The sequence below is a fragment of the Bacillus daqingensis genome (assembly GCF_042654445.1).
In the GTDB taxonomy this organism is placed as follows: Bacteria; Bacillota; Bacilli; order Bacillales; family Salisediminibacteriaceae; genus Alkalicoccus; species Alkalicoccus luteus.
The window spans coordinates 57,672-115,342 of the sequence record NZ_JBHSGK010000001.1 but is presented as its reverse complement, the minus strand read 5'-3'; the positions used below and the strand labels follow the sequence as shown (position 1 = coordinate 115,342).

The window sequence follows — 57,671 nt, the reverse complement described above, 5'->3', positions numbered from 1 at the left end:
GCTGATGATCAGTGCGACCCCGTAAGGATCTTTATAGACATAGCTTTTGCTGCCAACATGGGAAATGGGTGCTTTCTGCTTTTGAGGAGAAGCCCAGTAATCCATGTTTTTGTACATATCCTTAAGTTCACTGTAAAAGAATCCGATCTCTGTTAAATATGCTTCGAATTCTCCTTTATTCAAATCCTTTTTCAGCGCCTCCACGATTTGGGATTCCCGCTTTTGAACAGCCTCCTTCAGAAGCTGGAGCTGCCGTTTACGAAACGCTATCCCCCGCGTATGCCCGCCGTAAAAGTACTCTTTTTGTTTACTGACAAGTGCCTGCATCATTTCCTGCATTCTATATCACGTCCTCATTCAGCATTCCTGCCTGATTAGTCGTCGTTCGCTCCGATAGCGTCACACTCCAGGTTCTCTATGGACCTGTTCCACGTTCAATTGCTCTGCAAACGTGCCTGTCGAAAACGCTGCCTGACGATCTTAAGGCGGTAAGCCAGCATCGCCGCACAGACAGTCAGTCCGATAATTAAGCCGATCCAATACCCAAACGGACCGAGCGGCGTCCATACTGCTGCCGCATGTCCTGACGGCAGGCCGATAAGCCAAAATGCTGCCAGCGCCATAAGAAACGGGATATTAACGTCTTTATAGCCTCGGAGCACTCCTTGGATTGGTGTATTTACCGCATCCGACATTTGAAAGAACACGGCGTACAGCAAAAAGAGGGTGATCAGCTCTGCCAGCTCCGGATCCTGCGTATATATAAATGCTGCCGGCTCCCTTAGCAGATAAATAATCACCGACGCAGCCGCTCCCATAACAGCTGCTCCTATAATACCGATTTTCGTATATGAATCCGCATCGTGAAGGCGTTCTGCCCCGGCTTCATAACCTACGGCTATCGTCAGGGCAAAAGCAAAGCTCAGCGGAATCATGTACAGCAGACTGGCAAAGTTCACTGCTGCCTGATGAGCAGCGATTACCTCTGTCGAATATTGGCTCATAAGGAGGGTTACTGCTGAAAAAATGCTTGTCTCAAAAAAAATCGTTAACCCGATTGGCATTCCAAGCAGCAGGAGCTCCTTCCATGCTTTTGTGGATATACCGCTCCATCCCCTGTAAATGCCAAATCCGGAAAACGGGCGCACGCGGGCTGTCGTATAGAAAGTAACCGAAAAAATAAACCAATACGTAATCGCCGACGCATAACCGGCTCCAATCCCGCCAAGTTCCGGAAAGCCGAATGCCCCAAAAATAAGTACATAGTTGAAGAATGTATTCACCGGCAGAGCCAGCAGCGTGATAACCATTGTTGTGCGGGTCTGTCCAAGTGAATCAATAAAACCTCTCAGCGCATTGTACAAAAACAGCGGCAGCATACCTGCGGCCAGTCCGATTAAATAGTGCTTTGCTATGTAGGCTGCTTCCGGCTCCAAATCCATAAGTGCAAGCACCGGGTCGAGCAAAAAGAAGCCCAGTACGGCAACTGCTGCCGTTAATCCAGCCGCAAGCCACATGCCCTGCTGCACATAAAATGCAGTCTTTTCACTCTTTCCCGCCCCTGCATTCTGAGCGAGAATAGGCGTCAGCGCCATTAATATTCCCGATACTCCCGTCAAGATCGGGATCCACAACGAGCTCCCCACCGCTACGCCAGCAAGATCCACGGCTCCGGCATGTCCGGACATGGCGGTATCGATAAAATTCATCATGTACAACCCGACCTGTGTGACTAGGATCGGCCACATGACAGCAGCCAGCAGGGCCAGCTTTTCTTTTCCTGAATAAGTCTCACGCATTCATGACATGTCCTCTCCTGCTCAATAACGGATTAATCATATCATAATTCCGAATGAGGCTGGGAAAGTCTGCTCCTTTATGACGAAGGTAAAAGCCTGTTTCCAGCTTTTGTCCGCCAGTAAAGTCCGCCCTTCACATCCTGCTTGGACAACGCGTGTTCAGCCAGCCAATTATAAAAGTACCGACAGTGCCTCCACTGTACGCGCGTTTCAAAGTAAGGCAGGATCTGCAGCACGATCTCTTTCGTCTCGTCTATGCTTTGGCTGCAGCAGCTGGAGAGAAATGTAAACAGATGCTTCCAGCCTGTATCGCGGGAGGAAAGCGGATGGTTGGATTCGAATTCCGCGATGGTTGTCTGTGCATGCGCTGTCCAGGTTCGTGCATCCTCGTACATACCCATCTCCATAAAGACGTGGACGAGTTCATAAATGACTTCCAGCCGGTCCATCCCATCACGGGAGCGATAGCTTTTCTGCAGCATCGAAGCCGCCTCGGCAGACTGCCCACGCTGTCTGTAATACTTCCCCCGCATCAGCGAGGTCCGCTCGCCGCTCTCACCGGTGATATTTTGCTGAAGGAGCAGTAGATCGCGCTCCGCTTCCTCTTTCAACCCTGCATATAAAAGTGCCTCCGCTCCTGCCTCCATCGCTTTCGTACAGCTTTTCACATCGCCTGTCTCAGCAGCGAGCCTTACACATGCAGCAGCATGAAAATAAGCACTCTCTTCATTCTCAGACTCCAGCATCGTCAGCGCTGCATACAGGTGCAGATCGATCATTTCGTCGACGGCCGGCTGCGTTTCTGCTGCTGCACAATACGCTTGGAGCAGACTGCGGGAGGCATGCTCAGGCCATCCTTCAGCATAATATAAAACGCCTCTTGCTTTATGAAGCAGAAATCGGACCCTGCTGTCTGAGGGATGTTCACACTCTGCCTGGTTGTACAGCTTCCAGGCCGCGTCAGCTGCATAAGGCTTTTTCAAAAGCTCACGCAGTTTCAACACGAAAAGTAGTGCTGTTTCCTCTCTCCCATCGGCCTGACTGGCAGAGGGGGTAGTAGACGGCTCCTCTTCAGATAAAAGCGTGGTGTGGAGCAAAAGCCATTCAGCTAAATTGCTGTTCGAATACTTGGTGCTTGTTCCTTCGGTTAGCTGAAGCCGTTCCCCAAGGGCAGCTGCCAGATTTTCTTCAGGAATGACTCTGCCATTCTCGATTTTACTGTAGTACGAAACGGAGCATAGGCCGTGACAGACATCCGCCTGTTTCATCTGAAGCTTCTTTCGCTGTGATTTCAGTTGTCTCCACACGGTCATCAGTCCTTAACAAAACCTTTTAATGGTAATTATTTAATTTCATTATACCCCACCCCATCTATCTTTTGCACGAATTTCTCGCATGATACAATCTTCAAGGATGCGGACTGACCGGCAGCTTCACAGTTCCAGGAGCATCTGCCGCTCTTCATTCAAGTCGCTTCCCTCGTTACTGGTTTCCTCTGCTCCAGAAGCTCTCAGGGAGACCGCTGTAAATGCTTCACGTGTTACTCAGACGCAGCACAAACTTTCCATCAGCTCGTATGTAATCACCTGGCAGGCAGCCTGGGAGACGTAGTTTTTTCAATCGCGTTCGCAGGTGAAGCAAAAGGCTGAGACATTTAGTCTTACAGCTGCAAAACAGCTGCTTCATTTTCCGGGACGTCTGATGTGTTTGATGATTTTATAGAATTTTTGATACGGAAAACGGTACAAAACATTGTATGGTCGTAGAATGTAGTTTAGTAGGAAAGCAAATAAGTGAACGGAGGAAGATAGTTATGTTTTCAGCTCTGCAAATCGGAATTGACTTAGGAACGGCAAACCTGCTCGTATATACAAAAGAGAAAGGAATGATTTTAAACGAACCCTCTGTGGTTGCGCTCGACACCGGTACCGGTGAGGTGCTGGCTGTTGGAGAGGAAGCAAAGCAGATGGTCGGGAAAACGCCGGGCAATATCGTGGCGATACGTCCAATGAAAGACGGCGTTATTGCAGATTATGATGTAACGACAGACTTGATCAAGCATTTAATGCGAAAAGCATCTAAAAAACTTGGTACAGCGATCCGCAAGCCAAATGTTGTCGTATGCACACCATCCGGGGCAACATCTGTTGAAAAGCGCGCCATCCAAGACGCGGTTCGTCAGAGTGGTGCGAAAGATGTACAGCTCATCGAAGAACCGGTTGCAGCTGCGATCGGGGCAGATCTTCCAGTGGAAGAGCCTGTGGCAAACGTTATCGTCGATATCGGCGGTGGCACGACAGAAGTGGCGATCATTTCCTTTGGCGGTATCGTCTCAAGCCATTCTCTTCGAGTAGGCGGCGATCGGCTGGACGAGGATATCGTTCAATACATTCGGAAAAAGTATCATCTGATGATCGGCACACGTACAGCAGAGGAAATTAAAATGGAAATCGGCCATGCACTCGTGCAGCATGACGAGCAAAAAATGGAAATCCGGGGACGTGACTTGGTCAGCGGCCTTCCGCATACGATCGAAATAACGTCTACGGAAATTCAGGAAGCTATCAATGAAGCAATGCAGCAAATTTTGGAGACGATTAAAGCAACACTGGAAGACTGTCCTCCTGAATTGAGCGGGGACATCGTTGACCGTGGCGTTATGCTTACTGGCGGCGGCTCGCTCCTGCAAGGAATGGAACAATGGCTGTCTGATGAAATTGTAGTTCCTGTACACCAGGCACCAAATCCTCTGGAATCCGTTGCGATCGGCACTGGAAAATCATTAAAGATGCTCAAGAGCCTTCGAAAAGCCAACTAACGAAAAGAGCGTTTGAAAAAAGAGCTGTGCTGCCGAATGTCCGGTGTGCACAGCTCTTTTTCATCACTTATTCAACTATATCTTCTTCCGGTTTCACAACCCATTCAAGCTCGCCGTTTTCGATGTGAAACAACGCTCCAAAGACCGGTACTTGACGCTCTGCCTGCTTATACACGTCCAGCTGCTGCACGTTGTGCACCTGCTGCTGCACATTATAACGCTCCAGCGTTTCCCCGTCTTCCGGAATCTCTCCTTCAAAACCACTGACAGAAGTTCGCACATGCTGAATCCAGTTTTCGAGCACTTCTGGATGAGGCTCCGCTTTTGTTGCCTGCACGCCGCCGCAGTGCGTATGCCCTAAAATAAGAATATAATGGACCTTCAATACATTGATTGCATAGTACAGGCTTGATTCAACGCTCGCATCTCCTTCAACTATCTGATTTGCGATGTTGCGGTGGATGAAAAGGCGTCCGAGCGGCTGGCCCGTAACGGTTGTAGGTGATGTACGTGAATCACAGCATGCCAGCACATAAAATGTTGGAGACTGGCCTTTGGAAAGTTCTTCAAAGTATGCTTTGTTTTTTTGTAACTGCTGGCCTTTAAATTCCTGCTGTGCTTTTTCCATATCATTTACTCTCATAACCTGCAAATCCCTCCAGTTCGACCGGCTGAGCGGCGGTTTTAAATAGTATCGCAAAAAGAGCCTCCTAGCGCAAGCGCCTTTTCACTAGCTTGCAAGCCGCATAAGTGCATGTACGAAAAGAACGGCATGCCCATTTGATAGATGGCCATGCCGCTCATTCAGCGTCCCCGGATCATTCGAATAATGAAGACGACAAGTACAACAATTAATACTAAATGTATAAAGCCCCCTGCTACATCAATGATCAGACCAACGAGCCAGATCAGAAGCAGAATCGAAATTATAGTCCAAAGCATGTCCTCTCCTCCTTTCTATCATCTAATGCCCTATTTCCTTTTTACTTTCGAGTGAAACCTCGTTTAGCTCCAGCCGGTAATAAACGGAATTCTCTGTTTTAAAACCGTGATTTCCACTTCGCCCGCTTTACGCAATTCGCCGTCCAGATCGAGTTTTTTTGGCGGATCCGTTTTCAGCATGATCTCGCTTCCCTGAAGCCAGGAAACGTTCTCCGCATCTTCAATCGAAGAAGAGGTGAGCTTCTGCTGCAGCCATTCCCCGAAAACCGATCTTCCTCCAACTTTAATGATAAACAAATCCAGTTTCCCATCCGTCATGCTGATCGTTTCTGATGGAAGTTCAGATGTTCCTAAAAATCCACCGTTAGCAGCAAGAATCATCACTGCCTCGCCGCGGTAGTGTTCGCCGTCCACTTCCATCGAGTAGGTAAATGGCTCCGCTTCCCTCATCGTCTGCCAGGCACTGATAAAATAGCTGACTCTTCCCGTTTTTTCCTTTAAGTCCGGATCAATATTTTCCGACGTATCTGCAATAAGGCCGAGCCCAGCAAAGTTAATAAATGCCTCATCCCCGCAGAGACCGGCATCGAGCAGGATTGGTTCTTTTCGTAAAGAAGCTTTACATGCTTCAAGCGGCTTGAGTGGAAGCTGCAGTGAACGGGCTGTATCGTTGCAAGTTCCGGCTGGCAGAATCGCAACTTCCGGTATATGCTGCCGAGACCGAATCCCTTCAACTGCCAAATGAACGGTGCCGTCTCCTCCAAGAATCCACAGCTTGTCCATTTCATTTTGATCATTGCGCAGAAACGTCAACGTTTCTTCGGCTGTCTCACCGCTGTAAACCTGCAGGATTTCTACCTCTTCTTCGATCACTTCCCGCAGATCATTCACCAGGCTGTCCTCACCGGCATTTCCGGCATGGCGGTTATGAAGAAGTACACCTTTTCTTACCATCCTGCTACACCTTCTCCCGATTCGTAATCTGTGAATACTATCCCCTTTTCCCTTTTTCAGGAACGAGCAATCATTTCAATAGTTGTTCAAAGCAAGTAAATAGGTAATGCAGACTGATCATGATAAACTAACTGGCAAGAGGTGATGTACTCGTGATGTGGGCGGCGCTTGCAACACTAATTATTGTTCTGTTTATCGCTATTCAATGGTTTGTCGGACTGCAGAAAATCCCTCTCCTCGTAAAAGAGACGGTCCCTGACAGTAAAGAATCCGTAAGCATTGTTGTTGCTGCGCGAAATGAAGAGAAACGAATTTTTTCTGCTGTAAAAACGATGCTCGATCTGCACGCTGAACAGCTGGAAGTCATCGTGGTGAATGATCGATCCACCGATCGCACGGCAGATGAACTGCGCCGGCTCCAGGAATACGATGACAAGGCCCGCCTTCGCGTCATTCACATTGAATCACTGCCAGACGGATGGCTCGGTAAAAATCATGCTCTCTACCGCGGGGCTGCTGCCGCATCTAACAAATGGCTGTTATTTACCGATGCCGACATTTACTTTCAGCCCTCCACGCTTCAGAAAGCGGTCGGATGGTGCTTGGAGCATCAGCTGGATCATCTGGCTCTCATTCCTGAAAACAGAGGAGGCACCAGCATGTATCGAGCTTTTCACAGCTATTGGAGCATCATCGGCATATGGAACTTCATCCAGTTGAAGCACGCAGGCATCGGCGCGTTCAATATGATGAAAAAGTCTGTTTATGAAGCCTGCGGGACGCATCGATCGCTCCGCACCGCTCCGGACGATGATCTGAAGCTCGGGAAGCGGCTTGTCAGGTTAGGCTTCCGTCAGCAGCTTGGACTTGGCTCCGGCCTTGTGAGTGTTCAATGGTATGAATCGATTCCTGAGACCGTCCAAGGATTGGAAAAAAACTTATTTGCCTTTATGCGCTATTATTTCAGCGCAGTCTTTTTCTTTACCGTTTTACTGGCGTTTCTTCATATCGTGCCGTTTATCGGGGTGTTCACGCTCCCTTCTGCTGCTGGGTACATATGGGGCTCTGTGCTTGCCGTATACGTCTTCATGTATGCCTGGAACAGCAGACTGACCGGAGAACCAGCGCTTCACGTACTCGCTATGCCGGCTGCAGCTGCGGTGTTTCTTTACAGCCTGAACCGCTCCGCCTACAAAACTTGGCGCCGGGGAGGAGTAGAGTGGCGCGGCACTGTCTATCCCCTCAGCGAGTTAAAGCGGAAATCATAATACGACCAAAAAAGAGACAATCGCTTATCCATTATTTTCTGTTATGATAGGATCATAGACTGGCATCTATGCCGGTCTATGGATCATGCACTTATACCTATTTAGGAGTCTGGAGGGATGACAGTGACGAAAAACCACGCATGGATTATGCTGCGATTGTTATTTGTGCTCCTCTTTACCGGACTTCTTTTCTATTTATTCATCGTTCTTTTTAAAGCTACTTATCCCTTCTGGATTGCCGCCATCCTCGTATGGATGTTTTACCCGCTGATTCGATTGTTCCGGAAGCGATTGAGACTTCCAAATACACTCGCAGTAATTGTTACGCTGCTATTAAGCATTTCTGCTTTGATCGGTGCGTTAACCGGCATCGTTTTTTTAATTGTGATCGGCGTTCGCCATCTTTCACAATTTATCCCTCAGTGGATCGAATCCACCTCCCGTGAAGTGCAGACGTTTTTTAATGAAACCATTTTCCCCTTTTGGCAAGGGCTCACAGGAGCATTCGACACGCTTTCACCTGAACAGCAGGATGCTGTCGGAACTGGAATTACAACCCTCGGCACGCGGCTTGCCGAATCCTTTACAGAAGGCGGACAAGGCTTTACCGAAGCACTCCGCTCTATCGTTATCTTTATTCCGACCTCCATCGTTGTCATCGTGTTTGTATTTATTGCGTTCTATTTTATCGGCAAGGACTGGGAACGTATTTTCAATTATATGTACCGAAAGACACCGGCAGTGTTCATGCGTAAATCAAAAGCATTCAAAACCATGTTTCAATACCGTGTGTTCGGCTTCCTGCGCGCTCAAGTTGTTTTAATGCTGATTGCCTCGCTGATCGTTCTGATCGGCCTCGCCATCCTGCAGGTGGAAAATGCGGTTACCATTGCACTTATCGTAGGAATTGCAGAGATTCTGCCTTATTTGGGCTCAGGCACGATTCTGATCCCCTGGATGATCTACATGTTCTTAACGGGCAGCATTGGAATGGGGATCGGTCTGGCTGTCGTATATGCTGTTACGGTTCTGGTCCGGCAGTCGATTGAACCGAAAGTACTGTCCTCCAGTATGAACCTGAATGCTCTGGCTGTTCTGATTTCCCTATTTGCCGGCTTTCAGCTTTTCGGAGTCATCGGAGTATTTCTCGGGCCTTTCCTTCTTGTTATTATCGTCATTTTAAAAGATATTGGTGTGATGGGGGACCTGATTCGATTTATCCGCTATGGATTTGCTGAGGAAAAAGAAGAAAAAGAAATTGTAATCCGTCCAAAATAACCGTTCATTCTGGGTGAATAACGTTGCATCTGCTTGTATCTGCGGACCCTCGCTTTCCGGAGGGAACGGGCTCGGCTTTCCCTTCTTCCGTCCGCCGGATCTTCGCCTCGTTCTGATCCGAGATCCTTCGATGTCGGCAGATGGCAGTGCGTTTCACGTGCCTGGTTATGCACGCACAATCGGCTTCCATACAGATAGAACCTTCCCGATGAGACGTTTCGATGTCGAATAGCGATAGCCAGTCATTCTTAGAATTTATGGTAAACCTAATTCTGCTTGTCGTGAAACGTTATTCTCCAATAAGCAGAGCCGTTTTCCCGTTGTGTCCGGTGTGCCCATGGAAGCCGCACAGTCTGAAGATGCCGTGCCGTTCAGTTCTGCGAACGGCATCAACGCACGAGCGGAGCCTGACTGGCTTTTGAAAGCTTCTCGTGAGAAGCCTGTGTCCTAGTGAAGCCGCTAATCCTATATACATGCTTCTTTAAAAAGAGCCGCAGATCATTAAATGATCTGCGGCCTTCAGAGTGTTGATAAAGTCATTTCAGGTGAATGACTTTGCATCTGCCTGCATCTGCGGACCCTCGCTTTCCGGAGGGAACGGTCTCAGCTAACCGCTTCTTCCTTTCGTCCGCCGGATCTTCGCCTCGTTCTGATCCTCCCGGAGTCGAGTTTCCTCCGATTTAGCAGCTGGCTGTCGGTTGAAACCCTGGTGATGATTCACACGAGCTTGTTCCATCTAGAGGGAACCTTTCGTTAGGCAGCGCTTCGATGTCGAATCGGGATGAACGTCAACGTATCCACCCAAAAAAGCCGCAGCGTCCAGCGATTGGAACGTTTTTCTCCAGCAAACAAATCCATTTTCCCTTTGTGTCCGGCGGGGACGCCTGTGGAATTAGCGCAGCCTGAAGATCCTTTCTCAGAGGTTTATCCTGAGAAATAGCTGAAGGCAAGCCCACGGCAAGCTTCCGCCGGTAAACAGAGGGGAAAGCCAATCAATCGAATAAACATGTAAACAAATTGACTTTATCAACAGCCTGGAGCCGCAGATCATTAAATGATCTGCGGCCTTGTTTGTTTTAATGATGAGAGACGTTGTCAGCTGGTCTGTGTTTGTATGGTTAAAAGAAGAAAACGCCGGCCGTATGCTGCGCGGTCAGCGTGAAAAATCTTCCATATAAGCTTCCATCAGATTCATTAAAGGAGATGATAATTGTACGCAGCTTTAAAGTGGATGTGACTCCCTTTTCGTTGAATAACGTTGAGCTCTCTGCTGCATTTCCGCGATTTGATACTCTTCAATAAACGTATAAATGATTCGCATATCATCTTCTGATAAACCGTCCAGCAACCGAAGGATATCCTGCTTGTCTACATTCATGGAAGCTCCCTCCTTCTGTCATCCCCTATTTTCTTAGTACCCTGAGATGCAAAGAATTAACCATGCAATTCGAGAATTCTGCGTTTTTTCGCCAGAAATATGCCAATAGCTGCGGTAATAAAGAGAGCTCCGGTCAATGCCGTATATGCAATCGCGGGATACGCATCTGCTCGTTCTACAAAAATACCGAGATAGGCCCAGACAAAGACTGCGGGATACACAGCATCACGTAAAAGCTGCATCACGCCAGCCGCTATCAGCGCTCCTGCTGCTACGATTACAACTGTCCATGCCGTATTAGAAAGCAGCAGCCCCTCTTCGAGCCCGATGCTGTTGAAAAGAATGCCGATATTGACGATGAATGCGACCGAAATCCATCCCATGTAAATAGAAAATGGAAGCTTAGTCCAGACGGATACATTTCCAGATCGTCTTATCGCTGCATAAATCATAATCAACGTGATGAATAAGGCAGCCATAGGAATCATCGATACGGCAAACCATTCATAATGAAACGTGAAAAGCCATAAGACATTCCACACGCTGCTTATAATAAATAAGGATCCGATTTGCCGGACAGCTTCCCGGTCACCGCGATGCTTTGTAAAAACTGCTCTGACAGCCCATATTGCAAGCAGCGAGTAAATAAGGCTCCAGATACTGAAAACATAGCCGGCGGGAGTGAACAACACGTTTACCTGATCAGACAATTCGCCGGTTGTATTGTTATTTAAAGGCAGCGTATTTGCAAGTGCGTTCATTCCGATCACAGCCAAAAGCGTGATCACGTTTATAACAGCAAGTTTCTTCATGTCAGCCTCCTTTTTTATGACATTAGTGTCTTTTATTCGTTACCCGAATCCCCCCGCTTCTAATCAGACGAAACAGCATGCTACACTCTAAAAAGAGATGCGAACATTCTCAAGATAGAGGAGGATTATCATGCTTGAGTCCCTGTATACAACTGCGAAACGGCTGGATGCTCAGCATTGGCCGTTTCAGGAGGAATTTTACTTACCTGAACATGGACAGGTATATCTAGATGGCAATTCGCTCGGGCTTTTATCAAAACGTGCAGAGGAAGCTGTCTATCATGTTATGAACGATTGGAAAACGTATGCGATTGACGGCTGGACGGAAGGAAGCGAACCATGGTTTTACTTGGCTTCACGTCTCGCTGGTCACGCAGCGCCCTTAATTGGTGCCCAGCAAAAAGAGACCGTCATCACAGGCTCTATTACGGCCAACCTGCATCAGCTGCTTGCCACGTTTTATCAGCCGGAAGGAAAACGAAAAAAAATTGTCATGGAGGCTGGCGCCTTTCCGACGGACAGCTATGTAACGGACAGCTGGCTAAAAAGCGCTGCAGATAAAGTGGAAGTTGCTCCCCGGGAAGACCGTCTGTTGCATGAAGAAGATATCGAAGCCCGCCTTTCCGATCAAACAGCCCTTGTGCTTTTACCTTCCGTGCTATACAGAACGGGACAGCGACTTGATATGAAACGTCTTACCGAGGCAGCTCATGCAGCCGGCGCCGTCATCGGATGGGATCTGGCTCACTCTTTCGGGGTTATGCCGCACGACCTCCATGATGAAGGTGCAGATTTTGCGGTCTGGTGTACGTACAAATATGCAAATGGAGGACCTGGAGCAACTGGCGGATTGTTTGTTCATGAGAGGCATCATCAGCGTCATCCAGCTCTCGCAGGCTGGTTTGGTTCTGAACAAACGAAACAGTTTGATATGAACACTTCCTTTGAACCAGCCGCCGATGCTTCTGCCTTTCAAATGGGGACGCCCAACATATTAAGTATGGCTCCACTTCTCGGATCACTGCAGATGCTTGAGGAAGCAGGTATAGACGTGATTCGCAGCCGCTCTCTTGAGCTTACTGCTATGCTTCGTGAGGGCATTTCATTTTTACAGGAAACAGACAGGCGTCTTCAGCTCCTTACACCTGCCGCGTGCGGGGGACACCTTGCCTGCTCGCATCCGGACGCTGCCAGAATCGTGAAAGCGTTAAAAGCGGAAGGTGTCGTGCCTGATTTTCGTGCGCCTGATATTATCCGCCTCGCCCCATCCCCTCTTTATACGAGAGCTGCGGATGTTACAAAAGCATTGGAAACACTTGAACGTATTTTGACTAATCGGTCGTATGAGCAATACGAGAATAAACGGGGGGTTATTGCCTGACCGCTGCACAATTTTGCAGCGACTCGTCAGCTGTATGCCTGGAAGATCGAAGCGTTCGTGCTTAAAAAGTCTGCAGGCTTGTTGATAAATTGCTCCAAGCTGAAAAAGACGTGCCGAAGATTGCAAACCAGCTCTTCAGCACGTCTCGTTATGTCAGGACGAAGTGTCCAACTTTGTATCAAACTTGGTACTGCCTTACTTATGCTGAAGCTCTCCGGCGGTTTGATCCGTCACTTGATCCAGCGCTTGTTTCAAATCGTCCCAAATGTCTTCCGGATTTTCAAGCCCTGCTGACAGGCGCAGCATTGACTCGGTTATTCCCATTTCAAGTCTCTTTTCCGGCGGCACAACGCTGTGCGTCATCGACGCCGGATGTTGAATCAACGACTCAGCATCTCCCAAACTGACTGCTGTCTGCACCACGTTCAGTTGATCCATAAAAGCTTGTGCTGCGGCTTTACCCCCTTTGATTTCAAAGCTGATCAAGCCACCAGGCTGGGCCATCTGTCTCTGAGCCAGCTCGTATTGTGGAAAATCAGGATCTCCCGGATATACAATCCGTTCAATGCCATCCTCGCGCGACAATCTTTCGAAAATGTATGCAGCATTGCTGCAGTGCCTATCCATTCGAAGCGGGAGCGTCTTCAAACCTCTCAGCAGCAGCCATGCATCCATCGGACCAAGCACTGCCCCTATATCTTTTTGCGTCGTCATACGAATCACCTGCATTTCTTCAGCAGGACCGCAAGCCGCCCCAGCAATAACATCCCCGTGACCACTTATATATTTCGTCGCGCTGTGAACGACGAAATCTGCTCCCATTTCGATTGGACGCTGCAAATAAGGCGAACAGAACGTATTATCTACAACGGTCCAGAGACCGGCATCCTGAGCCGTATCGATCACCATTTCCAAGTCAACGAGCTTCATCGTCGGATTGATCGGCGTTTCAACATACACGGCCTTTGTATTCGGTTTGACAGCCCGGCTCAGCTCTTCCACATGATTCATTTGAATTAAGTCATATTCAATCCCGTATTTCGCTTCCATCATTTCCAGAAAACCGTACGTGCAGCCGTAAATCCCTTCCGATACAATGACATGATCACCGCTGTTCAGCAGGTGCATCAGAACCGCTGAGACAGCCCCCATGCCGGAAGCAAATGCCACTGCTTCTTCGGCCCCTTCGGCATCAGCCAGCTTTGCTTCCAGTTCTGTGACAGTAGGGTTTCCTAATCGTGAATAAATGTATCCTCCCTCTTCACCGGCAAATCTTGCTTCCCCTTGTGCCGCATTATCAAATACATAAGTCGATGTCTGATAAATTGGATGTGACAGACTGCCGTGCTGGCTTTTTCTGTCAAACGCACCATGAATCAGCCTTGTGTGAAGTCCTTTTTGCTTCATTGCAGCTACCCCCTTAACGTGTTAATAACACATAACGTAAGCGCTTTCATAACTAGTATACCTAATTTCCTTCCAGAAAAAAATGGAACTAACCGTACACGTCTAGTCGGTTTAGAGCAAACCAGCATCCAAGCAGAGACTTGTAATAGATGTCAAAAGAAAAAGCCGGTCGCCTGACCGACCGGCTTCTCAAAGTTTCGATAACGCTTCGTGGGGAACAACCATGCATCTTCCTGTACCGCCGGGAATGGTTTCAGCGAATCGATTCTGCAGGATCTTTGTCATACGGCTGCGGGGCTTTGCAGCCTTCTCCAAAGATGAGCAGCGCAGCCCGAAGCCTCACAGCCGGACGGTTTTGAACGGCAGGAGCCCAGCTGCTGTTAATGATTGATTTCTTCAACCTGTTCCGACAGTTCCTCCCAGCGAAGCATCTTAGCCTCCAGCTCCCGTTCGGTCTTCTCTTTTTCCTCATATTTCTCCCTGACCTTGTCAAAATCAGCCCCTGCTTCTTCAATTTGTGCGTCAAGCTGTTCCAGCTTTTCTTCCAGGCTGCTGATCTCATCCTCAATCGTATTCCATTCCTGCTGATCTTTATAGGACAGCTTCTTTTTCTTCTTTGGGGCGGGCGCTGGTTTGGTTTCCATTTTCACAGGCTTTTCGTTGGTCTTTCTTGCTTCCAGCCATTCAGAATAGCTTCCGTAAAACGTATCGGGAGTTTCTCCGCGCTTGACGATAAGCAGCTGACTGATCGCTCTGTCTAAAAAATAGCGGTCGTGGGAGACCGTAATCACTACTCCAGGAAACTGATCCAAGTAATCTTCCAGAACCGACAGCGTTTCTGTATCCAGATCGTTCGTGGGCTCATCTAAAATGAGTACATTCGGTTCACTCATCAGCACCCGAAGCAGATACAGCCGCTTTTTCTCTCCTCCTGAGAGCCTGCTGATATAAGTCCATTGCTGAGCACGGGAAAACAGAAACCGCTCCAGCATCTGCTCTGCCGTAATGAGCGTTCCGTCGACGGTTCGGACAGCCTCTGCTGTTTCTTTAATGTAATCAATCATCCGCAGATTTGGGTTCATATCTTCCTGCTCCTGCGTATAATATCCGATCTTAACGGTTTCGCCGTGGGAAACGGTCCCTTTGTCAGGCGATCTTTTACCGGCGATTGTATCAAGCAGAGTCGTTTTCCCGGTTCCATTCGGTCCAATGATGCCAAGCCGCATTCCTCTTGTAATAAGAAAGGAAAAATCTTTCGTCAGCACGTTCCCGCCTCGCTCAGTCGTGCAGTCCTCCAGCTCAATCACGGATTTGCCGAGTCTCGTTGAACCAATCGCAAAATCAAGCTCCTGCTCAGCGGCCGGCCCTTCCTGTTCCTGCAGATCCTCCGCCCGTTGAATACGCGCTTTTTGTTTCGTCGTGCGTGCTTTTGCTCCTCTGCGGAGCCAGGCGAGCTCCCGGCGAAGAATGTTCTGGCGCTTGGATTCCTGGTCGGCTTCAACGCGCTGGCGCTCTGCCCGCAACTCCAAAAAGCGCTCATAGTTACCGATATATTCATACAAATTGCCGCCAGAAAGCTCAAACATTCTGCTAGTGACACGATTTAAAAAATAGCGGTCGTGCGTGATCAGCATGAGTGCCCCGCTGTACTGCTTTAAAAACTCTTCAAGCCATTCAACCGCATCATTATCCAGATGGTTCGTCGGCTCATCCAACAGCAGCAGGTCCGCGGGCTGGATCAGTGCACGGGCAAGCGAAACACGGCGTTTTTGACCGCCTGACAGCTTCGAAACGGGTGTTTCAAATTCGTAAATGCCGAGCTTTGTCAAAATTGTCTTTGCCTGTGCGCTTGCTTCCCATGCTCCTTGTTTATCCATTGCAGCCTGAGCAGATTCAAACGCTTTTCCGGCCGCTTCATCGTTATGCTGCTCCATGCGCAGCAAAGCTTTTTCATATTTCCGCATCGCTTCCATGATTGGAGCTGTCCCGTCAAAAACGGTTTCCAGCACAGATTTCTCTGTATCAAGCTCCGGATCTTGCGGGACATATTCTACACGGAATTCCTTCGCATGGATCAGATCACCTTTTTCTGCAGCGTCTCTGCCCGCAATTGCTTTCAAAAGCGACGATTTGCCAGTTCCATTAACACCAACCACGCCAATTCGTTCTTTTTTCTCTACCGTAAATGATATACGATTAAAGAGTATTTTATCTCCATAGGTTTTCACCAGATTTTCGACTCGCAGCAAGCTCATGATCTATCATCCTCACTCTTCATTCATTCCGCTTCCTATTGTACCAGACTAAGCAGTGGATGACAGATGCATGAAGCTTGTCCATTCAAGAAGGGGGACATTCTTTTGCTTCAAATGATACTTATAACCGCTGCAGCGGCTTTAACGTTTTTACCGCTGCAGCGTACGTGGTGGCAGCGGACTGATTTCCGCCGCCTCCTGGCACCTCGCTACATACTCGGGCTTTTTTATGGTGCTTTTCTATTTTACGCTGGTCTTGCCGATCAAAGTGTAACACTTTTGATTGCAGCATACGTTCCGGTCGTAGCCGTCTGGCTGATTATCGATAACGTCGTTGTCTATATGACGGTCCGCACGTTCCGTAAAAAAGAAGCATCTGCGGGGGCTGGAATTGGCATTCTGCTCCTAGTTGCAAGTATGGCATTTTTTATTTTCCAACCGCTGTTTCTTGCCGATGCGAAATACGATATAGCCGGCGGCGAAGAAGTAACAAGTGACGACCTGCCGCCTGTAAATGAAGAAAGTATTCCAGTTGTTCCGAGAAGCTACGCGGAGTACCGGGCTGACATTATGATGGGTCAGCTTGAAAATCCTGCCTTCTTCACGCTCGGTTCTACTCGCATTCAGCGAGTGGACGATGCACTGTACTGGATTACGCCGATTGAATATGATGATTTCTTCCGCTGGGTTCGTGCGGACAACGTTCCGGGGTTCATTATGGTGAGTGCAGAAAATCCGCGGGAAGACCCGCAGCTGATCGAAACAGATATGCAGTATGTGCCATCAGCATTCTTTCATGAGAATCTGGAACGCCACGTAAGAATGGCCTATCCAGATGTCGTCATGCTTGATACAACATTTGAAGTCGACACTGATGGAAACCCTTATTATATTGTCAGCTATGGCCACTACACACAGTTTCGAAGGGTCGCTGACGTAGATGGGATTATCACCGTTGACCCCGCAGATGGATCGATGGAGAACTATGAAGCCGAAGACGCACCGGAGTGGGTAAACCGCGTTTATCCTCCGCATATAGCAGAAGAACGCAATGAGTGGTTTGGTATGTACAGCCGCGGCCTGATCAACCGCTATTTTGGCCGGGAAGGACTGACGCAGCCAACTACCTGGTCCGCTGATGATACCGTAACGGGAATCGTGGATGATGACCTGCAGCTCAACTGGTTTACGGACCACATGCGGCTGACAGACGAAGGCGAGGAAGGCTCGAGGTCCATGGTAGGCTTCACCATGTTCGACGCACGAACCGGTGACCTCCGCTACTTCCGTGATGCAAGCGGCATGCTGAACGGACGTACGGCTATGGACCTCGCCGAGCGGACGTTCCGTCGCGATGATTACGTAGCCGGGACTCCTTCGCTATATCCAATCTATGGTCAGTACACGTGGGTTGTGCCGCTCATGGATCGGAACGCCGTGCTTCGTGAAGTAATGCTCGTGCACGCAGGAGATGAAAATGTGTATGGCTACGGCAGCACGAAACGTGAAGCCTTCAATGCTTATCAACTGGAGCTGTCGACTACTGTGGATGACGATGTTGTCCCTGGTGAATTGACCGATATGGTGGAAGAAGAAAAAACAATAGGCAGAGTCTATCACTGGGACCGAGAAGAAAATGTGACTGTGCGTATATGGTTTGAAGGGGAAGATCGGATCTTTACATTAAACGCCTCTTCGCATCCGACTGCCGTTTTCCTTGAACCAGGCGATGACATTACCATTCGGTACATGGACAGCGGAGAAGCAGTACAACCAATTGAAGAGATGGACTTTGATCTGATCCCTGTTGAAGATGAAGAAGCAGATTTTCTCGAGGATATTGAATTAGATGAAGAAGATCCGGATAACGATCAGTAATCTGGGTGGAGCATATCGAATTCACTGACGCTCTGTCGCTGAGCGGTGGCGGACTGCAAGCGGGCAAATACGCATTCTACCCCCTTTATCTAATCAGCAAGCTGAAGCCGGCGGCCCATCAGGACCGTCGGCTTCCAGAGTGTCGATAACGTATTTTTAAGTGAATAACCTTACACCTGCCTGTATCTGCGGACCCTCGCTTTCTGGAGGGAACGGCTCGGCTTTCCCTCCTGCTGTCGAAAGCGCTGGATCTTCGCCTCGTTCTGATCCTCCAGGAGTGGAGGCCCTTCAATGTCGGCAGCTGGCAATGCGTTTCACGTGCCTGAGACTGCACGATCGGCTTCTGTACAGATAGAACCTTCCCGATTTGACGTTTCGATGTTGAATCAGGGTGCCCTTACTTCCTGCAATTCAGTATAATAAGTAAGCAGAGGGGAAAGACAACAAAACGAATAAACATGTAAGTTGAAAGACTTCTTCAAAAGCTTGGAAGCCGGCGGCCCATCAGGACCCTCGGCTTCTTCTGTCTGATTCAACCGACCTTCTGTAACGAATCAGCTGTCCAGCTCGAGCAGCTCTTCTATTTCTTCTCGGCCGAGCGTTTTCAGCATGGTCTCACCCGGTTGGACGACACGGTCCAGCAAGTCTCTCTTCCGTGCCTGCATTTCGTGAATTTTTTCTTCGATCGTGCCTGCAGCGATCATCTTCGTTACTTGCACGACCTTTTTTTGGCCAAATCGGTACACGCGGTCTGCTGCCTGGTCTTCTACAGCCGGATTCCACCACGAGTCAAATAGAATAACCGTGTCGCCGCCAGTGAGATTCAAGCCGGTTCCACCTGCTTTTAACGAGACGAGAAACAGGTCATGTTCTCCGCTGTTAAACCGCTCTGCCATCTGAACGCGCTCTTCGCCAGGCGTCTTTCCGTCCAAATAAAAATAATCGGCACCTCTTTTGTCAAAGCGCTCCTTCATCAAAGCGAGCATCGTCGTAAACTGACTGAAAATCACGATCCTTCTGCCGTTTACAAGTGCCTCCTCCGTATATTCCATCAGACGCTCCAGCTTCTCCGAGCCTCCTTCGTAATCCTCCATAAACATACCCGGATGCGAACAGATCTGTCTTAATCTTGTCAGGCCGGCAAGGATTTGCATGCTTTTTTCCTTCCAGCTGTCCGTCAGTCTCGCTTCAGAAGCTTCTTTTCTTAAAAGCTGCAGCTGCGTCGAGTACAATGTTCGCTGCGCCTGTGTGAGTTCTGTATATTCCACACTTTCCAGCTTTTCAGGCAGCTCCCGCAGCACATCTCTTTTTCTCCTTCTTAAAATAAACGGACGGATTCTTGCGGCAACCGCTGACTCTTCCAGTGATTGAAACGCCTCTTTTCCAGGAAACAAGCCCGGGAGCACAATTTGGAAAATGGAGTATAGCTCTTCCAATGCGTTTTCGATCGGTGTCCCGCTCAGCGCAAAGGCCGTCTTGCAGTGCAGATCGCGCACTGCTTTTGCAGTTTTTGTGCCCGCATTTTTGACGTTTTGAGCCTCATCTAAAATCAAGACATCAAAATGACGTTCGCAAAACATCGAATGGTCGCGCCGAATCACTGGATACGAACTGATCAGCACATCCCGATCAGCATATTGTGTGAACTGCGCTTCACGCTCGGATTTTGCACCGCCTATAATACCTGCCGTCAAATGCGGTGCAAAGCGTTCAAGCTCTTTCTTCCAATTATACGTGACACTCGACGGGCAAAGAATCAACGCTTGCTTCAACGGTCCCCGTTCTTTTCTTCCAGCTAAAAAGGCGATCGTCTGCAGTGTTTTTCCGAGCCCCATATCATCGGCGAGAACGCCTCCAAACCCGTAGTAATCCAGCGATGTCATCCACTGATAACCAGTTTTTTGATAGTCCCGCATATCCGCCAGAAGCTGCTCCGGCTCCTCAAAATCGATATCCGACGGATCCAGCAGCCGCTGGATCAGCTTTTGAAACGAGTCTGTACGGGCAGACAGAATACGCGCTTCCTCTAAATGAAAGGCCTCTTTAAGCGGCATTGTCATTGACGCAGAGGGCTTTCCTCCGACCGCCGTCCGATAGCGCTCCATCAGCTCGCGCACCGCATCAAAGCTGACGTCATGCAGCGGGATATACGTGCCGTCCTGGCGTTCATAATAGCGGCGCCCTTCCATCACTGCTTCGACAATGGCATCAAGCTCATCCTGCGGTACAGCTTCAGTGGAGATATGCACACTGAGCTCGCCGGTCCCCTCATCGACTTCAGCAGTTACTTCCGGCGCTTCTTCCGGCAAATAAATTAGATCACGGAGCGATGCAGGGAGATACACTTCAAATTCCTCGGAGAGAACGGGAAGCCAGCTGCTTAAAAAATACAGCAGATCAGGAAAATGGTCGATAAACAGCTCGGTCCCGTTATACTTCAGCGGCGCTTCCTCAATGAGAGCCATAAGCTGGTATTCCTTTTTCATGTCTCTGACGATAATACGCTCTCCGCGGCTTTCGTTCTCACGAAATGGATTGATCTCCTCATGGCCGTATTGAAAGATCACTTGCGCTGTCAGCCTGCTGGCTGCGTAATCAAGCAGCAGCCGGGCTTTTAACGGAATCATATCAATTTTATGATCCAAAGCCTCCGCTGTCTGTACAGTTCCCACCGCCTTGAGCTGAGGCAGCAGGACAGACGCAAGCGGTTCAAGATAGGTACTGCTGAACGTAATGATCGGCTGATCTGCAAGCGACAGCTGAAAATACAGTTTTTCGATCACGCTTCGCTGCTCCTCCGGAATCCACAAAAATCGGTTTTTGTAATAGCAGACAGGATAGCTGCTCCCAAAATACTGCAGCTGGTGACCATTTTTCCAATGAAGTGTATAGGCACCCTCCTGCACTTCCTCCGCTTCAAATCGGAACGGCTTCTCCATGTCCTCCAGCCGAAAAGGCTGTTTCTGTCCTTCTGCCGCTAAAACAACGACGTTTCGGCCCTTTAATAAACGTAAAAAAGAAGCGGCAAACGGAGCAGGAATATCAAAGCTCCTCATGTCTCCTTCTTTTCTGACAGCATACCGGTCCTCATACATTTGCTGCACATTCACAAGAACTGATGCTTCTCGAAGAAGGGCAAGATCATCTTCATCTACTGCGTGTTCTTCCGGATAAAACGAAAATTTCTCTGTGAACCGATAAGCTTCTCCAGCCTGAACAGCATGGAGAAAGTCGGGCAGGCTGCGTACGATATACAATCGTTCAGTTCCGGCCTTGAGCTCCAGCTCGATGCTCCCAGGCGCTTCCTCATAGAACGATGGATACAGCTTCAACTCAAATTGGATCTGCAGCTTCGTTCTCTCAAACCGATCTACAGACGCAGCTGGTGGAACGAACAGGGATTCAAATTCTGCTAGCAGCGCGGCAGTTTCCCGATCCTGCCAGCTGCTGACGGCCTGCGGCTCAGGAGCTGTAAAAGACGGATCCCGTTCTGCAAGCCATGCGTGAATTCGGTTTTCGCCCATATACAGCAGGGCAGCCAATATGTGCACACAAACACCGGATCTGTCACAGCTGCATGCTGTCTGCTTGATTTCCATCATCGAATCCGGGTATATATCGACGGCAAACCGCTGCCTGTAGCGCTCTACATAAATCCTGAACCGTTTTTTCTCCTGGTCCCAGAGCATTTCTTTTACGCTTTCTTCCTGATGATAGACTTGCGCGATTTTTAGTTGCTCAGGCGCCTGCACCTCATGCTGCAGCGCGTCCGCTGTTAATTCCGTTAAACGCAATTCCGTTCCTCCTCCTTGTACAGAGCGCCCTGTACTCAGCCGATACGGACCGAGCTAAACACTACCCTTCATCATATCAAAAAAACGCAGAGCCGGAAAATATGTGAGCAGGTAAAGCGCTCTGCCTGCAGAGGAGTACGCTTTTCAGCTTTGATCAGCAATACCCCGAATCAGTCGACGTGCACCGTCCTGCTGCAAAAGACGTTTTGTTATTTACCGCCACGACAAAAGAAGAACCCTCCAGAGAGGGTTCTTCGATGCGGGTGCCTTCTAGCTCCAAGCAGTCCAGTTACTTTCGGGAATCCGGCCGCTCCAGTTCAAATATCGTGCCGAGACCGGCATACTGCTTGCCGCCAAGGCGTGAAACAGGCTTCCACATATCCGAGCGGACGCGTCCATTATCCAGCAGCTTGTCTTCGATTTCATAGTGCACGATGCGGCCGAGAATAAGGTCTGTTGCCGATTCTTCCCCTTCAATGATAAGGTGACGTTCGAGACGGCATTCCAGCCTTATCGGGGATTCCTTTAACGACGGTACAGCGACAACATGGCTGGGATCCGGTGTCATTCCAGCCCGAACGACTTCACTCTCGTCCGGCTTCAGCGACGCAGACGCCTCGTTCGCCTGTTCTACGTTTTTTTCCGTGACAACGTGAACAACGAATTCGTTTAACTTGAGAATATTGCGGCATGTATCCTTTTGCTGGCCTTCTTTGCGGCCGATTGCGATCGAAATCAGCGGCGGATCGGCGGATACGATGTTGAAATAGCTGAACGGCGCTGCATTCAGAACACCTGCTTCCGACAATGAAGTCACGAGTGCTATTGGACGGGGAGTCACAAGGGACGTAAGCAGCCGGTAATTTTCTTTTTTTCCAAGCTCCTCCGGATTCAGCCCTTTCATGAGCTGCTATCCGCATGTTCTTTATAAAACGAAGCAGCCTGCTCGACTTCATCCCGAGTCAGCTGATGCCCCATCTGTGCCCAGTACAATTTGATTGCTGCTCCTTTATCCTTCAAGTGGCCGTAGAGTTCTTCTGTTTCCTCCGGCGGACAGATTGGATCGTTTGAACCTGCACCGATGAACACCGGCAGTCCGCTCATATCCGGGAGATTAAGATCTCGTATCGGAACCATCGGGTGAAATAGAAAAGCAGATTGAAACGGCCGCTCATAGTGATACAGCAGACTGGCGGCTATATTTGCTCCATTCGAATACCCAACTGCTGTCACGTGCTCCCGCTCAAATCCATATTCAGCGGCCGCTTCATCAATAAAATCGTGCAGCTCTTTTGTACGGAACTTTAAATCTTCTTCATCAAAAACCCCTTCGCGAAGTCTTCTAAAAAACCGGTTCATCCCGTTCTCATCTACATTTCCGCGAACTCCCAGTACAGCCGCATTGGGATCTATCATATCAGCAAGCGGCAGCAAATCTTCCTCATTCCCTCCCGTGCCGTGCAGCAGGAGGAGGGTTTTCTTGCTTCCGGATTTTGATTCTTTAAATACGTGCTTCATTTGTTTTCACACCTTCCACTTTAAAAAAGTAAGCAATATAAAAAGTATACTGTTTTCATTCCCCATAATGCAACCTGTTAACCGTTTTAACTCAATGAAAGCAGGATAGTATAAATTGTGCCATTATTCAGATAAAATAAGATCAGCTGCCTGGCAGCAGATCTTGCATGAGAGGATGATCAAGTTGAAGAAAGCTGTGGAATCTGTACTGGTAAACGAATTTGTCGATGGCATCCTTGATCCTTCCCGGGAAATGATCGGTCCTGTAAAGGACGGCGGGCATATTATTGCCAATACGTCTCCCGGCTGCTGGGGTCCGATGATCACTCCCAGCCTGAAGGGCGGTCATGAAGTAACAAAACCGGTTTATGTGGAAGGAGCAGAACCAGGCGATACGATTGTGATCTCCATTAAGTCTATTCGCGTCACATCGATTGCGACAGCTTCCGGAAATGACAAACCTGTAGAGGGACGTTTTCTGGGGGACCCTTTTGTCGCAGTTCAATGTCCGGACTGCGGGCTGATGCACCCGGAAACAGAACTGAAAGGTACCGGTCAGACAGCAGTTCGCTGCAAAGCATGCGGAGCAGACGTCACTCCTTTCCAGTTTACTAATGCATATACGATGACATTTGATGACAAAAAATCAATCGGACTCACGCTTGATCAGGAAGGAGCTCAGGAAGTTGCTGAAAATGGCAAGCATTTTATGGCAACGCCGGAAAACTCGATCCAAAATCCGATTGTGGCCTTCGGCCCTCATGACATTCAAGGTCTTGCTGCTCGCGTCCGCCCATTTCTCGGCCAGCTTGGCACCACCCCTTCGATCCCATTTCCTGACTCTCACAATGCCGGTGATTTTGGCTCCTTTCTCGTAGGTGCTCCTCATGAGTTTGCGCTTACCGAAGAGGAGCTGGACCATCGCACAGACGGGCATATGGATATCAGCCGCGCCCGGGAAGGCGCTGTCGTGCTCGCTCCTGTCAAGGTGCCGGGCGGCGGTGTTTATCTTGGCGATATGCACGCTATGCAGGGAGATGGAGAAATCGCCGGTCATACGACGGACGTCTCAGGAATCGTTACGCTTCAAGTGCGTGTTATAAAAGGGCTGAAGCTGGAAGGTCCAATTCTTTTGCCGGTTTATGAAGACCTTCCTTACCTCGCCAGGCCATTTACAGAAGCTGAACGCGAAGAAGTGATCCGCCTTGCCTCCTGCTGGAAAATGACGGACAAACTCGAATCCTCCCTGCCCCTTTCATTTGTCGGCACAGGTCCTGATTTAAATCAGGCTACCGCCAACGGCATGGAACGTGCTGCTTCTTTGCTCGGTATAACGGTTCCTGAAGTCATGAACCGGACTACTGTTACCGGATCCATTGAAATAGGCCGGCATCCGGGTGTTGTGACCATTACGTTTCTCGTCCCTATTCCGCTGCTTGAAAAAGTAAAGCTCGATTATACGGCAATCGAACAGTACGGCCCTCCCGCCGGAAACAGCTGACTTTCGCTTCATTGCCTGCGCCTGTTAAATGCGGTACACTTTCATACAGATTATGAAAAAGGTTGGGTGTCCCCTTATGCTGAAACAGGCTCAGGAAACGTTAAAAACCTATTACGGCCATGATTCCTTCCGGCCGGGTCAGGAAGCTGTCCTGACCCGGCTGTTTGACGGCAGACATACGATGGGCATGATGCCGACCGGAGGCGGTAAATCTGTCTGCTATCAGATTCCGTCCCTGCTTTTTTCTGGCGTCACCCTCGTGATTTCTCCTTTAATTTCATTGATGAAGGACCAAGTGGATGAATTAAGAGAAGCAGGAATCAATGCCACCTACATTAACAGCTCTCTCTCGTTTGAAGAAACCGGGAAACGGCTGGACGAGATTCGCCTGGGGCTGCAAAAGCTCGTTTATATTGCACCGGAGCGATTGGAATCTCCTTCGTTTATGAAAATGCTTCAACAGCTGCCTATCTCCATGATCGCAGTCGACGAAGCCCACTGCCTCTCGCAGTGGGGGCACGATTTCAGACCGAGCTACATGCGTATTCCAGAGCTGATAGCCAGACTGCCTGGTCGGCCAGTCGTCCTGGCCTTAACGGCCACCGCGACAAAAGAAGTAGCTGCTGATATTTGCTCTGCCCTGCATATTGAATCAGACAGCGTAATCCGTACTGGATTTGCACGGGATAACCTCTCCTTTCACGTGTTAAAGGGGACGGACCGTGACCAGTATCTGCTGGACTACGTAAAAAAAGATGCAGAAGCTTCAGGAATCATTTACTGTGCGACCCGTAAAGAAGTGGAACGGCTCACCGATCTCCTCCAAAAAAACGGTATCGAAGCTGGAAAATACCATGGGGGGATGGATAACGAAGAACGGCGCCAGGCTCAAGAGCTTTTCGTTTACGATGTGGTGAAAGTAATGGTCGCGACAAATGCGTTTGGAATGGGAATTAACAAGTCAAACGTCCGGTACGTGATTCACCGGCAGCTGCCACGCAATATTGAAAGCTATTATCAGGAAGCCGGGCGCGCAGGCCGTGACGGTGCCGCCAGTGAATGTCTGCTGCTCTTCTCCCCCCAGGACGCCCAGATTCAACAGTTCCTGATTGACCAGTCGCAAATGAGCGACGAACGAAAGGAAATGGAATTCCAGAAACTGCAGAAAATGCTGCACTACTGTCATGCAGAAAGCTGTCTGCAGCAGTATATTCTGGACTATTTCGATGATTACGGCACAGAGCCTTGCGGAAGATGTTCAGAGTGTGTCGACGAGCGATCCAGAGAAGACATAACCAAGGAAGCACAGATGGTGTTCTCCTGTATGAGACGAATGGGCGAACGATTCGGTAAAACGGTCATAGCCCAGGTTCTGACAGGTTCTAGAAATCAAAAGATCAAAGAGTGGCGTTTTGACCAGCTGTCCACCTTTGGACTTATGAAGCAGTATTCCCAAAAGGAGGTCGCGCAGCTTATCGATTTTCTTGCAGCCAGCCGTTACCTTGAGCTTTCCGGCGGAGGCTATCCGGTCCCAAAGCTGTCCGAAAAAGTTCTTCCTGTTCTCCGCGGTGAAGCCGCGGTTTACCGGAAAAAAGCACTTCGGCCGCAGCAGGCTTCTGCTGATCATCCGCTCTTTCCAATTCTTCGCAGTCTCAGAAGCGAGCTTGCCCGAGCTCACGAGGTGGCTCCATACATGGTTTTCTCGGATCAGACGCTCCATGAGATTTGCGCCCGCCTCCCGCAGACAGAAGAGGAGATGCTGGCCGTCCGAGGTGTTGGCACGAACAAAATGTACACCTACGGCAAACGATTCCTTAAAGCGGTCAACGATTATATGGCATCTGAATCCACGGCTCCACGAATGGCGGCGTCCGCGAAGCAGAAAGACGGAAAAAGCTATGAAGAAACAGCAGCGATGTTTATTGAAGGACATAGCCCGGAAGCGATCAGCACAGCTCGCGGTCTGAAAGAGACAACCGTCCTTCAGCATCTCATCGAAGCTTGGGAGAACGACTGGGATGTAGACCTCTCCGAACTCGTTGAGGAGGATGAAGTGGCACTTGTAGAAGAAGTAATCGATCGAGTCGGTCTGGAAGATGGCTTAAAGCCTGTAAAAGAACATCTCCCGGAAGATATCAGTTATTTCACCGTAAAAGTCACCGCGCTGCTTCAATCCGCAGGACTCCGATCCTAGAGGATCAGAACGAGGCGAAGATCCAGCACTTCCGACGGAAGAAGGGAAAGCTAGTGTCCACAGATTCAGGCAGGTGCAACGTTATTCACTTAAAATGACTTTATCCACACTCTGAAGAAGCCGGCTGCAAAAAGCAGCCGGCTTCTTTATCTAACAGTGCCCGCTTTAAAGCCTTGTCAATTACCGTGGTCCGGCAGCGGTGACGAAGGGTCGTGCTCTTTGGAAGACTGGCCTGTAAATGGACAGATCGATGCCTTTCGGTAGGCGAAACGCGGACTTTTTTCTTCATCATTATACGCTTCATGAAATACGTGAACAGCAGCAGGTGACATCGGTGGAATCAGCCATGTCCAATCGCCGGTAACCGCTCTTCCAGCCTTTTTTTCCTTATCACAAAAGATGCGGAACTGCTCCGCTGCAGTATGATGATCCACGAGGCTGACCCCTTCCTCATGAAAGGAATAAATCACGGCGCGATTTAATTCAACGAGCGCCCGGTCCTTCCATAGCGATGCAGGCTTAGCTGTATCCAGACCGAACACACTAGCCACTGCTTCAAGACAGTTGTAGCGCCATGTATCAGCCAAATTCCGCGCACCGATCTCTGTTCCCATATACCACCCGTTGAAAGGAGAACATGGATAAACGATACCGCCAATTTCAATTTCCATATCTGCAATCGCCGGTACGGCATACCATTTCAGCTGCAAATTTGAAAAAGCCTCCTCTTCCGGATGCCGAAGCGGGACTTCCAATGCCTCTTCTGCTTCCCATTCATACAGATGGATGCTGCCATCCCGCTTTTGAATCAAGAGCGGAAGGATATCGAAATCAGTCCCTTTCCCTTTCCACCCAGCGGCCTGCGCCTGCTTAGTCAATGCTGCGGAAGCCGGGTCTCCTCTGCCATCCTCATACCCGGCGTAGCGAATCAGCTGATGATTCAGCAGCTGCCATTCTGGCGGTTTACCAGGCTGTGAAGGAGGGAATATCGTCATGGCCGGCCTGATTTTACCGCCGTTTGTCGTATACCGCAGATGCTTCCGGCACGCACTAATCACTTCATCCGGCGTATTGACGTGCCGTTTATCAAAGACGGTAAGCGTATCCCAAAAAAGTCTGCCGATGCACTTGTTTGCATTCCGCCAGGCCGCCTTTGCTCCAAAAGCCAGCTCCTCAGCTGTTTGCACATACGTACCAGTCGCTTCAATTTCCTGATAAACATCGTTTAAACGGTCTGCCAATCCAGTCTTTCCCTGCTCCGTATAATACTGATGTAAGAAGGATTGTGCAGCCTGCTCGAGCGTCATTTCCACATGATTTCCTCCTGACTGTCCAGCGAAGCTGTTAATATGATAGTATAAGGAACATCAGTGCTACTGCAAGAACGAGCACGATTGTTCACAAATTAATCACGTTTGACCCGCTGGGGGTGCACCATGTGCTGAGACAGAAACTATTTTCTGATCCCCTTGAACCTGATCTGGCGTAATACCAGCGTAGGAAAGTGGATGAAAGCAGCCGTTTTCCGGACTGATCCAGCTTCCGACGAAAACGGCTTTTTTCTATTCCGCTGCGCACGACATTATATACGTGAAGGAGTGAAAGCATGACGAATCAAGTCCTCGCTCTGCGAAATCTAATTAAGAGCGACGCCCCATTAATTCATAACATTACGAATGTCGTAGTGACTAACTTTACTGCCAACGGCCTCTATGCGGCAGGCGCGAAACCAGTAATGGCATATGCTCCCGAGGAAGCCGCAGATATGGCTTCTGCAGCAGACGCGCTAGTCCTGAACATCGGCACGCTTTCAAGCGCCACAAATGAGGCGATGCTTCTGGCCGGAAAAGCGGCAAATAAACATGGAAAACCAGTCATCCTCGATCCAGTCGGAGCAGGCGCTACCTCGTTTCGGACAGAATCTGCTGCCATGCTCTTAAAGGAGCTCGACATCGCGCTTATCCGCGGGAACAGCGGGGAAATTGCAAGTCTTGCCGGGTCAGAAGCAGTTGTAAGAGGCGTAGATGCCTCTGCTGCTCCTGATGACGCGTCGCAATCTGCGGTAAAGCTTGCACGCTCCCAGCAGACGACTGTCTGCATGACAGGCGAAGTCGACGTCATTACAGACGGCAGCAGCATGATCACCGTTCATAACGGTTCTCCCTCGCTCCAGGATGTCACCGGTGCAGGATGTCTGCTGTCCTCCATTGCGGCAGCTTTTATCAGCCGGGCGGCTTCTCCGCTTGAAGGCGCAGCCGCAGCCTGCGCCTATTACGGCGTATGTGCAGAAGCAGCCGCAGCCAGACAACCATATGCAGGTCCAGGTCATTTTCAAATCCATCTGCTCGACATGCTTCAGCAGCTGACAGACGAACAGCTTGAGCAGCAACTTATTCTGAAGGAGGCATCATTATGAAAACAGCATTGACAATTGCCGGTTCTGACAGCGGCGGCGGAGCAGGAATTCAAGCCGACTTAAAAACATTTCAGGAGCTTGGCGTTTTTGGCACAAGTGCCATTACTGCTCTGACAGCTCAAAATACGGTAGGCGTTCAGGGTGTCTTCCCGGCTTCTCCAGAAGCGCTCGAAGCACAAATCACCTCCGTATTGGATGACATCGGCGCACACAGCGTAAAAACCGGTATGCTGTTCGATTCCGAACGAATTGAAATCACCGCCTCCTTTGCAGCTGAAGGCAGGCTCCCTGCGTTGGTCGTTGATCCTGTTATGGTGTCCACGACCGGAGCCGAGCTGTTGAAGGAAGAAGCCCGGACCACGATGACAGAGAAGCTTTTTCCTCATGCCTCGTTGATCACGCCAAATATTCCGGAGGCTGAAATGATCACCGGAATGTCGGGCAGTTCGCTGCAAGTTCGTAAAGAAATGGCCCGTGAACTGTTAAAATTTGGTTCAGAGGCTGTGTTATTAAAGGGAGGTCATGAACCCGATGCTGCCACAATCACCGATATTCTATTCGATGGAGCTGAATTTCACTATTTAAGCGTCGAAAAAATCGAAACAAAACATACGCACGGCACCGGCTGCACGTATGCTGCTGCCGTTGCTGCCTATCTCGCTCAAGGAAAATCCATGAAAGATGCTGTTTTTGCAGCAAAGCAGTTTATTCACCAGGCGATCCTTCATGCGCACTCTGTCGGTGAAGGAGCTGGGCCCGTTCACCATGCAGCTCACCGGACGGCGGATAAACCATTTATCAAAATGGAGGTTGAACAGACGTGACCCAGTTCGCAAAGGAAAGGCTTGCTGTTTACTTTATAGCAGGTACGCAAAATACAGACCGGCCGCTTCCGGAGCTTGTGTTTGAAGCGCTTCGAGGCGGAGTAACGATGTTCCAGCTGCGTGAAAAGGGAACTGGGAGTCTGCAGGATGAGGACGAACGCCTGGTACTTGCAAAGGAACTAAAAGAACTGTGTGCCCGGTTTCATGTGCCGTTTATCGTAAATGATGATATCGAACTGGCTCTGGCCTCAGATGCTGATGGACTCCATATCGGACAAGATGATGCGGATCCGGCTGAAGCACGGCGCAGGATTGGAGCACAGAAAATACTTGGTGTCTCCGCCCGTACGATTGCAGAGGCAGAAGCAGCTGCCGCCGTAGCCGATTACCTCGGCACAGGTCCCATGTACGCTACTTCGTCAAAGGAAGATGCGGAGAGTCCTGTAGGACCGGAGCGTATTCAGGAAATGCGAAACGCTGGTATCCATTTGCCGATAACCGCGATCGGCGGTATAACGCTCGATAACGCGAAGCCGGTATTGCGAGCCGGTGCTGATGGCGTTTCGGTAATTTCAGCGGTATCTGCAGCAGAAAACGCGGAGGCTGCTGCCTCCGCGCTTCTCTCCATCTATCGTTCCATTAACCGCTGATAAATCGCTGATACAGCCGGAGTGCCTTTTCCGTATTTGATAATCCGTGCATAAGGGCCCGCCCATCCCGAAATAACACGGTACGTGTTCCTTCGAGATCGAGCTGCAGCAGATACTCATTCTGCAGCTGGACGAGCGGCTTCAGTCTCTGAAGGACTTCTTCGATATCAACAGTCTGGGACGGTCTAACCTGAACTGTATCACGTCCGCATAGCACCGACAGCCTCGTTCCGCTGCCGTTCAAAAACGGGTAAACTGCCTCTTCGCCGCAAGAGGGGCAGTTTTTTTGCTTCATTTTAGAAGTTCCAATAACGTGTACCGCCGGTTCCCATAGATCAAACCGAACCATCCCGTCTCTAAGCTTGTCGAGGTTTCCGCTTAACAGCTTGAGCGCTTCTGCCGTTTGATAAGCGGCTGTCATCTGAACGACCGGTCCGAGAATACCTGCCGTATCGCACGTATCCCCTCCAGCCGGTACGGCGCCGACTATGCAGGAAAGACACGCTGTCTTTCCCGGAAGGATCGTACAGGCAAGTCCGCCGGAGGCAACACAAGCTCCATAAATCCAAGGGATGCTGTATTTGCTGCAAAAGTCATTCAGCAGAAGTCTCGTTTCAAAATTGTCCAGTCCGTCGAGAATCAAGTCCGCACCCTTAAAGGATGCCAGCAGTTCAGGCGTTATTTCACCGGTGATGCCTTTTATATGCACGCCGCTGTTTATCTGGCGAAGCCGCTCTTCTGCAGCTGTTGCTTTCGGCTTTTGCTCCAGCGCATCCTGCTCGGTATACAGCTGCTGGCGCTGTAAGTTCGAAGGCTCTACATAATCACGATCGACGATCGCCACAGAGCCGACGCCTGCCCGGACCATCGTTTCTGCAATCGCGCTTCCGAGCGCACCCGCTCCTGCGATCAAAACCGATGAATGGCTGATTTGTTTCTGGCCTTCCATGCCGATAGGTGCAAACAGCTCCTGCCGTGAATACCTGTCCTTCATCCAGCTTCCTCCCTTTATACCGAGCGATGCTCCCCAAGCTCACTATCGAAATACCCCATATCTGTGAGCTTTAGAGATGGAATAACCGGCAGACACATAAAGGAGAGAGCCGAGATTGGATTAAATGAGCCGTGAAAGCCTGCCTTTGTGAACGAGTGCTCTACCTGCTTCAGATCTGCTGCGGCTGATTGTGCATCGGCGGATGACATGAGTCCGGCGATATCGAGCTGCATTGCAGCCTCTACCTCTCCATCAATCACAAGGGCAAGTCCTCCCTGCATGTCTTCTACCGTTTTTACCGCCAGCACTATTTCTTCGTCTGAATAGCCCGCTGCCACAATGTTGTGTGAATCATGCGCGGTCGTTAGTGCGAACGCCCCTTTCGTAAACTTCAGCCCTTTGATAAAACCGACTCCAATATGTCCTGTTTCATGATGACGCTCCAATACGACCAGCTTCATCATATCCTGCTCGGGGTCCTGCTGGAAATAGCCGTCTTGTACCGGAAGCCGGTAGAACCCTTTTCCGGTTACGATACTGTCAGGCCGGTATTCAATGCAGAGCGCTTCTTCCTTCTCTGCTTTCACCTTTAACTCTTCCTCCTGAAACGGCCTTAAATTGACAGAAGTTATCAGCGCTTCAGGAGGCGGGACCTGCTCAGATGATCCTGCTGAAAGCCTGCCCTCTTCTGCTGTCAGTTTCCCGCCGCAAAAGACGTGCGACGGACGAAAATCATTCAGATCATCGACTATCAGCAGATCAGCATCTCGGCCAGGTGCCACCGCTCCTTTCGTATGAAGCTGAAAACATTCTGCAGCATGGAGTGTCGCCATCTGAACCGCTGTTACCGGATCGAGACCCTCGTTAACGGCAATGCGGATAGACGCATCGATACTGCCATCATCCATCAGCTCATCAAGATGCTTATCATCGGTGCAAAATAGAAATCTGCGGGCGTTTCCGGCAGTAACAGCTGGCAGCACCTGGCGCAGGTCCTTCGCAGCTGACCCTTCACGGATTATCACATGCATGCCGCTGCGGACCCGCTCCAACGCCTCATCAGCTGTTGTACATTCATGATCAGTCGTGATACCTGCTGCGGCATAAACATTCACCTGGTGCGCTGAAAATCCTGCACCGTGTCCATCGATATTCAGTCCTCTTTCTTCAGCGTCCGCCAATTTTGTCATCATATCTTCGTTCCGCTGCTCGACCGCAGGATAGTTCATCACCTCTGCGAGTCCAATAACGCGGGGGTGTTCATAAAATGGACGAAGCTCTGCAGCGTTTAATTCCGCACCTGCATGTTCGAATGGCGTGGCCGGAACGCAGGACGGCAGCATGAACCGAACATCCAGCGGCACGTTTTCAGAATCATCCAGCATATAGCGGATCCCCTCTGCTCCTTTCACATTTGCGATTTCATGAGGATCGGTGACGACCGTTGTGACCCCCTTCGGTACGACGACGTCGGAAAACCTCGCCGGAGAAACCATGGACGACTCGATGTGAACATGTCCATCTATTAAGCCAGGAACGACGTACCGTCCGTTCACGTCCAATTCTTCTTTTCCTGTAAATTCACCGATACCTGCGATAATACCGTCCTGAATCGCAATATCGCCAGTTTCAATTTCACCTGAGAACACATTGACGATGCTTGCTCTTTTCAAAACCAAATCAGCCTGCTGCTCATTTGCAGCGGTTTTAATGGTGCTCCTTCTCGTTGTCTGATCCATATCCTCACTCCTCGCACTGCTTTGTTCTCTTATTATACTGAAGGAGATGTCAGACGTCTACGGCTTGCTTTGCCTCCCAGTACACGGAAACACGTAAAGAGTGGTACACTCTTCAATAGACTGTTAAACCATACGGGAAGGGGGCAGTCTCTTGACTGAATCCGGAAGCGTATCCAGACGGAGCCTGCTCATCGCAGCTATTCTGCTGACAGGCTCCTTTTTAACGATACTGAATCAAACTCTCATGATCACTGCGATTCCTCCAATCATGCAGGAGATGAACGTAACGGCTAATACAGCCCAGTGGCTGACCACCGTCTTTATGCTGGTAAATGGAATCATGATTCCTGTAACAGCCTTTTTAATTGAAAAATTCACTACCAGGCAGTTGTTTATGACGGCGATGCTTACATTTACTGCCGGTACGATAGTCGGCGGACTTGCCGACAGTTTCGGCATGCTGATCGCTGGCCGTGTTATTCAATCAGCCGGTGCCGGAATCATGCTGCCGCTCATGCAGACCGTCTTTCTGCTTATCTTCCCGCTTGAAAAGCGCGGCACGGTGATGGGCTTTGTGGGGCTGACGATCTCCTTTGCTCCTGCTCTCGGGCCGGCTTTGTCAGGCTGGGTCATTGAGACATTCGCATGGCGCTATTTGTTCTGGCTCGTGCTGCCGCTCATTCTGCTGCTCATTCTATTGGCATGGAAGCTATTAAATAATGTGACAGAGCTCAAAAATCCCAAAGTTGATCCGGCGTCGATTATTCTTTCCTCTTTTGGATTCGGCGGATTGCTTTATGGATTTACGAGCGCCGGGAACGCCGGCTGGCTGTCTCCAATCACGCTTCTTTCACTAGCTGTGAGTGCCGTTTGCCTTTATCTCTTTATTACGAGACAGCTGCGCATGGTGCATCCGATGCTGGAATTTCGTGTTTTCAAACTTCGCACGTTCACCATTGCGACCGCGGTCGGCATGATTGGCTTTCTCGGCCTGATCGGCATGGAAACATTGATTCCGCTCTACTTGCAGGAAATGCGAGGCTTCACCGCATTTGACTCCGGTCTCGCTCTGCTGCCTGGAGCACTTGTTTCCGGATTCATGTCTCCTCTCACAGGCTACATTTTTGACCGGATCGGAGCGAGAGCACTGGCTTTTACCGGATTGACGATTATGAGCGGAGCCACTGCAGCATTTTTGTTTGTTGACGCCTATGCGACGATTACGTTTATTGCGCTCTTGTTTGCGATACGGATGTTCGGGTTTTCCATGGTCATGATGCCGATTACGACAGCAGGGCTGAATGAACTCCCCCGCAAGCTCATTCCACACGGGGCAGCTATGAATAACACGATGAGACAAATCGCCGCATCTGTCGGCACTGCCCTGCTCGTTACGATTATGACGACTACGGCGATGCAGCTTGAGACCGGTACAGCTGACCGGACACCGGACATAATCGGAATGAATGTCGCAATGGGGTTTTTAACAGCGCTGACCTTCTCAGGTTTAATTCTCATTTTATTTCTTCGACCGCGAAAGCCAATGTCCGATGAAGAATGGGATGCAGAATTCGGACCAAAGCGTAATGAGCCAGACGTTCCGCTCCAGTCAAATGCGGAAAATAAATAATGACCGTTCCACATAATGCATACTGAAAAAAACAGCTTCGGACCGATGCGGTCCGAAGCTGTCATAGTTTGAATAAAGTCACGTTAGGTGAATACCCTTGTATCTGCCCGCATTTGCGGACACCCGCTTTTCGGAGGGGGCGGGTTCAGCTAACTGCTTCCTTTCGTAGCCGGAAGCGCTGGAACTTCGCCTCGTTCCGGGCCGTGGTCCTCCGATTTCAGCAGTTGAGAGTACGTTTATAACGCCTGTTTTAAGATTGGCACGAGCTTAGCCGGACTGGATTTTGACTTTTTCAACAGCCTGCAAGCCTAAACGACTGCTGTATTCCCTGGCTGAAACTGGGAATGAACCATTCCTGCATAATAGCCACCCTGTTCCAGCAGTTCTTCATGGCTGCCGGACTCCATGATCCTGCCTTCCTGCAGCACGACAATCTGGTCTGCCTCCCGAATCGTATTCAGCCGATGAGCAATCACAAGGCTTGTTCTGCCTTTCATTAAACGTTTGAGCGCCTGCTGAATTTTCACTTCTGTCACAGTATCGATACTGCTCGTTGCCTCATCCAGCACGAGTACTGCCGGGTCCGCCAGCAGTGCCCGGGCAATGGATAATAGCTGCTTTTGTCCCTGGCTGATTCCGCCGCCTTCCGAATCGATGACTGTATCATATCCGTCAGGGAGGTGTTCAATAAAGGAATGGGCATTCGCATCTGCGGCAGCACGATAGACTTCCTCGTCTGTTGCATGAAGCCTGCCGTAGCGAATGTTCTCCATGATCGTACCGGAAAAGAGAAATGTATCCTGCAGCACAAATGCCATCTGTCTTCTGAGCGACGCCTTTCGCACCGACAAAATGTTTTGTCCATCGATGATGATCCGCCCTTGATCCGGCTCATAAAACCTGGCCAGCAGGCTGATAATTGTCGTCTTTCCTGCCCCCGTAGGGCCGACAAAAGCTACTGTTTCCCCTCTCGCTGCCGAAAAAGAAATGTGGTCTACTGTTCGTTCATTTCCGTAGCCAAAGGATACGTCATCGAATGTCACACTGCCCTCTGTAAGCGAAAGCTCTTCCTGCTCCTCCTCTCGTTCAAATTCGTCTTTTTCATCCATAATTTGAAAGACACGCTCTGCCCCTGCCACAGCGGAAAGCAGGACGTTGAACTGATTAGCAAGATCATTCAGCGGCCGCGTAAATTGACGGGCGTACTCAGCGAAAATAACGATGACACCGATGGTTACCATGCCGTTGAGCGCAAGCAGTCCGCCCGCGCCTGCTATAACAGCAAAGCTGAGGTTATTCAGCATATTCATCAGCTTCGGAATAAATCCGGAAATCGTCTGAGCCCAAAATCCGGCATGACGCAGCCGTTCATTTTTTTCGGTAAACGAGTCAATGACCTGCTCTTCCCTTGAGAAGGCCTTTACGATTTGCTGCCCGGACATGGTTTCCTGAACATAGCCGTTGATGTCACCAAGCCGCTTCTGCTGCTCTTTAAACAATGGTCCGGTCCGCTTCGTGATCCATTTCATTCCCAGCACCATCATTGGAACAATAGTCAGCGTGAGCACGGTTAAAAGCGGGCTTAAATAAAGCATAACGACTAAAATACCGCCGAGCGTCAGCACGCTTTGAATAATTTGGATAACGGAGCTGTTCAGCGTATTGCTGATGTTATCCATGTCGTTCGTCAGCCTGCTCATCAGATCCCCCTGCTGGCGCCTGTCAAAAAACGGGACCGGCAGCCGCTGCAGATGATCGAATAGATCGGTGCGTATCGTATAGACCGACTTCTGTGCCACAGCCACCATCCAAAAGTGCTGGAGAAAGACGCTGACGGAATGCATGATGTAGATGACTGCCAAGGCGGCAAGCATGTAGCCGATCCAGACGAGGTCTCCATCTACGAGAAACGTATCAATCGACAGGCCGACGAGCAGCGGACCTGTCAGTGCCATCGCCGAGGAGAGAGTGATCATCAGTGTCACAAGCAGCAGCTTTGACCGGTGCACGGCCAGATAGCTCCACACCCGCTTTAGCGTTCCTTTCCAATCGGCTGCCCGCTTCTTAGCGTCCGGCGCTGCCTCTGGAATTAATTTTTTATGCTGAAATGGTTCGATCAGCGGATGCTTATCAGCCACGCGCCGCACCTCCTGCCTGCGTTTCGTAAATCTGTCTGTACAGCTCTGAGCGCTGAAGCAGCTCCTCGTGAGAGCCGACGGCTTCTACTGCACCGTGATCAAGCAGAATGACATTGTCTGCTTCCATAGCTGTACTCAGCTTTTGGGTGATCATCAGTGTGGTGCACGAATAGCTATCCAGCGCTTTTAAGAGCCTCATTTCTGTGTTTACATCCAGCGCACTGGTGCTGTCGTCCAGCAGTAAAATCCGCGGATTTCGAATTAATGCTCGCGCGATGGAGATGCGCTGTTTCTGACCGCCTGACAGATTAACGCCACGTTGACCAATGCGGGTGTACAAGCCATCCGGAAGTTCGTTCACCGAATCAGCTATTTGAGCATCCCGCAGCACCTGCTCCATTTCAGCATCTGTTGCATCGGGCTTTCCCCAGCGGAGGTTTTCTGCAATAGTGCCGCTGAACAGCACGGCCTCCTGCGGTACATAGCCAATCCAGCTTCGCAGCTCTTTCCACTTGATGGCCGTCAGCGGCTTTCCATCCAGCAGCACCCGTCCCTGGACCGGGTCGTAAAGTCTTAAGATCAGCTGAAGAAGCGTCGTTTTGCCCGAACCGGTTGCACCAAGCAGCGCTGTCCGTTCTCCCGGACGCAGATGAATCCTTACCATGTCGAGTGCTTTTCTCGTCTCATCCGGATACTGGAAGGAAACGTCCTCCAGTGCAATATCCCCTGCCTGCTCCTTTACACTTCCGGTACCGTCCTCCATCTCCTCTTCTACCGCAAGTACATCGCCGATCCGTTCCGCCGAAGCTTTTGCCCGGGAAAAAATGATGATGATCATTGAAAAAATGGATAAAGCTCCGGTCATTCTGGTGATGTAATTAATAATCGCGACCGTTTCCCCGACAGAAACAGCTCCAGTATTTACACCCTGCGTCCCGAACCAAAGCACGAACATGATCGATACGTTCATGATCAGCAAAATGATTGGCATCGTTGCTTCAACTATCCGAAGTGTTTTTACGGTGCGGCCCTGCAGCGTCTCTGACGCCCCGTGGAACCGATTCGATTCATGAGTGAGCCTGGAATAGGATTTAATCAGCCGCACAGCTTTCAAGTTTTCCTGTACGACGCTGTTCACATCATCGACTCCAGCCTGCACCTTTTTAAAGAGCCGTCCTGCAAGCTTCATGATATAGAGCAGGATCGCTAAAAGCACCGGCACAGTCACAACCAGGATCAAAGCCAGCTGCCAATTGACGATCAGGGCCATGATCACGGAACCCGCTACGAGCAGCGGAGCCCGAAGCATAATGCGCAGACTCATAAAGATCGTATTTTGCAGCTGGTTAACGTCATTGGTGATTCTGGTCAGAAGAGAAGAAGTCGGAAACTGCTGAAAGTTTTTCATAGAAAATGTCTGAACGCGTCTGAACAAATCGGTCCGTAAGTCGTAGCCGGTATACTGACTAGCATGGGCAGCGTAAAACGAGTTAATAATCCCTGCCGCGAATGCGATGAAGGAAAACAAGAGCATTATACAGCCCCAGAACACGACCGTATTCAAATCATTTGTCATAATACCATCATCGATAATACGGGCAATCAGAAGCGGCTGCAGCAGCTCAACGGTTAATTCAATCATCGTGAGTGCAAGAGCAGCAGCTACCATTACCCGGTACCGCTTTAAATAATTCCATATGAGTTTCATAGCTGTACGCGCCTTTCTGACGATTCTGTCTACTTCAGCTTACCATATTCATTTCTGCACTCGAAGCAGTTTACGCAAAACGATAATAAAGAAGCAAAATTAATGCGAGCGCAAATAAAAAATGCACGGAAACGTAGACCATCTTCTGCCACGTTCGCTGATGATATGCTACTGGCGGCCGGTAAAAAGCGCTTCCTTCGATAATGAAAGTCAACAAAATCACGTGGATCGGGAAATGGCCGACAAGTTCAAGCCATCCAAACAGAAAAGCTGTACCAATAAATATCCCGGTCAGCACGACTGCCAAAACACGGTTCAGCATGCCCACGATAAGAAGGTAGCCGACCGTAAATTCAATGAATCCCGTCAGCATTGCAAACAGATCCGGACTGAAGCCGAAGGTCGGAACACCATGATTGAGAATAACGTTTTCTGCCATATCCGGATAGACCCACTTTTCCGCCGCTACCCAGCAGAGCGAAAGCCCGGTCGTTAAATAAAGGACAGGATAGTTCCATTGCTGCAGCCTTGTTTTATAGAACAGGAGGACAAAGGCGATGCCTAAATAAAACACGTAGTCCAGCATATGCAGCCAGCCGAAATCCATGACTGAATACGAATAGAGGCCGATTAAAATTCCTGATGCGATCCGGACGGTAACTCTTAAAGGAATAAGCAGCAGAACCACCATGCCGGCTGTCACCGCTGCAAGCACCCCCTGCAGCTCCAGCAGCTCCGGTGCAAACAATCCTCCTTGGATGAACTGAATCAAAAATGCTGCTGCCGTTCCGTATTGGAGCAGGGTAAACGTATAATGCCGGAGAGAGGCAATCCGCTTATCGAGCTTTACAAAAGGCCGGCGTTTTTTCATCGCGTCCAATAAACCGGGAAGCAGACTGAGCAATACGGCTGCCAGTATTGCCGTCAGCATGAAAGCCGGGCTCATAATCGCTTCAATCGGGGCTCGCTCTGCCTCTTCTTCCGTAAACCATTTCACATGTGCCGCCGCCGATACCGGCAGCAAAACGATGATCCCTGCAACAGCTGTGAACCGCTTTAGCATGCCTGTTCCTCCAGTCGATAGATGATAGAATTGTTTACCCTTTCTTGCCCTTTAACCAAACACTTCCAAATACATTGTCCAACATACAGGAAACGAGGTCTCAGCTTCAGATGCCTATCTTTTGCTTTGCAACACAAATAAGTTCAATTGCGCTGAACCAATTGTATTTTTGCTATGAATTCGGTATCATAATTGAGGAAGTGCTTTTTAGGCGCTTTTTTCTTTATTTCCGTTGTTAAACCGGTTGCACAAATCCGTGCAACTTTTTGACCAATAGATGAGGTGAACTAAAAATGACAAAAGTATGGTGGAAAGAAGCGGTTGGCTATCAAGTGTATCCGCGCAGTTTTCAAGACAGCAACGGTGACGGCTTCGGTGATTTGCGGGGGATGATCAGCCGGCTGGATTACTTGAAAGAACTCGGCATAGATTTTATTTGGATTTGTCCGATGTATAAGTCGCCTCTAGATGATAACGGCTACGATATCTCTGACTACCAGGACATACTGGAAGATTTCGGGACAATGGACGATTTCGATGCGCTTTTAGAGGCATGTCATGAGCGCGGCATGCGTTTAATTATTGATCTCGTATTAAACCATACGAGTGATGAACACCCGTGGTTCATCGAATCCCGTTCATCTAAAGATAATCCGAAGCGGGACTGGTATATTTGGCGAGACGGTGTCGGAGACGGACCTCCCAACAATTGGGAAAGTATTTTCGGCGGGTCTGCCTGGGAATATGAGGCTAAGACAGATCAGTATTTCCTCCACGTTTTCAGCAAACGTCAGCCAGATTTGAACTGGGAAAATGAAGAAGTGCGCGAAGCCCTGTTTAACATGGTTAACTGGTGGCTTGACAAAGGTGTTGACGGATTCAGAATCGATGCAATCAGTCACATTAAAAAGCGGCCCGGGTTCCCAGATATGCCGAATCCCGAGGGACTACCTGTCGTCTCTTCCTTCGATATGCATATGAATCAGGACGGAATTCATACTTTTTTAGAAGAATTCCGAAAGGAAACGTATTCGAACTATCCGCACGCAATGACGGTTGGAGAAGCGAACGGTGTCAGTATTGATGAGGCCCACCTATGGGTTGGGGATGAAGGGAAAATGGACATGGTCTTTCAATTCGAGCATCTTGATTTGTGGGATGAGGATGCAGAAGAAGGACTTGATATTGTCAACTTGAAAAAGGTGCTCTCCAGCTGGCAGAAAGGCCTTTCAAACAGCGGCTGGAACGCTCTCTTTATCGAAAATCACGATAAAGCCCGTGTCGTATCTACTTGGGGCAATGATACAGAGTTCTGGCGGGAAAGCGCAACCTCGCTTGCTGCTATGTATTTTCTCATGCGCGGGACTCCCTATATTTACCAAGGTCAGGAAATCGGCATGACCAACATTTACTTCGATTCCATTGATGACTATGATGATGTGGCAGCGAAGAACCTGTTCCTAGAAAAAGCCGGCGAAGGGAAAACGGGCGAAGCCCTTGCTATTCTTGCAAAAACCTCCCGTGACAACAGCAGGACGCCAATGCAGTGGTCTGATGCGGATAATGCCGGCTTTACAACCGGTTCACCGTGGCTGAAGGTCAACAGCAACTATCAACGGATCAACGTCGAGGCACAAAAGCAGGACCCTCACTCGATTCTCAGCTTCTACCGCGCGTTGATTCATTTACGAAAGCGGCACGAGCTCTTCGTTTACGGGAGCTATGAACTGATGATGCCGGAGTGCGATCAGGTTTACGCCTACATTCGTGAACTAGATGGCCGAAAAGCAGTCGTCATCACCAATCTGACAGGCAAAACCGCTGCCTGGCACGAGGATGGCACTGGTCTGGCTCTATCCTCCGGAAACCTTGTTCTGCAAAACTATGAGGAAGTACCGGAGCACGAGGAGGCCGCTGCGCTTGAGCTTCAACCATATGAAGCACGCGTATACCTTCTTTAATTGACTGCCAGCTCCCTGCAGCCACCACACTAAAGCCGTCCACCCTTATAGGGGGACGGCTTTTCAGTGTGAGGACAAAGTTATTTTAAGTAGCTAACGTTGCATCTGCTTGTTTCTGCGGACACTCGCTTTCCTAAGGGGACGGCCACGGCTTTCCTTCCTGGTATCCACTGGATCTTCGCCTCGCTCTGCTTCTCCCGGAGTCGAGAATCTCCAATTTTGACAGGCAGCAGAAGAGTTGGCATTATCTGTCAGGAAAATTCCATTCCTTTTTCGTAAACGAGGAAGCCGTTTTTATCAGTGCGTTTTTGTTTATACATAGCTTTATCCGCGCAGCTGATGAGGTCATCTGCTGTTCTGCCATGTTCCGGATAGCTTGCTGCTCCAACTGATGCGGTACAGTGCATCGTTCCTTCACTCATCACAAATGGGGCCGAAATGGAGTCCATCACTCGTTCTACAGCTGCTCTTAACTCTTCGTCAGAGGACAGGCCGGTAAAGAGAATCAGAAATTCATCGCCCGCCATTCTCGCTGCTAAATCGGTTTGACGCACCGAGTCCTGCAGCCTCCCTGCAACTTCTTTAAGCAGCCGGTCTCCTGCATCATGACCAAACGTATCGTTGATTGCTTTAAAATCATCGAGGTCAATAAACAGCAGTCCGAGGCGGCTTCCCGTAAGGACTGACCGTTCGATTTCCATTTCCAGCTGCTGAAACAGCATCCGTCTGTTTGGCAGTCCGGTAAGCGGGTCATGGTAGGCCATTTCCTGCATTTCTAAGGCCAGCTTCTTCAAGCGTGATTCGCTTTCCAGCAGTGCGAACTCATCATGTTTTGCCTTTGTGACGTCATTTAAATAACCGCTCCACAGGATTTTGCCATCCTGCAGCCGTTCCGGTGTAGAGGTTGCCCGAATCCACTTGAGCTTGCCTTCGCCAACATATATTCGGAACGTACAGTCGAATAACGTGAGATGCTCGACCGATGCGTGAACAGCAGCCATCAGCTCATCACGGTCCTGCTCGTATACCCAGTCAAAAATAGCATACTGCTTCAATTCTTTCTCGCTGAAATCCGTGCCCAGAATAGATTGAAACTGACCGGTAGCCATTGTGAAGCGAAGGTCGTCCGGACCGGTTCCCGTCATTTGATAAATAATCCCAGGAACTCTGTCTGAGATCTGCGTGATGAGCCGTTCACGTTCTTCAAGCTGCTCTTCTTTTTTCACTTCTTCCGTAATATCGTAAATATATCCGTAAAATCGGACCGTTCCATCAGAGAGCGAGCGCGGCTGTGCGTTGCCGCGCATTTTTCTTCTCCCTTTTTCCGGATGATCGTACCAATATTCCAGCGACCAGAGGGTGCCTGACTGAACCGCTTCTTCAATACTGCTTTCGACTCTCTCCAGATCAGGTGCTTCAATGTGCTGCAGTAAGAAGCCAGTGTCACCGCAAATCTGCTCTTGGGTATAGCCGGTCAACTCCACCACACCGGGGGAGGCTGCGCTAAACAAAAACTGTCCGTCATGACGAACGTCAAACTGATACAGCATGCCCGGCACCTGCGTAGTTAACAGCCGCATTTTTTCTTCTGATTCTATTAAAGCAAGCTCTTTGTTTTTCTCTTTAGTGATATCGTAAACATGGCCGTACCAGACCACTCCCCCATGCTGATCAGCAGCAGGCTGTGCTCTCCCTCGAATCCAGCAGATCCTGCCAGCCGGCTCTTTTATTCTGAATTCGTGCACCCAGCGTGTCAGTGTCTCAGCGGAAGTCCGCATCGACTGTACGGCAGCTTCCTGATCTTCTTCGATAACCTTGGCAAAAACAATCGATTCATCCTGCCTGAATTCGGCTTCAGTTACGTGAAAAATATCAAGAAAACCTTTGGAATAATACGGAAAGCTGACTGTTCCATCGCTGCTTCGCTTTAGTTTATAAAGACCGCCCGGCACTTCTTCTGTCAAACTCTCAAGCAATTTCCCTCGCTCAGCCGCCTTGCGCTGATGAAGCTCCCGCTCTGATGCATCTACTGCAGAAGCAAATACCGTTCTGTCAGAAATGGAAAGATGCCATTCTAAATAATGAACGGTTCCAGCTGCTGTGACGATACGATTCAAAAAATGCCGAATCGTCTCTCCGCGAAACGCCCGTTTAAATGCATTCATCGATGCTTCCCTGTCTTGATCAAGTACCAGATCAAGCATAGAGCGTCCGATCAGCATGCCTGCAGTAACTCCCGTAAGCGCTTCCCATTCGGCGTTCACTTCAAGGATGACCCCCTGTGCATCCATTCTGCACATGAGCGCCGGACTATTGGCCACATACGTCTCCAATGTGTCAAGGCGTGACTGCACGCTTGTTATGTCTGAAAATGAGATAATAATCACAGAATCGGAGGTAGAGACGTTTGTCATGTAGACACAGCCTTTTACCGTCAGTTGAAAAGAGGATGCACTCCCGGTAGACAGTACGTAGCTGCACATCTGATAAAAAAGCTCCGTATTCTTCTTATCCATATAACGTTCCAACATCCGTAGATCGACGTTCTTTACGCCGGAGATCATACGGTCAAACGATGCATTGGCTGCTTTCACTGCAAAGCCTGCATAGGAATCCGGCGCTTTCGAAATCACCAGAGTCGGAACAGAAAGAAGATCGGCCGCGCCTTTATAGTCTATTGTACCCAAGAGAAAAATCCTCCTTTCAAACTATTTTATGCTATCATTATACAATAACAACTGGTCCATTCCTACTTTTATTTTTTGTTTACATGGTGAATCATATCAACGTGAGGAATACCATCATCAAGATACGAGGATGTTACAGCGACAAAACCTGCTTTTTCATAAAACGGCAGCGCATATTCCTGTGCCTGAATCTTAATCCGATCTGCGTTTAAGTGATGATACACAGCTTCCATGCTTCGGTGGAGCAAAGCTTTTCCCAGCCCTGTTCCTCTAAGATTGGGCCGTACAATGACCCGTCCGATACTTGCCTCTTCATACGCTGTTCCAGGCGGGAGCAGTCTCGCATAAGCTTCTATTACGCCATCGCGTACACCAGTCAGGTGGAGCGCATCTTTATCCTTTCCATCGACTTCAAGATAAGCACATGCCTGCTCGACGACGAACACTTCTGTCCGCAGCTGCAGAATATCGTAAAGCTGATCTGCTGAAAATTCATGAAATGATGTTAATCTCCAGTCCATCATGCATTCCCCCTCCCCGCTATTTTACCTGAAGATGACTAGAAAGAAATAAAATGGGGAATCGAAAAGAAATAACATCGGTTGCTCATAAGGCTGGAACGTAACCCCTGCTTTCCTGCAGCCCTCGATGGAAAAGTTTGTTCACTATTCTTTATATGGAAAGGGAGTCTTTTGATGAGAATAATTGTGATCGTTGTCATTGCAGGCATCATAGCTGCAGCAGCATTTATGGTAATAAAAAACAACCGGACGCCGGAGCACCTAGGTGCAGAGAACGGCAGCCTTGCTCCTCTTCCGTCTACGCCAAACGCCGTTTCATCTCAGGCAGATACGGAACACCGCGGCTATATTGAACCGTTCACGCTTCAAAACGGTACGGAAAGCCTTGAGAACATCAAAGCGATCATCCGTGCTGACGAACAGGCAGAAATTGTTTCGGCAGATGACCGTTACGTCCATGCGGTGTATGCATCAAATGTATTTAAATTTAAGGATGACGTTGAATTTTACGTGAACGAATCGGAAAATAGCATAGACGTCCGTTCTGCAGCGCGCGTTGGTTATTCCGATATGGACGTTAATCGCAAGCGGATCGAAGCAATCCGTGAAGCCTATCAAAGTAAGCGCGAGTAAGTTGCATGGAACAGAAAAGAGCGGCCTCCATCGGAGAGCCGCTTCATTTACGTAAAACGTCTTACTTACTAGTTTTCTGTCTCTTGCTCACACCGCTGTCTATTTTTGCAGGCCGCGCGATTGGTCCAGCAGCTCCTCTGCAGCCGCTGCTACTTGACCGGAGGCTTTGTTTACTTCTCCGATTACATCCATAAATGCGGTCAGCTCTGTTTCAATTTCTGTGTTTTTGCCGACTGCCTCCTCCATTTTTCTAAGGATGACAGCGAACGTATCTCCAACAGCTTCTGCCGACCGGTTCCCTTCTGCCATCCGTTCAGCGATTTCTTTGGACAGTGCAGCATTTTCCTGTACGCCTTTATCTGTCTGATTAGTCAGTCCTCGAACTTTCCCAACCGACTCTTTCGTCTGTTCAGACAGTTTTCGAACTTCGTCAGCTACAATTGCAAAACCCCGGCCGTGTTCCCCGGCTCTGGCCGCTTCGATTGCCGCATTCAACGCGAGCAGATTCGTTTCATCAGCGATCCCTTGAACGATGCTGACAATTGTTTGAATTTCCTTGGAGAACGAAGCGAGTTCCTGCATTTTAGTATCGATCTGTTCAATGCTTCCTGTCGTTTCCTGCATAATCCGCTGCAGTTCCTTTAAGCGGGCACTCCCTTCCAACGCCGACTCTTTTGATGCACTCGAAATCACGGTGCCGTTCTGCGAGTTCTTCGTAATGCCTTCAGCCTGCAGCTTCATTTCTTCCATAGAAGCGTTCGTCTCCTGCGAGATCGCCCCGAGCTCTTCGGATTTCCCCGTAATATAACGATCGAGCTGGTGACGTAATGCTTCTTCTTTTTTACGCACAGCCTGAAGCTCCTCTTCAAATGCTTCCAGCACGAGCTGCTGCTCGAAGCTGACAATCGATGATACGGCTTTGACGACCGTTTCAGCTTCGGTTGGACCGTAAACCTCATAGACGAGCGAAAACAACTTGAGCTGCAGTGCCTGATAAGCACTCAAATACCATTTCGGCTCCAGACCAATCTTCACGTGCACCTTTGCAATACGAATTCGCTTTTCAACAAAGGCATCATCGATCGTATCAGTGAACATTTCAGAAATATGCTTGCGAAGCGTTTGTTTCAGCCTGTCGACAGAGCTGTTCGCTTCAATGATCTCCATTAAGTGAGGCTTGATTTCAAGATTAGCATAAAAGAAATCGACGAGCTCCCCGATCCGTTCTTCCACCGATGGCCGAAAAGCAGCCAGTACACCGAGCATCTCTTCAGAGAATCCTGTCATTTCCATTTGGCGTTTAATATCCGGATCAGCTACCGTTATACTCCCCTTTTGCAGGACTGCTGCAGGTTGTTGTTTGTCCGACCGTTGAAACCACTTCATTTTTCTGCATCCCCCTCTTGACTATCTTATTCCACTAACTTGCTGCAGGTTGTAATTCTTCCCTTGATATCGGCAAACTGCCGAAGATTCTGAAGAGCAGGTATGCTAAAATATCAAGTGCAGACCGAGGAGGGATTGCTTATGCTGACGAATTGGCTGGTAAAGCGGAAAGCACGCAGACATAAACAAACATTCGAGAAAATTCATTTATATCCATATCCTGTCCGTGTAGCGGAAACTGACTATTATTACATAGAATACTTGCGCTCTAAGCAGCCCGTCGGCTATGCAGTGATTTCCCGTCACGAAGAAAACACGCTGGACGCAGCTGCTGCTCATAAACAGCTCCACTCGTTTTACCATCTGGCAGGCTTTATTAAAGAAGAGGCAAGGATGCGTGCCGGGATTCAGCTCGATCTTTTCCGAAAGCCGCTTGGTGTGATGGAAGAAGCGGATCGCAATGACCTGCAGCCAGGTTACCGCCTGATCAACCACCTTTTAAAAATACAACTCAAATATAAGCAAGTGTATGATCAGTTTCAAAACGTGCTGGCTGAGCTTGAAGACAGCGGCAGACCTATCGAAGCTGAAGACATTGAAGCAGCCATTCAATCAGCTGCCGAACTGGAGGTGCTTCAGTTCGACATGATCGATTCCTTAAGCCGCCAAACCGATACCCTGCGCGACTGGATTGCGTTGATGAACCGTCACAACTTGTGGGACAAGCTAAATCGCGCGAACCAGGTTTTTTATCAGCAGCTCGTTCAAAACGAATCGGTTATGAGAGACGAAGCGAAAAAGATGCAGGTCGTCAAGCATGAACGTCGCGAAAAAATGATTCAGCAAAATGCAGATAAGCTCCGATCCCGTATGAAGCGGTCCTTTCAGGAGGAAGAGAAAGAACGTCGTTACCCTTAACCAGATCCGGCGCTGCCAAGCTGAACCAAATACAGAAGGAACCGGAGCACCCGTTTGAGCCCCGGTTCCTTTTATTCCGCGTCTGTTTCCTCCCCCGGCAAGACTTTCTCCGGCTCTTCAACACCATTCCTTATTCTCTCCCCTTCTCCTAGAGCCCACGACGGATACCATCGTACATTTCCAAAAGCCTTTCTCTCCTGTACGTTGAACGACGTTCGTTCGGAATATACCTCAGCTTTTCCAACAACGTTTTTCGTTTGCGTGTCATCGTTTACCGCCTCCTTATGCTTTTATTGTAGAGTCTTCTTCACCTCAAAAAAGCGGGCGGCAGATTGAATTTTCTATCCGTCTGCAGGTGGAGATTTACTCCATCCCCTGCTATACGAATAAGTAAATAAAGAACCAGGATAATAAGACTGCAGATAATGGATTTTTTTGAAAATAGTACTTGCTCATGCCTAAACTCATAGTAAACTTACAGTAAGAGAAGAAGTTCGGGGGCAAACCTGTTGAAAAACAGGGACGCAAAGCCGCGGATCTAAGGGAAACCTCCTATGACAGCCGGGCTGCCGCATATAAACCTTCACCAAGGAAGGCGGGGTATGAATGCGTAACGTACATGAGTTCGAAGCAGAAACAGTGGAAAAAGCGATTGCCAAGGCAGAAAAAACGCTGCATACACCAGCAAATGCTCTACACATCGACATTATCAGCCATGGGGAGAATCTGTTTTTTGGTCTGAGAAAATCAAAGGCTAAAATACGCGCATGGACGGAGGAGCCGCTAGAAGAAAGCTGGCTGGACACGCTGGATTCCTACCTCGATGAGCCGCTTGATGCCAGCAGAGATGAAAACTTATCCAGGAGACTGGAGGGGACCGCCTGGATGAAAGATGGCGTTCTCTATTTTGAAGGAAACGGACCCAAACGTCCTGTTCTTCACCTGCCGGATGAAGTGACCGCTTCTAAAAATGGCAGACAAACTGGTAGAACCACTCCGCTAACTGAGGGAGATATACTGGAGTTTTCGATCAACGTCCCGCCTCGTGAAACCACCTGGTCTGTTTCTATTGATAAAAAACAGCAGCTCGTTACGCTGAATGTAAAGCCTGGAGCGTACTATACTGCTGCAATCAATGATCATCCGCCCGCCGAACATCTGTATGTCAGTATTTCCAAAGAGGAAACACCGTTAAATCAGCTGACAGAAACAAACGTCATAGAGCAGCTGGAACGGATGGATATTACCTACGGTATTCAAACGGATGTGATTCGGGAAGCATGTGCGTCTATTCAAGAGACCACTGTCCAAATAGCGGCAGGAAAGCTGCCGAAGCACGGAAAAGACGGCCGGATTGACTTTAAGATCAATTTGCAGACAGAACAGAAAATGTACCGGGAGAAGCCGGACGGAACGATTGATTTTAGGGATTCGATTCGGATTCCGGCCGTTGAAGAAGGAGTCGTTTTAGGATCGATCATTGATCCAACAGCCGGCGAAGATGGCCTCAGCCTGTTTGGAGATGTGCTTCAAGCTAAAGCAGGCAGGCCGATCGCGGTTCAGGCAGGAGCGGGTATTGAACTCGATGAAGAAACGAAAACGATTACGGCTTCTATTGCCGGGCGTCCTCTTTTAAAGAAGCAGGGACAGCACGTGCGGTTATCCATTCTGCCGAAGCTCGTTCATGATGGGAACCTGCAGCTTGGAGACGGAAACATCCGCTTTACAGGGGATGTTGAAGTGATTGGGTCTGTCGAGGACGGCATGAAGGTGGAAGCAGCAGGAGATGTATGGATTCACGCTCACAGCGAGCAGTCGTCCTTACACGCTGCAGGCTCCATTACCGTTAACGGCAGCGTGCTGCATTCAACTCTTACAGCAGGGACGAGCAAAACAGCTCATGTAAAAACAATCAAGCTGCTGAAAACATTTTTGCATACCTACCCGTCTTTTTTACGAGTCTTTTATCAGGTCGTTGACTCCCCTGCTTTTCAGGCCTCTTATGAAAAGCAGCGCGGCCGCGGTCCGCTGATCCGGGCTTTGCAGGAAAAAAAGTACCCTCGGCTTCGCAGCGATACCGAGCAGCTTGTCGACCATTTGCTTCATTCCGGCTTATTTGAAGAACAGTGGCGTAATGTTGGCGAGCAGCTCCAAACTGCCCTGCTCACGTTTCACCGTGCACATGAAGCAGAGGATCAGCTCTTTCGTGATTTGCAGCAGAAGGCATTCCAGCTGCATGATCTGCTGGAGAGCCCTTCTGTCAGCAGATCTAGAATTGCTATTCGCTATGCCTCTCACAGCAAGCTCATTTCAGCTGGCGAAATTGACGTTCTCGGGAAAGGTGTCCTGCACTCCTATATGGAAGCAGACGGCGTGATCACGATCCATCAGCGTGCCGTTGGCGGCACGTTAAAGGCAGGACGTGGAATATCGGTTCGGGAGGCCGGTTCTCCTGGCGGAGCCAGAACACTTTTGGAAACGGATGAAACGGGTATCATTTCTATTGACCATTGCCATCCTGATGTGGTGCTGACGATCGGACGGGAGCGAAAGCTGATTGAGTCTGAAACGAAGCAGATCCGAGCTTCGCTGGATGATGACGGAAGGCTCCAGCTGTTTCAGTCTTCAAGCAGTTCAGCCAGTTCTTCTGCAACAACGTCTGCAAAGAACTGATTCCCCCGGAGCTGAAATAAAAACACGGCTTTCTCATAGTAACGCTTTGTCTCCTCTTTGCTGAAGCGGCCGGATTCCCGGCCGCTTTGTCCGTACTGAAAATACAGCTCACCCAGCATGTACATCGAATCCTCCCGCAGGCACAGGTGTATTCCTCTACCCGCTAGTTCGAGAGATTCTTTCCACTTTTCCTGCTCAAACTGATTTTTGCTGTAATTATAGTAGAGGCGGACGAGCAGCGAGTTATCGGACAGATATGGATGTCTCCTTGCAGCATGGAGCAGTCGGCGGTACTCGTTCTCGGCCTGAACCTGTCTGTCTGCCATACTAAAAACAATTGCTTTACTGAGCATGATATCGAGGTCCTGTACCGTCGGATTTTTCCTGGTAGCCGGAGACAGCTCCGCAGCCTCATCCAAGTATTTCACTGCTTCGGACACATTCTCCCTGACGTGATAAAGACAAATGCCTTTACGCCAGAGAAGATACTGCCGAAATGTTCCTTTTTGAAATTCTGGATGGTGTTCTTCTGCCTCGACCGTCATCAGCACAGCTTTATAGTCTGTTCGATCCATACTCTGAGCGATCGATCTCATAACGGTATACATATAGTTCACTTTGGATACATCTGCAGACGCGTCAAACAAATACTGAATATCGACCCCCATTCTCTCCGCAAGCTCTGCTGTTAAGTCTGCGGAAGGATGGACAAGGCCCTGCTCCAGCTTGCTGATGTAACTCTGCGTGCAGAGTCCGCTGCAGAGCTCTTTTTGAGAGACACCGAAAAACGTTCTCAGCTCCTTTAGTTTTTTGCCTATTTCTGCCTGCTGCAATCCCATCATCTCCCAGTAACTATTCGTATATGAATACATTTTACCGTTTTTCACTGATAAAAAACCATATTCAGTCGTTTTCCGGCTGAAAATCAGCGAGACGCCGCCTTGATCGATGTTGAAAATCAGCTATAATCAGATCAATTCAACTTGAATGGGAGGGCTCTTTATGAAATTGTTGATGTTCATGATGACTGCCGCCGCGTTACTGCTGATTGTTGGACCTGAGGCTGTTGATGTGTTTGAACCGCTCGGTAAAGGACTCCCTTATAAGCACGGATGAGCTTAGATATCGAGCCCCGCTCCTTTCTTCTGCTCTATCATTTTATTCGCTAAAAAGCTGCCCGGAAGTTTATCCGGGCAGCTTCAGGCTGTTGATAAAGTCAATTTGTTTACATGTTTATTCGATTGATTGACTTTCCCCTCTGTTTACCGAGCCTGCCGTGGGCTTGCCTTCAGCTATTTCTCAGGATAAACCTCTGAGAAAGGATCTTCAGGCTGCGCTAATTCCACAGGCGTCCCCGCCGGACACAAAGGGGAAATGAATTTGTTTGATGGAGAAAAACGTTCCAATCGCTGGACGCTGCGTTTTTTTGGTGGATACGTTGACGTTCATCCCGATTCGACATCGAAGCGCTGCCTAACGAAAGGTTCCCTTTAGATGGAACAAGCTCGTGTGACTCATCACCAGGGTTTTAACCGGACAGCCAGCTGCTAAATCGGAGGAAACTCGACTCCGGGAGGATCAGAACGAGGCGAAGATCCAGCGCTTCTGACGAAAGGAAGAAGCGGTTAGCTGAGGCCGTTCCCTCCGGAAAGCGAGGGTCCGCAGATGCAGGCAGATGCAAAGTCATTCACCTGAAATGACTTTATCAACACTCTGAAAGCTGCCCGGAAGTTTATTCCGGGCAGCTTTTTCATGCTTATATTAGAAGCTGGACGCTGCTTCTTTTGTTTTTTCCAGACCGGCTTCAATAATCTCTCCGGCCTTATCGGGAAATTGATTGTGTCCTTCAATGACGATACTGGTGCGGTCTTCAATACCGAAGAACGTCATAATGGTTTCCACGTAAGTTACAGCCATTTCCATTGACGCTGCTGCGCCTTCAGAATATACGCCGCCCCTTGCGTTCAACAGTACGACCCGCTTATCTGACAGAAGCCCCTGCGGCCCGTTCTCCGTATACTGGAACGTTGTGCCTGCCTGGCAGAGGTAGTCAAAGTACGTGTGCAGGACAGCCGGCACAGCAAAATTCCAAAGCGGAAACGCAATGACAATTTTGTCAGCTTTTAAAAACTGATCCAAGTATCCTTTAACGAGCTCTGCTGCTTCCTGCTCCTCAGCTGTCAGCTCCAGACCTTTCGCTGTTTTGAACATACCGTGAATTTTGTCCGCATCATAGTACGGGAGATTTTCTTCGAAAAGATCAAGCTCCTGAATCTGATCTTCAGGGTTTTCACTCATGTACTTTTCTTTAAAGGTATTGTACATCTGCAGACTAACCGCCTGATCATCCGGACGGGAGTTTGCTTTAATAAATAACACGTCAGCCATCTGTATCTTCCTCCTGCATTCATGAAAATTGTCACTTTTATATAAGTGCTAACAAAAATTTAGTTTAATTATTTTTGTACACAAAATCAAGCTTAGCTCCTTATGCTTTTCAAATTGGTTGATAAGACCTACAATAGAGACAGCATCCGGGAATCCGGAGAGAGATTTAGCAGAGGGGGAGATTATGGATAAGCGGCAGAAGCAGAGTCTAATTTTACTGATCAGCGGTATTGCCGCAGCAGGCGTGTTTTTATATGTGCTATTTTCAGAGCCTGCAGAAACACCGCAGAACGAGAACAGCGAGGATAACGAGCGATCGTTCGGGGAGCTCGATCCCGATCTGGACAGGGCAGCCGCAGCTGCTGAAGCGTTAATTGGGACACCGTTTGAATCCGATGGTACTGACCCGGAGAGCGGTCTGAACAGCTCGGGACTGATTCAGTATGTATTTGAAGAAGAAACGGGCATTCGCATGCCCCGTCTGGCAGCTCATCAACAGGACCTGGGAGAGGCCGTTCCGCTTGAGGAAGCACAGCGCGGAGACCTTGTCTTTTTTGAAGCGGATACGCTGATGGCCGGGATGTATACCGGCGGTGAACAGGCCGTGGTTGTGTCGACAAGTGACGGGGCCGTTGAAGTTGATGTCACAGAAGGATTTTGGGGCGATCATTTTACGGAAGCACGGCGCTTGTCAGAACATGAAAAAGAGGCGCTTCACCCCTCTTCCTATACAGACCATGAACACCCTGCGGTTAGAGAATCGATGCAGTATCTCGATACCCCTTACGAATTCGGCGGCAGTACGCTTGAAGCGTTCGACTGTTCCTTTTTCGTTCAGGAAGTGTACCGCGAAGCCGGGGACGTCTATCTTCCAAGGGTAACGATCGATCAGGTACAGACTGGTCAGGAGATTCAGCCCGACGAAACCAGACCAGGAGACGTACTTTACTTTTCAGATGTTGACGTAGAAGATAGTCTTCGCGAAGAAGGAGAAGTTACGCACGCCGGTATTTATCTCGGTGACGGCTTCATGATCCATGCCAGCCGGACCGAAAACAAAACGCAGATCAGCCGCCTGAACGATTACTGGGAGGATGCCTACACGGAGACACGCCGCTTTGATGACATGGCCGTCGAGAGTGACCTTCTCCGCACTGCCGCTGATTACTTGAACGTACCGTTTGAAACAGGCGGCAGCTCACCGGAAGACGGTTTTAATACAAGCGGATTCGTCCGCCATGTATTCGATGAAGCAAGGGACCTTTCCCTTCCGGATCGAGCTGCATCCATGTGGGAAACCGGCTCCGAGGTAAGTCGGGACGCACTTGAACCTGAGGACGTGATTTTCTTTGAAGGAAGCAGCTCGCTGCTTCCAGGAATTTATATCGGCAATGATTTATTTTTCATAGCGAGTGAATCATCCGGTGTCACAATCCGTCACCTAGAGTACAGCGATTTCTTTGCGGACCGATTTGAAGGTGCACGGCGTATGCAATAACCTTCATCGATCCGCAAACAACCGCACAGGAGCAGGGGCCATTACCCTTGCTCCTGTGTTTTTTCGTGCATGCAAGGATAGTTGCTTGGTTTCTTAACAGGAATACTGACATTGAGCCTGTGATCAGCAGCCGATATTGAAGGATCTCATAAGCTGGCCAGCCGCACACCCTTTACAAATCGTAATAATTACGATATCATACAAAACGTAATGATTACTATTTATATGAAGGGTGTGTCCGCATAGATGGCAAAGAAGTCGAAGATCGCAAAAGAAAAAAAGAGAATCGAAATGGTGGAACGCTATGCAGCGCTTCGCCGAGAGTTGAAAGAAAAAGGTGACTATGCAGCGCTGGCAAAGCTGCCCCGTGATTCAAATCCTATCCGCCTGACACGTCGGTGTGAACTGACGGGCCGTCCGCACGGCGTGCTGCGGAAGTTCCGGCTGTCGAGAATTGCTTTTCGTGAGCTCGCACATAAGGGCCAGATCCCCGGCGTCAAAAAGGCAAGCTGGTAAAGCCGGCCGACAGGGTGTCCGAACCAATTCAAGAAAGGCTTTCTGGCTTTTCTTTGTAGACGTGAAGGTCAGCAAGTCCTTGATAACGGATCAAACCCGCTGCGTTTGACTCACGCAGCGGGTTTTTTATTTATTACGAGCATGTGCACTCATCGAATCCTCTGCAGAACGAATCCGGATGAATCAGTCATTTAAACATGGGCCTCTTCCGTCCAGAAACTCATTTTCCTGATTCAGCTTATGAAGCCTTAAAAAAGGGTAGAGTAGCTGTAATACAATGGAAAATGAGGTGTGGGAGTATGCGCTACCGGATTGTGCACGAAAATAAATTTTTCTATGAAACCGATGTTGACCAAAGCCTGAACTACATGCGCTTGAAACCACGGACAGACGAATGCCAGCGGCTTTTGCACTATCAGCTTGAGATCGAGCCTGCCTCCATGACGCGGGAGAGCGTCGATATTTGGGGAAACAACGTCGAAACTTTTTTCATCCCTGAAAAGCACCGGGAGCTTCACGTAACGACGACGTCTGAGGTCAGCATTCAAAAAACACCGTTTATTCAATCGGTCCCCTATAAGAAAGAAATGCAGGAAATTTTCCATTCTCCATTATTTAAAAAGCACTACCTTGCCTTTCTAAAGTCTACACCCTACACCTTTTTAGGTGATGCTCAGGTAGAGGAGATGCAGCAGCTGCTCGGACCTGTGGAAAACCCGGCGGAATATGCTGTGAAGGTCATGAACTTTATTAACGGCGATTTCGATTACAACACGGAAACGACCGATGTTTCTACGACCGCTTCAGATTCGCTCCAGCAGAGAAGCGGTGTCTGTCAGGATTATACCCACGTTATGCTCGGTCTGCTGCGCAGCAGCGGGATACCGGCTCGGTATGTCAGCGGATATTTATATATTGGAGAAGAGTCTGCCATGATCGGGGACGCCGCCAGCCATGCCTGGGTGGAAGTGATGATCCCCGGGGTTGGATGGTGCGGACTTGACCCGACAAATAATGTTGAAGCGCTCGAAAATCACGTCATTATCAGTACCGGCAGAGACTATGCAGATCTGAGTCCATTTGAAGGCGTTTACCGCGGCGGCGGTCAGACGATGGAAGTGAACGTCAGCTGCACCCTGCTGGAAGATTACTGATCTGGCGTAAACGTGCATCACCATCAAGAAGAGCCGATGCTCCCCCACAGCGGGACAGCATCGGCTCTTTGTTTGATGCTTGCTGACTCGTTTTAGCTTCTTCTGCCTTTTTTCATAAAATCCATTGCGTCCTTGATTTCTTTTAAATAATCAGAGGCAAGCTCGTATTGAGCCGTGACGACGCTTACGAATAAAATGTCGATCATGTGCAGCTGTGCCAGCCTGGACGATGTTGCCCCGCTCCGGAATGGCGCAGGCACCTCTCTCGTCGCTGAGATGAAAAGCGGAATATCCGCTCTGTCTGCAATTGCTGAATGCCCGTAGCGGGTGAGGCTGATCGTAACAGCTCCACGCTGCTCTGCCAGCTGCAAAATTTTCAGCGTTTCGTACGTTTCCCCTGAAAAGGAAATACAAAAGACAACATCCTGTTCACTCACGTTGGCAATGTACATCGCTGCATTATGGATATCGGTAAAGCACGACACCGCCTTATTCATCCGCAAAAACTTCTGTTGAGCGTCCTGGGCGATAATGCCTGAAGCTCCGACACCGAAAAAATGAATCCGTTCGGCATGCTGGAGTGCCTTTACGGCTCGTTCAAGCTCGCCGTAATTCACTAGTTCAGCTGTTTCCTGGAGCGCCTGGACACCGTTATTCGTCAGCTTATTGACGATCGCTTCCTGATTTTCGCCGGGCTCGATGTTGCTGTAGGAAACCTGCTGCCCTTTTTGCAAATCACCGGACACGCGCAGCTTCAGATCGGGAAAGCCTTTTAATCCAAGTGACTTGCAGAGCCGGATGACAGCTGCACTGCTCGTACCGCTCACTTCCCCCAGCCGGGTCGCTGTCAGCTGGATCGCATCATTAGGATGTTCGATAATGTATTCTGCTACCTTTTTCTCTGAGCCCGGAAGCTTGTGCTTCATTTCATTCAGCATCACAAGTCCACCGGAAAATGCTTTGTGACTGACGTTCACAGCCGTACCTCCTTCTATAT

Annotated in this window: 43 protein-coding genes, 1 pseudogene and 2 riboswitches (1 of these 46 only partly in view); of the genes and pseudogenes, 18 read left to right on the top strand and 26 right to left on the bottom strand. The window is 49.3% G+C overall.

Annotation, left to right across the window (positions count from 1 at the left end):
- The 3 genes from ACFO4L_RS00465 to ACFO4L_RS00455 all read right to left on the bottom strand — a co-directional run.
- Positions 1-339, bottom strand: the start of a protein-coding gene (locus ACFO4L_RS00465) for an aldehyde dehydrogenase (RefSeq protein WP_377907666.1). 1,035 nt of this gene lie to the left of the window's left edge; the window shows 339 of its 1,374 coding nt (coding positions 1-339); the start codon lies at positions 337-339; its stop codon lies beyond the left edge, outside the window.
- 95 nt (positions 340-434) lie between these two features.
- The gene (locus ACFO4L_RS00460) at positions 435-1,799 is read right to left on the bottom strand and encodes an MATE family efflux transporter (protein WP_377907665.1); all 1,365 of its coding nucleotides are present in this window, start codon (positions 1,797-1,799) and stop codon (positions 435-437) included.
- Positions 1,800-1,876: 77 nt separating this feature from the next.
- The gene (locus ACFO4L_RS00455; RefSeq protein WP_377907664.1) at positions 1,877-3,112 is read right to left on the bottom strand and encodes a helix-turn-helix domain-containing protein; all 1,236 of its coding nucleotides are present in this window, start codon (positions 3,110-3,112) and stop codon (positions 1,877-1,879) included.
- Positions 3,113-3,612: 500 nt separating this feature from the next.
- Here ACFO4L_RS00455 and mreBH point away from each other — a divergent pair, with 500 nt between their 5' ends.
- The gene (gene mreBH / locus ACFO4L_RS00450) at positions 3,613-4,617 is read left to right on the top strand and encodes a rod-share determining protein MreBH (protein ID WP_377907662.1); all 1,005 of its coding nucleotides are present in this window, start codon (positions 3,613-3,615) and stop codon (positions 4,615-4,617) included.
- A gap of 67 nt (positions 4,618-4,684) precedes the next feature.
- On the opposite strand, the gene ACFO4L_RS00445 is transcribed toward mreBH, so the two are convergent.
- The 3 genes from ACFO4L_RS00445 to ACFO4L_RS00435 form a co-directional block, all read right to left on the bottom strand.
- Positions 4,685-5,317: a carbonic anhydrase gene (locus ACFO4L_RS00445; protein ID WP_377907661.1), complete on the bottom strand. Its 633-nt coding sequence runs from the start codon at positions 5,315-5,317 to the stop codon at positions 4,685-4,687.
- Positions 5,318-5,421: 104 nt separating this feature from the next.
- Positions 5,422-5,559: a lmo0937 family membrane protein gene (locus ACFO4L_RS00440; protein WP_377907660.1), complete on the bottom strand. Its 138-nt coding sequence runs from the start codon at positions 5,557-5,559 to the stop codon at positions 5,422-5,424.
- Positions 5,560-5,622: 63 nt separating this feature from the next.
- Positions 5,623-6,513 (bottom strand): diacylglycerol/lipid kinase family protein, encoded by an 891-nt coding sequence (locus ACFO4L_RS00435; protein ID WP_377907659.1) that lies wholly within the window; start codon positions 6,511-6,513, stop codon positions 5,623-5,625.
- A 155-nt stretch (positions 6,514-6,668) separates the two neighbouring features.
- Between ACFO4L_RS00435 and ACFO4L_RS00430 the strand changes: the two genes are divergently transcribed.
- The gene (locus tag ACFO4L_RS00430; protein WP_377907772.1) at positions 6,669-7,781 is read left to right on the top strand and encodes a glycosyltransferase family 2 protein; all 1,113 of its coding nucleotides are present in this window, start codon (positions 6,669-6,671) and stop codon (positions 7,779-7,781) included.
- Positions 7,782-7,898: 117 nt separating this feature from the next.
- A complete protein-coding gene (gene ytvI / locus ACFO4L_RS00425; protein ID WP_377907658.1) occupies positions 7,899-9,059 on the top strand; it encodes a sporulation integral membrane protein YtvI in 1,161 nt (386 codons plus the stop codon).
- A 1,222-nt stretch (positions 9,060-10,281) separates the two neighbouring features.
- Here ytvI and ACFO4L_RS00420 read toward each other — a convergent pair.
- The gene (locus ACFO4L_RS00420) at positions 10,282-10,437 is read right to left on the bottom strand and encodes a hypothetical protein (RefSeq protein WP_377907657.1); all 156 of its coding nucleotides are present in this window, start codon (positions 10,435-10,437) and stop codon (positions 10,282-10,284) included.
- Positions 10,438-10,493: 56 nt separating this feature from the next.
- Positions 10,494-11,249 (bottom strand): TspO/MBR family protein, encoded by a 756-nt coding sequence (locus ACFO4L_RS00415; protein WP_377907656.1) that lies wholly within the window; start codon positions 11,247-11,249, stop codon positions 10,494-10,496.
- A 130-nt stretch (positions 11,250-11,379) separates the two neighbouring features.
- Here ACFO4L_RS00415 and kynU point away from each other — a divergent pair, with 130 nt between their 5' ends.
- On the top strand, positions 11,380-12,630 hold the full coding sequence (gene kynU, locus ACFO4L_RS00410; RefSeq protein ID WP_377907655.1) for a kynureninase: 1,251 nt from the start codon (positions 11,380-11,382) through the stop codon (positions 12,628-12,630).
- Between the two features lie 195 nt (positions 12,631-12,825).
- Here kynU and megL read toward each other — a convergent pair whose 3' ends face one another.
- The gene (gene megL / locus ACFO4L_RS00405) at positions 12,826-14,037 is read right to left on the bottom strand and encodes a methionine gamma-lyase (protein WP_377907654.1); all 1,212 of its coding nucleotides are present in this window, start codon (positions 14,035-14,037) and stop codon (positions 12,826-12,828) included.
- 380 nt (positions 14,038-14,417) lie between these two features.
- Positions 14,418-16,292 (bottom strand): ABC-F family ATP-binding cassette domain-containing protein, encoded by a 1,875-nt coding sequence (locus ACFO4L_RS00400; RefSeq protein ID WP_377907653.1) that lies wholly within the window; start codon positions 16,290-16,292, stop codon positions 14,418-14,420.
- Positions 16,293-16,406: 114 nt separating this feature from the next.
- Between ACFO4L_RS00400 and ACFO4L_RS00395 the strand changes: the two genes are divergently transcribed.
- On the top strand, positions 16,407-18,170 hold the full coding sequence (locus ACFO4L_RS00395; protein WP_377907771.1) for a hypothetical protein: 1,764 nt from the start codon (positions 16,407-16,409) through the stop codon (positions 18,168-18,170).
- A 554-nt stretch (positions 18,171-18,724) separates the two neighbouring features.
- Here the strand turns inward: ACFO4L_RS00395 and ACFO4L_RS00390 are convergent.
- From ACFO4L_RS00390 to ACFO4L_RS00380, 3 genes are all read right to left on the bottom strand, one after another.
- The gene (locus tag ACFO4L_RS00390) at positions 18,725-21,964 is read right to left on the bottom strand and encodes a DEAD/DEAH box helicase (RefSeq protein ID WP_377907652.1); all 3,240 of its coding nucleotides are present in this window, start codon (positions 21,962-21,964) and stop codon (positions 18,725-18,727) included.
- Positions 21,965-22,253: 289 nt separating this feature from the next.
- On the bottom strand, positions 22,254-22,868 hold the full coding sequence (locus ACFO4L_RS00385; RefSeq protein ID WP_377907651.1) for a flavin reductase family protein: 615 nt from the start codon (positions 22,866-22,868) through the stop codon (positions 22,254-22,256).
- Positions 22,865-23,482 carry an alpha/beta hydrolase gene (locus ACFO4L_RS00380; protein WP_377907649.1) on the bottom strand — a complete coding sequence of 206 codons (618 nt, stop codon included), beginning with the start codon at positions 23,480-23,482 and terminating at the stop codon, positions 22,865-22,867. The genes ACFO4L_RS00385 and ACFO4L_RS00380 overlap by 4 nt, the downstream gene beginning before the upstream one ends.
- Before the next feature lie 175 nt (positions 23,483-23,657).
- Between ACFO4L_RS00380 and ACFO4L_RS00375 the strand changes: the two genes are divergently transcribed.
- Together ACFO4L_RS00375 and recQ are read left to right on the top strand one after the other, a co-directional pair.
- Positions 23,658-24,983, top strand: a complete 1,326-nt coding sequence (locus ACFO4L_RS00375) for an acetamidase/formamidase family protein (RefSeq protein WP_377907648.1) — start codon at positions 23,658-23,660, stop codon at positions 24,981-24,983.
- Between the two features lie 76 nt (positions 24,984-25,059).
- Positions 25,060-27,177 carry a DNA helicase RecQ gene (gene recQ / locus ACFO4L_RS00370; RefSeq protein ID WP_377907647.1) on the top strand — a complete coding sequence of 706 codons (2,118 nt, stop codon included), beginning with the start codon at positions 25,060-25,062 and terminating at the stop codon, positions 27,175-27,177.
- Between the two features lie 176 nt (positions 27,178-27,353).
- On the opposite strand, the gene ACFO4L_RS00365 is transcribed toward recQ, so the two are convergent.
- Positions 27,354-28,484 (bottom strand): nitric oxide synthase oxygenase, encoded by a 1,131-nt coding sequence (locus tag ACFO4L_RS00365; RefSeq protein WP_377907770.1) that lies wholly within the window; start codon positions 28,482-28,484, stop codon positions 27,354-27,356.
- A gap of 108 nt (positions 28,485-28,592) precedes the next feature.
- Positions 28,593-28,697: riboswitch (TPP riboswitch) on the top strand.
- A gap of 86 nt (positions 28,698-28,783) precedes the next feature.
- On the opposite strand from ACFO4L_RS00365, the gene thiM reads away from it, so the two are divergent.
- Genes thiM through thiE form a run of 3 tightly spaced genes read left to right on the top strand, consistent with a single transcriptional unit; the run spans position 28,784 to position 31,067 of the window.
- Positions 28,784-29,593, top strand: a complete 810-nt coding sequence (gene thiM / locus ACFO4L_RS00360; RefSeq protein WP_377907646.1) for a hydroxyethylthiazole kinase — start codon at positions 28,784-28,786, stop codon at positions 29,591-29,593.
- A complete protein-coding gene (thiD, locus tag ACFO4L_RS00355; protein ID WP_377907645.1) occupies positions 29,590-30,417 on the top strand; it encodes a bifunctional hydroxymethylpyrimidine kinase/phosphomethylpyrimidine kinase in 828 nt (275 codons plus the stop codon). Before thiM ends, thiD begins: the two co-directional genes overlap by 4 nt.
- Positions 30,414-31,067: a thiamine phosphate synthase gene (gene thiE / locus ACFO4L_RS00350; RefSeq protein ID WP_377907644.1), complete on the top strand. Its 654-nt coding sequence runs from the start codon at positions 30,414-30,416 to the stop codon at positions 31,065-31,067. Before thiD ends, thiE begins: the two co-directional genes overlap by 4 nt.
- Here the strand turns inward: thiE and ACFO4L_RS00345 are convergent.
- Together ACFO4L_RS00345 and ade are read right to left on the bottom strand one after the other, a co-directional pair.
- On the bottom strand, positions 31,057-32,061 hold the full coding sequence (locus ACFO4L_RS00345; protein WP_377907643.1) for a ThiF family adenylyltransferase: 1,005 nt from the start codon (positions 32,059-32,061) through the stop codon (positions 31,057-31,059). The genes thiE and ACFO4L_RS00345 overlap by 11 nt on opposite strands.
- A 14-nt stretch (positions 32,062-32,075) precedes the next feature.
- Positions 32,076-33,800, bottom strand: a complete 1,725-nt coding sequence (ade, locus tag ACFO4L_RS00340; RefSeq protein WP_377907642.1) for an adenine deaminase — start codon at positions 33,798-33,800, stop codon at positions 32,076-32,078.
- 151 nt (positions 33,801-33,951) lie between these two features.
- Between ade and ACFO4L_RS00335 the strand changes: the two genes are divergently transcribed.
- Positions 33,952-35,430 carry an MDR family MFS transporter gene (locus ACFO4L_RS00335; protein WP_377907641.1) on the top strand — a complete coding sequence of 493 codons (1,479 nt, stop codon included), beginning with the start codon at positions 33,952-33,954 and terminating at the stop codon, positions 35,428-35,430.
- Positions 35,431-35,738: 308 nt separating this feature from the next.
- On the opposite strand, the gene ACFO4L_RS00330 is transcribed toward ACFO4L_RS00335, so the two are convergent.
- From ACFO4L_RS00330 to ACFO4L_RS00320, 3 genes are all read right to left on the bottom strand, one after another.
- Entirely contained in the window at positions 35,739-37,568 is a 1,830-nt protein-coding gene (locus tag ACFO4L_RS00330) for an ABC transporter ATP-binding protein (RefSeq protein WP_377907640.1), read from the bottom strand.
- The gene (locus ACFO4L_RS00325; RefSeq protein WP_377907639.1) at positions 37,561-39,276 is read right to left on the bottom strand and encodes an ABC transporter ATP-binding protein; all 1,716 of its coding nucleotides are present in this window, start codon (positions 39,274-39,276) and stop codon (positions 37,561-37,563) included. The genes ACFO4L_RS00330 and ACFO4L_RS00325 overlap by 8 nt, the downstream gene beginning before the upstream one ends.
- A gap of 70 nt (positions 39,277-39,346) precedes the next feature.
- Positions 39,347-40,339, bottom strand: coding sequence for a DoxX family membrane protein (locus ACFO4L_RS00320; RefSeq protein ID WP_377907638.1), 993 nt, complete (start codon positions 40,337-40,339; stop codon positions 39,347-39,349).
- Positions 40,340-40,632: 293 nt separating this feature from the next.
- Here ACFO4L_RS00320 and ACFO4L_RS00315 point away from each other — a divergent pair, with 293 nt between their 5' ends.
- Positions 40,633-42,300 (top strand): glycoside hydrolase family 13 protein, encoded by a 1,668-nt coding sequence (locus ACFO4L_RS00315; protein ID WP_377907637.1) that lies wholly within the window; start codon positions 40,633-40,635, stop codon positions 42,298-42,300.
- A gap of 251 nt (positions 42,301-42,551) precedes the next feature.
- Here the strand turns inward: ACFO4L_RS00315 and ACFO4L_RS00310 are convergent, their stop codons facing one another.
- Positions 42,552-44,987, bottom strand: coding sequence for a diguanylate cyclase domain-containing protein (locus ACFO4L_RS00310; RefSeq protein WP_377907636.1), 2,436 nt, complete (start codon positions 44,985-44,987; stop codon positions 42,552-42,554).
- 68 nt (positions 44,988-45,055) lie between these two features.
- On the bottom strand, positions 45,056-45,511 hold the full coding sequence (locus ACFO4L_RS00305; protein WP_377907635.1) for a GNAT family N-acetyltransferase: 456 nt from the start codon (positions 45,509-45,511) through the stop codon (positions 45,056-45,058).
- 171 nt (positions 45,512-45,682) lie between these two features.
- Here ACFO4L_RS00305 and ACFO4L_RS00300 point away from each other — a divergent pair, with 171 nt between their 5' ends.
- Positions 45,683-46,141, top strand: a complete 459-nt coding sequence (locus ACFO4L_RS00300) for a DUF1499 domain-containing protein (RefSeq protein ID WP_377907634.1) — start codon at positions 45,683-45,685, stop codon at positions 46,139-46,141.
- A gap of 99 nt (positions 46,142-46,240) precedes the next feature.
- Here the strand turns inward: ACFO4L_RS00300 and ACFO4L_RS00295 are convergent, their stop codons facing one another.
- Positions 46,241-46,765 carry a methyl-accepting chemotaxis protein gene (locus ACFO4L_RS00295; RefSeq protein WP_377907769.1) on the bottom strand — a complete coding sequence of 175 codons (525 nt, stop codon included), beginning with the start codon at positions 46,763-46,765 and terminating at the stop codon, positions 46,241-46,243.
- Between the two features lie 240 nt (positions 46,766-47,005).
- Positions 47,006-47,527, bottom strand: a pseudogene (locus tag ACFO4L_RS00290) (protoglobin domain-containing protein); the annotation flags it as partial.
- A 141-nt stretch (positions 47,528-47,668) separates the two neighbouring features.
- On the opposite strand from ACFO4L_RS00290, the gene ACFO4L_RS00285 reads away from it, so the two are divergent.
- Both ACFO4L_RS00285 and ACFO4L_RS00280 read left to right on the top strand, forming a co-directional pair.
- Complete coding sequence (locus ACFO4L_RS00285; RefSeq protein ID WP_377907633.1) at positions 47,669-48,445, top strand: hypothetical protein; 777 nt, start codon at positions 47,669-47,671, stop codon at positions 48,443-48,445.
- 489 nt (positions 48,446-48,934) lie between these two features.
- Positions 48,935-49,019, top strand: a riboswitch (cyclic di-GMP riboswitch).
- 32 nt (positions 49,020-49,051) lie between these two features.
- Positions 49,052-51,118 carry a flagellar assembly protein A gene (locus tag ACFO4L_RS00280; protein ID WP_377907632.1) on the top strand — a complete coding sequence of 689 codons (2,067 nt, stop codon included), beginning with the start codon at positions 49,052-49,054 and terminating at the stop codon, positions 51,116-51,118.
- Here the strand turns inward: ACFO4L_RS00280 and ACFO4L_RS00275 are convergent.
- Both ACFO4L_RS00275 and ACFO4L_RS00270 read right to left on the bottom strand, forming a co-directional pair.
- On the bottom strand, positions 51,064-51,951 hold the full coding sequence (locus ACFO4L_RS00275; RefSeq protein WP_377907631.1) for a helix-turn-helix domain-containing protein: 888 nt from the start codon (positions 51,949-51,951) through the stop codon (positions 51,064-51,066). The two genes, ACFO4L_RS00280 and ACFO4L_RS00275, sit on opposite strands and share 55 nt — an antisense overlap.
- A gap of 928 nt (positions 51,952-52,879) precedes the next feature.
- A complete protein-coding gene (locus ACFO4L_RS00270; protein ID WP_377907630.1) occupies positions 52,880-53,506 on the bottom strand; it encodes an FMN-dependent NADH-azoreductase in 627 nt (208 codons plus the stop codon).
- Between the two features lie 184 nt (positions 53,507-53,690).
- Here ACFO4L_RS00270 and ACFO4L_RS00265 point away from each other — a divergent pair, with 184 nt between their 5' ends.
- The 3 genes from ACFO4L_RS00265 (at position 53,691) to ACFO4L_RS00255 (ending at position 56,674) form a co-directional block, all read left to right on the top strand.
- Positions 53,691-55,004, top strand: coding sequence for a C40 family peptidase (locus tag ACFO4L_RS00265; protein WP_377907629.1), 1,314 nt, complete (start codon positions 53,691-53,693; stop codon positions 55,002-55,004).
- Positions 55,005-55,250: 246 nt separating this feature from the next.
- Complete coding sequence (rpsN, locus tag ACFO4L_RS00260; RefSeq protein ID WP_377907628.1) at positions 55,251-55,520, top strand: 30S ribosomal protein S14; 270 nt, start codon at positions 55,251-55,253, stop codon at positions 55,518-55,520.
- Between the two features lie 299 nt (positions 55,521-55,819).
- Positions 55,820-56,674 (top strand): transglutaminase family protein, encoded by an 855-nt coding sequence (locus ACFO4L_RS00255; protein ID WP_377907627.1) that lies wholly within the window; start codon positions 55,820-55,822, stop codon positions 56,672-56,674.
- Between the two features lie 92 nt (positions 56,675-56,766).
- On the opposite strand, the gene ACFO4L_RS00250 is transcribed toward ACFO4L_RS00255, so the two are convergent.
- The gene (locus ACFO4L_RS00250) at positions 56,767-57,651 is read right to left on the bottom strand and encodes a MurR/RpiR family transcriptional regulator (protein WP_465251172.1); all 885 of its coding nucleotides are present in this window, start codon (positions 57,649-57,651) and stop codon (positions 56,767-56,769) included.
- Positions 57,652-57,671: the final 20 nt, after the last annotated feature.

Bases quoted from the DNA above. Each gene is read 5' to 3' on its own strand.
- ACFO4L_RS00270 (WP_377907630.1), bottom strand. From the start codon at position 53,506: ATGGCTGACGTGTTATTTATTAAAGCAAACTCCCGTCCGGATGATCAG.
- ACFO4L_RS00285 (WP_377907633.1), top strand. From the start codon at position 47,669: ATGCTGACGAATTGGCTGGTAAAGCGGAAAGCACGCAGACATAAACAA.
- ACFO4L_RS00420 (WP_377907657.1), bottom strand. From the start codon at position 10,437: ATGAATGTAGACAAGCAGGATATCCTTCGGTTGCTGGACGGTTTATCA.
- ACFO4L_RS00320 (WP_377907638.1), bottom strand. From the start codon at position 40,339: ATGCTAAAGCGGTTCACAGCTGTTGCAGGGATCATCGTTTTGCTGCCG.
- ACFO4L_RS00300 (WP_377907634.1), top strand. From the start codon at position 45,683: ATGAGAATAATTGTGATCGTTGTCATTGCAGGCATCATAGCTGCAGCA.
- ACFO4L_RS00280 (WP_377907632.1), top strand. From the start codon at position 49,052: ATGCGTAACGTACATGAGTTCGAAGCAGAAACAGTGGAAAAAGCGATT.
- mreBH (WP_377907662.1), top strand. From the start codon at position 3,613: ATGTTTTCAGCTCTGCAAATCGGAATTGACTTAGGAACGGCAAACCTG.
- ACFO4L_RS00325 (WP_377907639.1), bottom strand. From the start codon at position 39,276: ATGAAACTCATATGGAATTATTTAAAGCGGTACCGGGTAATGGTAGCT.
- ACFO4L_RS00430 (WP_377907772.1), top strand. From the start codon at position 6,669: ATGTGGGCGGCGCTTGCAACACTAATTATTGTTCTGTTTATCGCTATT.
- ACFO4L_RS00460 (WP_377907665.1), bottom strand. From the start codon at position 1,799: ATGCGTGAGACTTATTCAGGAAAAGAAAAGCTGGCCCTGCTGGCTGCT.
- ACFO4L_RS00305 (WP_377907635.1), bottom strand. From the start codon at position 45,511: ATGATGGACTGGAGATTAACATCATTTCATGAATTTTCAGCAGATCAG.
- ACFO4L_RS00265 (WP_377907629.1), top strand. From the start codon at position 53,691: ATGGATAAGCGGCAGAAGCAGAGTCTAATTTTACTGATCAGCGGTATT.
- ACFO4L_RS00365 (WP_377907770.1), bottom strand. From the start codon at position 28,484: ATGACGCTCGAGCAGGCTGCACAATCCTTCTTACATCAGTATTATACG.
- ACFO4L_RS00345 (WP_377907643.1), bottom strand. From the start codon at position 32,061: ATGAAGGACAGGTATTCACGGCAGGAGCTGTTTGCACCTATCGGCATG.
- ytvI (WP_377907658.1), top strand. From the start codon at position 7,899: ATGACAGTGACGAAAAACCACGCATGGATTATGCTGCGATTGTTATTT.
- thiD (WP_377907645.1), top strand. From the start codon at position 29,590: ATGAAAACAGCATTGACAATTGCCGGTTCTGACAGCGGCGGCGGAGCA.
- ACFO4L_RS00395 (WP_377907771.1), top strand. From the start codon at position 16,407: ATGATACTTATAACCGCTGCAGCGGCTTTAACGTTTTTACCGCTGCAG.
- recQ (WP_377907647.1), top strand. From the start codon at position 25,060: ATGCTGAAACAGGCTCAGGAAACGTTAAAAACCTATTACGGCCATGAT.
- ACFO4L_RS00375 (WP_377907648.1), top strand. From the start codon at position 23,658: ATGATCAAGTTGAAGAAAGCTGTGGAATCTGTACTGGTAAACGAATTT.
- ACFO4L_RS00455 (WP_377907664.1), bottom strand. From the start codon at position 3,112: ATGACCGTGTGGAGACAACTGAAATCACAGCGAAAGAAGCTTCAGATG.
- ACFO4L_RS00400 (WP_377907653.1), bottom strand. From the start codon at position 16,292: ATGAGCTTGCTGCGAGTCGAAAATCTGGTGAAAACCTATGGAGATAAA.
- thiM (WP_377907646.1), top strand. From the start codon at position 28,784: ATGACGAATCAAGTCCTCGCTCTGCGAAATCTAATTAAGAGCGACGCC.
- ACFO4L_RS00315 (WP_377907637.1), top strand. From the start codon at position 40,633: ATGACAAAAGTATGGTGGAAAGAAGCGGTTGGCTATCAAGTGTATCCG.
- ACFO4L_RS00440 (WP_377907660.1), bottom strand. From the start codon at position 5,559: ATGCTTTGGACTATAATTTCGATTCTGCTTCTGATCTGGCTCGTTGGT.
- ade (WP_377907642.1), bottom strand. From the start codon at position 33,800: ATGGATCAGACAACGAGAAGGAGCACCATTAAAACCGCTGCAAATGAG.
- rpsN (WP_377907628.1), top strand. From the start codon at position 55,251: ATGGCAAAGAAGTCGAAGATCGCAAAAGAAAAAAAGAGAATCGAAATG.
- ACFO4L_RS00380 (WP_377907649.1), bottom strand. From the start codon at position 23,482: ATGAAGCACGTATTTAAAGAATCAAAATCCGGAAGCAAGAAAACCCTC.
- ACFO4L_RS00255 (WP_377907627.1), top strand. From the start codon at position 55,820: ATGCGCTACCGGATTGTGCACGAAAATAAATTTTTCTATGAAACCGAT.
- ACFO4L_RS00385 (WP_377907651.1), bottom strand. From the start codon at position 22,868: ATGAAAGGGCTGAATCCGGAGGAGCTTGGAAAAAAAGAAAATTACCGG.
- ACFO4L_RS00435 (WP_377907659.1), bottom strand. From the start codon at position 6,513: ATGGTAAGAAAAGGTGTACTTCTTCATAACCGCCATGCCGGAAATGCC.
- kynU (WP_377907655.1), top strand. From the start codon at position 11,380: ATGCTTGAGTCCCTGTATACAACTGCGAAACGGCTGGATGCTCAGCAT.
- ACFO4L_RS00415 (WP_377907656.1), bottom strand. From the start codon at position 11,249: ATGAAGAAACTTGCTGTTATAAACGTGATCACGCTTTTGGCTGTGATC.
- ACFO4L_RS00295 (WP_377907769.1), bottom strand. From the start codon at position 46,765: ATGCAGGAAACGACAGGAAGCATTGAACAGATCGATACTAAAATGCAG.
- megL (WP_377907654.1), bottom strand. From the start codon at position 14,037: ATGAAGCAAAAAGGACTTCACACAAGGCTGATTCATGGTGCGTTTGAC.